The sequence below is a fragment of the Kribbella sandramycini genome, assembly GCF_013131805.1.
In the GTDB taxonomy this organism is placed as follows: Bacteria; Actinomycetota; Actinomycetes; order Propionibacteriales; family Kribbellaceae; genus Kribbella; species Kribbella sandramycini.
Map to the genome: position 1 here is coordinate 461,373 of NZ_JABJRC010000006.1, position 57,671 is coordinate 519,043.

Annotated in this window: 49 protein-coding genes (2 of these 49 cut by a window edge); 36 read left to right on the plus strand and 13 right to left on the minus strand. The window is 68.7% G+C overall.

Features of this window, described 5'->3' with window-relative positions:
• The 6 genes from HPO96_RS25315 to HPO96_RS25340 all read left to right on the plus strand — a co-directional run.
• On the plus strand, positions 1–196 hold the 3' portion of the coding sequence (locus HPO96_RS25315; RefSeq protein WP_171676705.1) for a riboflavin synthase. Its footprint begins 413 nt before the window's first position; the window shows 196 of its 609 coding nt (coding positions 414–609); its start codon lies off the left edge, out of view; it ends in the stop codon at positions 194–196.
• A complete protein-coding gene (gene pnuC / locus HPO96_RS25320; protein WP_171676707.1) occupies positions 193–867 on the plus strand; it encodes a nicotinamide riboside transporter PnuC in 675 nt (224 codons plus the stop codon). The genes HPO96_RS25315 and pnuC overlap by 4 nt, the downstream gene beginning before the upstream one ends.
• Complete coding sequence (locus tag HPO96_RS25325) at positions 867–2,090, plus strand: bifunctional 3,4-dihydroxy-2-butanone-4-phosphate synthase/GTP cyclohydrolase II (protein ID WP_171676709.1); 1,224 nt, start codon at positions 867–869, stop codon at positions 2,088–2,090. Before pnuC ends, HPO96_RS25325 begins: the two co-directional genes overlap by 1 nt.
• A complete protein-coding gene (gene ribH / locus HPO96_RS25330) occupies positions 2,090–2,560 on the plus strand; it encodes a 6,7-dimethyl-8-ribityllumazine synthase (RefSeq protein ID WP_171676711.1) in 471 nt (156 codons plus the stop codon). The genes HPO96_RS25325 and ribH overlap by 1 nt, the downstream gene beginning before the upstream one ends.
• A gap of 537 nt (positions 2,561–3,097) precedes the next feature.
• Positions 3,098–12,376, plus strand: a complete 9,279-nt coding sequence (locus tag HPO96_RS39235; RefSeq protein ID WP_171676713.1) for a LamG-like jellyroll fold domain-containing protein — start codon at positions 3,098–3,100, stop codon at positions 12,374–12,376.
• Positions 12,373–12,759: a hypothetical protein gene (locus tag HPO96_RS25340; RefSeq protein WP_171676715.1), complete on the plus strand. Its 387-nt coding sequence runs from the start codon at positions 12,373–12,375 to the stop codon at positions 12,757–12,759. The genes HPO96_RS39235 and HPO96_RS25340 overlap by 4 nt, the downstream gene beginning before the upstream one ends.
• Before the next feature lie 309 nt (positions 12,760–13,068).
• Here HPO96_RS25340 and HPO96_RS25345 read toward each other — a convergent pair whose 3' ends face one another.
• Together HPO96_RS25345 and HPO96_RS25350 are read right to left on the minus strand one after the other, a co-directional pair.
• Positions 13,069–13,401: a hypothetical protein gene (locus HPO96_RS25345; RefSeq protein WP_171676717.1), complete on the minus strand. Its 333-nt coding sequence runs from the start codon at positions 13,399–13,401 to the stop codon at positions 13,069–13,071.
• A gap of 8 nt (positions 13,402–13,409) precedes the next feature.
• Positions 13,410–13,940, minus strand: a complete 531-nt coding sequence (locus tag HPO96_RS25350; RefSeq protein WP_171676719.1) for a MarR family transcriptional regulator — start codon at positions 13,938–13,940, stop codon at positions 13,410–13,412.
• A 41-nt stretch (positions 13,941–13,981) separates the two neighbouring features.
• Between HPO96_RS25350 and HPO96_RS25355 the strand changes: the two genes are divergently transcribed.
• Complete coding sequence (locus HPO96_RS25355; RefSeq protein WP_337796800.1) at positions 13,982–14,704, plus strand: SDR family NAD(P)-dependent oxidoreductase; 723 nt, start codon at positions 13,982–13,984, stop codon at positions 14,702–14,704.
• Positions 14,705–15,036: 332 nt separating this feature from the next.
• Here HPO96_RS25355 and HPO96_RS25360 read toward each other — a convergent pair whose 3' ends face one another.
• Positions 15,037–15,975 (minus strand): hypothetical protein, encoded by a 939-nt coding sequence (locus HPO96_RS25360; RefSeq protein ID WP_171676721.1) that lies wholly within the window; start codon positions 15,973–15,975, stop codon positions 15,037–15,039.
• 54 nt (positions 15,976–16,029) lie between these two features.
• Here HPO96_RS25360 and HPO96_RS25365 point away from each other — a divergent pair, with 54 nt between their 5' ends.
• The 4 genes from HPO96_RS25365 (at position 16,030) to HPO96_RS25380 (ending at position 18,841) form a co-directional block, all read left to right on the plus strand.
• A complete protein-coding gene (locus tag HPO96_RS25365) occupies positions 16,030–17,037 on the plus strand; it encodes a helix-turn-helix transcriptional regulator (RefSeq protein WP_171676723.1) in 1,008 nt (335 codons plus the stop codon).
• A gap of 12 nt (positions 17,038–17,049) precedes the next feature.
• The gene (locus HPO96_RS25370) at positions 17,050–17,313 is read left to right on the plus strand and encodes a phosphoribosyl-ATP diphosphatase (protein ID WP_171676725.1); all 264 of its coding nucleotides are present in this window, start codon (positions 17,050–17,052) and stop codon (positions 17,311–17,313) included.
• 213 nt (positions 17,314–17,526) lie between these two features.
• Entirely contained in the window at positions 17,527–18,375 is an 849-nt protein-coding gene (gene hisG, locus HPO96_RS25375; RefSeq protein ID WP_171676727.1) for an ATP phosphoribosyltransferase, read from the plus strand.
• Between the two features lies 1 nt (position 18,376).
• On the plus strand, positions 18,377–18,841 hold the full coding sequence (locus HPO96_RS25380) for a PH domain-containing protein (protein WP_337796801.1): 465 nt from the start codon (positions 18,377–18,379) through the stop codon (positions 18,839–18,841).
• Here the strand turns inward: HPO96_RS25380 and HPO96_RS25385 are convergent.
• Complete coding sequence (locus HPO96_RS25385; protein WP_171676729.1) at positions 18,819–19,700, minus strand: aldose 1-epimerase family protein; 882 nt, start codon at positions 19,698–19,700, stop codon at positions 18,819–18,821. The genes HPO96_RS25380 and HPO96_RS25385 overlap by 23 nt on opposite strands.
• Positions 19,701–19,784: 84 nt before the next feature.
• Here HPO96_RS25385 and HPO96_RS25390 point away from each other — a divergent pair, with 84 nt between their 5' ends.
• Genes HPO96_RS25390 through HPO96_RS25400 form a run of 3 tightly spaced genes read left to right on the plus strand, consistent with a single transcriptional unit; the run spans position 19,785 to position 21,966 of the window.
• The gene (locus HPO96_RS25390; RefSeq protein WP_171676731.1) at positions 19,785–20,138 is read left to right on the plus strand and encodes a YciI family protein; all 354 of its coding nucleotides are present in this window, start codon (positions 19,785–19,787) and stop codon (positions 20,136–20,138) included.
• 5 nt (positions 20,139–20,143) lie between these two features.
• Complete coding sequence (locus HPO96_RS25395) at positions 20,144–21,373, plus strand: RNA polymerase sigma factor (RefSeq protein ID WP_337796802.1); 1,230 nt, start codon at positions 20,144–20,146, stop codon at positions 21,371–21,373.
• Positions 21,373–21,966 (plus strand): maleylpyruvate isomerase family mycothiol-dependent enzyme, encoded by a 594-nt coding sequence (locus HPO96_RS25400; RefSeq protein WP_171676733.1) that lies wholly within the window; start codon positions 21,373–21,375, stop codon positions 21,964–21,966. The genes HPO96_RS25395 and HPO96_RS25400 overlap by 1 nt, the downstream gene beginning before the upstream one ends.
• Here the strand turns inward: HPO96_RS25400 and HPO96_RS25405 are convergent.
• Together HPO96_RS25405 and HPO96_RS25410 are read right to left on the minus strand one after the other, a co-directional pair.
• Complete coding sequence (locus HPO96_RS25405) at positions 21,952–22,614, minus strand: uridine kinase family protein (protein ID WP_171676735.1); 663 nt, start codon at positions 22,612–22,614, stop codon at positions 21,952–21,954. The two genes, HPO96_RS25400 and HPO96_RS25405, sit on opposite strands and share 15 nt — an antisense overlap.
• On the minus strand, positions 22,601–23,080 hold the full coding sequence (locus HPO96_RS25410) for a hypothetical protein (RefSeq protein WP_171676737.1): 480 nt from the start codon (positions 23,078–23,080) through the stop codon (positions 22,601–22,603). Before HPO96_RS25410 ends, HPO96_RS25405 begins: the two co-directional genes overlap by 14 nt.
• An 88-nt stretch (positions 23,081–23,168) precedes the next feature.
• Between HPO96_RS25410 and HPO96_RS25415 the strand changes: the two genes are divergently transcribed.
• Positions 23,169–23,663, plus strand: a complete 495-nt coding sequence (locus HPO96_RS25415) for an SseB family protein (RefSeq protein WP_171676739.1) — start codon at positions 23,169–23,171, stop codon at positions 23,661–23,663.
• Here the strand turns inward: HPO96_RS25415 and HPO96_RS25420 are convergent.
• Positions 23,653–24,078: a DUF1707 domain-containing protein gene (locus HPO96_RS25420; protein WP_171676741.1), complete on the minus strand. Its 426-nt coding sequence runs from the start codon at positions 24,076–24,078 to the stop codon at positions 23,653–23,655. The genes HPO96_RS25415 and HPO96_RS25420 overlap by 11 nt on opposite strands.
• A 120-nt stretch (positions 24,079–24,198) precedes the next feature.
• Here HPO96_RS25420 and HPO96_RS25425 point away from each other — a divergent pair, with 120 nt between their 5' ends.
• Positions 24,199–24,897 (plus strand): TetR/AcrR family transcriptional regulator, encoded by a 699-nt coding sequence (locus HPO96_RS25425; RefSeq protein WP_171676743.1) that lies wholly within the window; start codon positions 24,199–24,201, stop codon positions 24,895–24,897.
• Here the strand turns inward: HPO96_RS25425 and HPO96_RS25430 are convergent.
• Positions 24,886–26,049, minus strand: coding sequence for a glycoside hydrolase 5 family protein (locus HPO96_RS25430; protein ID WP_238355458.1), 1,164 nt, complete (start codon positions 26,047–26,049; stop codon positions 24,886–24,888). The genes HPO96_RS25425 and HPO96_RS25430 overlap by 12 nt on opposite strands.
• Positions 26,050–26,094: 45 nt before the next feature.
• Positions 26,095–27,111: a substrate-binding domain-containing protein gene (locus HPO96_RS25435; RefSeq protein WP_171676747.1), complete on the minus strand. Its 1,017-nt coding sequence runs from the start codon at positions 27,109–27,111 to the stop codon at positions 26,095–26,097.
• Between the two features lie 251 nt (positions 27,112–27,362).
• Between HPO96_RS25435 and HPO96_RS25440 the strand changes: the two genes are divergently transcribed.
• Genes HPO96_RS25440 through HPO96_RS25450 form a run of 3 tightly spaced genes read left to right on the plus strand, consistent with a single transcriptional unit; the run spans position 27,363 to position 30,381 of the window.
• Positions 27,363–28,658, plus strand: a complete 1,296-nt coding sequence (locus tag HPO96_RS25440; protein ID WP_171676749.1) for an ABC transporter substrate-binding protein — start codon at positions 27,363–27,365, stop codon at positions 28,656–28,658.
• Positions 28,658–29,536 carry a carbohydrate ABC transporter permease gene (locus HPO96_RS25445; RefSeq protein ID WP_171676751.1) on the plus strand — a complete coding sequence of 293 codons (879 nt, stop codon included), beginning with the start codon at positions 28,658–28,660 and terminating at the stop codon, positions 29,534–29,536. The genes HPO96_RS25440 and HPO96_RS25445 overlap by 1 nt, the downstream gene beginning before the upstream one ends.
• Positions 29,533–30,381, plus strand: a complete 849-nt coding sequence (locus HPO96_RS25450) for a carbohydrate ABC transporter permease (RefSeq protein WP_202886363.1) — start codon at positions 29,533–29,535, stop codon at positions 30,379–30,381. The genes HPO96_RS25445 and HPO96_RS25450 overlap by 4 nt, the downstream gene beginning before the upstream one ends.
• An 81-nt stretch (positions 30,382–30,462) precedes the next feature.
• Here the strand turns inward: HPO96_RS25450 and HPO96_RS25455 are convergent, their stop codons facing one another.
• Positions 30,463–31,377 carry a LysR family transcriptional regulator gene (locus tag HPO96_RS25455; RefSeq protein ID WP_171676753.1) on the minus strand — a complete coding sequence of 305 codons (915 nt, stop codon included), beginning with the start codon at positions 31,375–31,377 and terminating at the stop codon, positions 30,463–30,465.
• Positions 31,378–31,451: 74 nt separating this feature from the next.
• On the opposite strand from HPO96_RS25455, the gene gabT reads away from it, so the two are divergent.
• The 6 genes from gabT (at position 31,452) to HPO96_RS25485 (ending at position 40,167) form a co-directional block, all read left to right on the plus strand.
• Entirely contained in the window at positions 31,452–32,765 is a 1,314-nt protein-coding gene (gene gabT / locus HPO96_RS25460) for a 4-aminobutyrate--2-oxoglutarate transaminase (RefSeq protein ID WP_171676755.1), read from the plus strand.
• Positions 32,762–34,141: an NAD-dependent succinate-semialdehyde dehydrogenase gene (locus HPO96_RS25465; RefSeq protein WP_171676756.1), complete on the plus strand. Its 1,380-nt coding sequence runs from the start codon at positions 32,762–32,764 to the stop codon at positions 34,139–34,141. The genes gabT and HPO96_RS25465 overlap by 4 nt, the downstream gene beginning before the upstream one ends.
• A 499-nt stretch (positions 34,142–34,640) precedes the next feature.
• Positions 34,641–37,184 carry a class III lanthionine synthetase LanKC gene (gene lanKC / locus HPO96_RS25470; protein ID WP_171676759.1) on the plus strand — a complete coding sequence of 848 codons (2,544 nt, stop codon included), beginning with the start codon at positions 34,641–34,643 and terminating at the stop codon, positions 37,182–37,184.
• Positions 37,174–37,725 carry a flavoprotein gene (locus HPO96_RS25475; RefSeq protein ID WP_171676761.1) on the plus strand — a complete coding sequence of 184 codons (552 nt, stop codon included), beginning with the start codon at positions 37,174–37,176 and terminating at the stop codon, positions 37,723–37,725. The genes lanKC and HPO96_RS25475 overlap by 11 nt, the downstream gene beginning before the upstream one ends.
• Positions 37,722–38,975 (plus strand): MFS transporter, encoded by a 1,254-nt coding sequence (locus HPO96_RS25480; RefSeq protein ID WP_171676763.1) that lies wholly within the window; start codon positions 37,722–37,724, stop codon positions 38,973–38,975. Before HPO96_RS25475 ends, HPO96_RS25480 begins: the two co-directional genes overlap by 4 nt.
• Entirely contained in the window at positions 38,965–40,167 is a 1,203-nt protein-coding gene (locus tag HPO96_RS25485) for a JmjC domain-containing protein (RefSeq protein ID WP_171676765.1), read from the plus strand. The genes HPO96_RS25480 and HPO96_RS25485 overlap by 11 nt, the downstream gene beginning before the upstream one ends.
• A 2-nt stretch (positions 40,168–40,169) precedes the next feature.
• Here the strand turns inward: HPO96_RS25485 and HPO96_RS25490 are convergent, their stop codons facing one another.
• Entirely contained in the window at positions 40,170–40,556 is a 387-nt protein-coding gene (locus HPO96_RS25490) for a DUF1844 domain-containing protein (protein ID WP_171676767.1), read from the minus strand.
• A 288-nt stretch (positions 40,557–40,844) separates the two neighbouring features.
• On the opposite strand from HPO96_RS25490, the gene infC reads away from it, so the two are divergent.
• From infC to HPO96_RS25510, 4 genes are all read left to right on the plus strand, one after another.
• A complete protein-coding gene (gene infC / locus HPO96_RS25495; protein ID WP_184999649.1) occupies positions 40,845–41,570 on the plus strand; it encodes a translation initiation factor IF-3 in 726 nt (241 codons plus the stop codon).
• Positions 41,571–41,644: 74 nt separating this feature from the next.
• Positions 41,645–41,839: a 50S ribosomal protein L35 gene (rpmI, locus tag HPO96_RS25500; protein ID WP_171676769.1), complete on the plus strand. Its 195-nt coding sequence runs from the start codon at positions 41,645–41,647 to the stop codon at positions 41,837–41,839.
• Positions 41,840–41,934: 95 nt separating this feature from the next.
• Entirely contained in the window at positions 41,935–42,321 is a 387-nt protein-coding gene (gene rplT, locus HPO96_RS25505; protein ID WP_171676772.1) for a 50S ribosomal protein L20, read from the plus strand.
• A gap of 29 nt (positions 42,322–42,350) precedes the next feature.
• Entirely contained in the window at positions 42,351–43,163 is an 813-nt protein-coding gene (locus tag HPO96_RS25510) for a TrmH family RNA methyltransferase (RefSeq protein WP_171676774.1), read from the plus strand.
• A 398-nt stretch (positions 43,164–43,561) separates the two neighbouring features.
• Here HPO96_RS25510 and HPO96_RS25515 read toward each other — a convergent pair whose 3' ends face one another.
• A complete protein-coding gene (locus tag HPO96_RS25515; RefSeq protein ID WP_171676776.1) occupies positions 43,562–43,942 on the minus strand; it encodes a hypothetical protein in 381 nt (126 codons plus the stop codon).
• Positions 43,943–44,014: 72 nt separating this feature from the next.
• Positions 44,015–44,713 (minus strand): TetR/AcrR family transcriptional regulator, encoded by a 699-nt coding sequence (locus HPO96_RS25520; RefSeq protein WP_337796804.1) that lies wholly within the window; start codon positions 44,711–44,713, stop codon positions 44,015–44,017.
• Positions 44,714–44,770: 57 nt separating this feature from the next.
• Here HPO96_RS25520 and HPO96_RS25525 point away from each other — a divergent pair, with 57 nt between their 5' ends.
• From HPO96_RS25525 to HPO96_RS25555, 7 genes are all read left to right on the plus strand, one after another.
• Entirely contained in the window at positions 44,771–46,285 is a 1,515-nt protein-coding gene (locus HPO96_RS25525) for an MFS transporter (RefSeq protein WP_337796805.1), read from the plus strand.
• A gap of 37 nt (positions 46,286–46,322) precedes the next feature.
• Positions 46,323–47,432, plus strand: a complete 1,110-nt coding sequence (pheS, locus tag HPO96_RS25530; protein ID WP_171676779.1) for a phenylalanine--tRNA ligase subunit alpha — start codon at positions 46,323–46,325, stop codon at positions 47,430–47,432.
• The gene (locus tag HPO96_RS25535; RefSeq protein ID WP_171676781.1) at positions 47,432–50,020 is read left to right on the plus strand and encodes a phenylalanine--tRNA ligase subunit beta; all 2,589 of its coding nucleotides are present in this window, start codon (positions 47,432–47,434) and stop codon (positions 50,018–50,020) included. The genes pheS and HPO96_RS25535 overlap by 1 nt, the downstream gene beginning before the upstream one ends.
• Position 50,021: 1 nt before the next feature.
• Entirely contained in the window at positions 50,022–51,566 is a 1,545-nt protein-coding gene (locus HPO96_RS25540; RefSeq protein ID WP_171676783.1) for a gamma-glutamyltransferase, read from the plus strand.
• Positions 51,567–51,603: 37 nt separating this feature from the next.
• Entirely contained in the window at positions 51,604–52,572 is a 969-nt protein-coding gene (locus tag HPO96_RS25545) for a glycosyltransferase family 2 protein (RefSeq protein WP_337796806.1), read from the plus strand.
• Complete coding sequence (locus HPO96_RS25550) at positions 52,569–54,557, plus strand: hypothetical protein (protein WP_171676785.1); 1,989 nt, start codon at positions 52,569–52,571, stop codon at positions 54,555–54,557. The genes HPO96_RS25545 and HPO96_RS25550 overlap by 4 nt, the downstream gene beginning before the upstream one ends.
• 104 nt (positions 54,558–54,661) lie before the next feature.
• Positions 54,662–57,671: the 5' portion of an Ig-like domain-containing protein gene (locus HPO96_RS25555; protein WP_171676787.1), read on the plus strand. Its footprint extends 2,762 nt past the window's final position; the window shows 3,010 of its 5,772 coding nt (coding positions 1–3,010); the start codon lies at positions 54,662–54,664; its stop codon lies beyond the right edge, outside the window.

Genomic DNA, 57,671 nt, shown 5'->3' on the forward strand with positions numbered 1-57,671 from the left:
GATCACGGTCGACGGCGTCTCGCTGACCGTCGTCGACGTGGACGACGTGTCGGGGACCTTCGGGATCAGCCTGATCCCGACCACGCTGGAGCTGACCGTGCTCGGGACCAACCGGGTCGGGGACACGGTCAACCTCGAGGTCGATGTGATCGCGAAGTACGTCGAGCGCTTGTTGGTTGCCGGGGGCACCCGATGAACGCGGTCGACTGGTTGCTGCACGCGCAGGTGACGATCGCCGGCTCGCCGGTGCTGGTGCGGGAGATCGTCGGCAACGTCTTCGGGCTGGCGAGCGCGCTGTTCGGGATGCGGCGGCTGGTCGCCGCCTGGCCGGTCGGCATCATCGGGAACATCTTGCTGTTCACGGTGTTCGTCGGCGGGATCTTCGACACCCCGCAGGACAAGGACCTGTGGGGCCAGGCCGGGCGGCAGGTGTTCTTCTTCGTTCTCAGCGTGTACGGCTGGTATCAGTGGTATCAGACTCGTCATCATGGTGCTGCCGCCGCTGTGCGGCCGCGCTGGGCGACTGCGCGGGAGCGGGTGGAGCTGCTCGGGATCGGCGTCGTGCTCTATGCGGCCGGCATCTTCGTGCTGCGGGCGCTGGGCTCGTGGGGTCCGCAGTGGGACGCGTGGATCCTGACCGGGTCGATCCTGGCGACGTACGGGATGGCGCGCGGGTACGTCGAGTTCTGGCTGATCTGGATCGCGGTCGATGTGGTCGGCGTACCGCTGCTGGTGCAGGCGAAGTTCTATCCTTCGGCGGCGATGTACGTGGTCTACGGCCTGTTCTGCGTGGTCGGCTTCTTCTCGTGGTGGAGAATTCAGAATCGGGAGCGGGTCAGCCCGCCGGAAGCAGTGGTGGTGGGTTGATGGGTGACGTGCTGAAACTCGACACGATCGAGCATGCGATCGACGAGATCCGGGCCGGGCGGCCGGTGGTCGTCGTCGACGACGAGGACCGGGAGAACGAGGGCGACCTGATCTTCGCCGCGTCCAAGGCGACGCCGGAGCTGCTCGCGTTCCTGATCCGCTACAGCTCGGGCGTGGTCTGCGTCCCGATGGAGGGCGCGGAGCTGGACCGGCTGGGGATTCCGCTGATGACCCCGCACAACCGGGAGCGGATGCGCACGGCGTACACGATCTCGGTCGATGCCCGGGACAACATCACCACCGGGATCTCCGCGGTCGACCGGGCCCGGACGATCCGGGTGCTCGCCGATTCGGCGTCCGAGCCCTATGACCTGGTGCAACCCGGGCACATCTTCCCGCTGCGCGCACGGGAGGGCGGCGTACTCGTGCGGCCCGGTCACACCGAGGCAGCGGTCGACCTGGCGCGGCTGGCCGGGCTCAACACCGCCGCCGTCATCTCCGAGCTGGTGAACGACGACGGGACGATGAAGCGCGGCCAGGACCTGCGGACCTTCGCCGACGAACACGGACTGGTCCTGGTGTCGATCGACGACCTGATCCGCTACCGGCGGCGTACCGAAACCCAGATCGAGCGCGTCGCGACCACCACCCTGCCCACCCGCTACGGCGACTTCGTTGCCCACGGCTACCGAAACACCGTCGACGGCTCGGAGCAACTGGCGCTCGTCCGCGGCAAGATCGGCGACGGCCCGGTGCTGGTCCGCCTGCACTCCGAATGCCTGACCGGCGACGTCTTCGGCTCCCTACGCTGCGACTGCGGCCCACAACTCGACGAAGCCATGCGCCAGGTCGCCGCCGAAGGTGGTGTGGTGGTCTACCTGCGCGGCCACGAAGGCCGCGGCATCGGCCTCCTGCACAAACTCCAGGCCTACGAACTCCAGGACGCCGGCCGCGACACCGTCGACGCCAACCTCGACCTCGGTCTCCCCGCCGACGCCCGCGACTACGCCGCCGGCGCCCAGATCCTCGCCGACCTCGGCGTCAAAGCCACCCGCCTGCTGACCAACAACCCCGACAAGGTGAACGGCCTGCAGGGATACGGCATCGACGTCGTCGAACGCCGCGGCATCTCCATCGACCCCACCGAACACAACCTGCGCTACCTACGCACCAAACGCGACCGCATGGGTCACCTACTGAACACAGAGAACGGAGCCGGCTGATGTCAGGCAGCGGAGCCCCCACCATCGAAGCCCCCCGCGCCGAAGGCGCCCGAGTCGCCGTCGTCGCCGCCCAATGGCACCCCAAAGTCACCGACGCCCTCGTCGCCGGCGCCCTCCGAGCCCTCACCGACTCCGGCGTCACCGACCACACCGTCGTCCGCGTCCCCGGCTCCTTCGAACTCCCCGTCGCCGCCCTGCACGCCGCCAAATCCGACTACGACGCCGTCATCGCCCTCGGCGTAGTCATCCGCGGCGACACCCCCCACTTCGAATACGTCTGCCAAGCCACCACCGACGGCCTGATGCAGGTCGGCCTCACCACCGGCGTCCCCATCGGCTTCGGCGTCCTCACCTGCGACAACGACCCCCAAGCCCTCGACCGAGCCGGCCTCCCCGACAGCCGCGAAGACAAAGGCTACGAAGCCACCCAAGCCGCGCTGTCGACTCTGGTAGCCATCCGAGCCCTCTAGCCGTACGCCGGACGCCGCCGCGCTACCGCGCGGGAGTCGCGGGCTACCGCCCGCCTCTCCCCGCGTGCGCGCCGTCCGCTGCGCTCCCGTCCCGCCCGCTCCCCCTCCCGCCCTGGGTGTGAGTTCCGGGCTGCCGCCCGGGGTTTCCGGCTGGCGCCGGGTGGCGCGCTGTCGCGCGGGAGCTGCGGGCTACCGCCCGGGGGTGCCGGCTACCGCCTGGCAGTTCCGGGTTGTCGCCCCGAGCTTCCCGGCTGCCGCCGGGTTGGTGCGCTGCCGCGCACGGCGGGGAGCTGTGGTCACGGGGGAGCGACATGGTTGACGTTCGGCGCCGCCGCGGTGTCTCCTTCGGCCTCCCGAAGGCTACCGACCGGCAACGCCGCAGGTTGCGTACCACGCAACGACGACAGCCCTTTACTGCATCGTCATGCAACTGTGTGGATTCAGGTCTGGACTGCATGTTAATCTCCCGGCGGCGCTGGCGGAGTCGGGGGACTCCAGGGTCTGTGAGCAGGTCATCCACGCCCAGGGGGATCCGTCATGCCCAAGTCCAGCTTGTCTTCGCGTGCGCGCAAGCGCCGGTTGCGGATCGCGCGGTTCGTGGCGATCGGCGTCGCGTTGGCGGTGCCGTTGTCGGGGATCGGACCGGCCGCGCCGGTGGAGTCCGTCGCGGCGAAGGAGCCGCCGGTACCGCAGGCCGCGATGTCAGGGCGTGGTGAGGCGAAGGCTCCTGTGCAACGGCTGGGCTCGGGCGACTTGCCGCCCGAGGCGCCGCCGGGCAACAACGTGCGGCCGCCGTCGTTGCGGTCGATGTTCCCGGTGAACGATGCCCAGCCGGAGGATCCGGCCGCCGAGCAGCCGGCGCCGCAGGCGGCTGAGGCGTTGCCGTCGGCCCGGCCGGACGTGAAGGGTTTCGACGCGAGGACGAGCCGGGAGATCACGGCCAAACGCGACGAGTACACGAAGACCTTCCAGAACGCCGACAGCACCGAGACGACCGTGTTGTCGCCGGCGCCGTTGAACTTCAAGAAGGCTGACGGCAGCTGGGCCGAGATCAACGCGAACCTGCAGCCGGCCGACGGCGGTGGCTGGGAGACGATCTCGACCGAGGTGTACTCGTGGATCGCAGCGCAGGCAGACGCCGAGCCGCTCGCGCGAGTCGAACTCGGCGACGGGCACACGATCGGCTGGAGCGCCTCCGGCGCGGCCGCCGTCCCGGGGCAGATGTCCGGGAGCAAGGTCACCTTCCCCGGGTTCATGCCGAACGCCGACCTCGAGCTGGAGTCTCGTCCGCAGGGCGTGAAGGAAACCATCGTCCTGAACTCCGCGGCGGCGGCCAGGTCTTACACGTTCCCGCTGCAGCTGAGCGACAAGCTGACTGCGTCGCTGCGCGGCCGCGAGGTCGTCATCACCGATGACGAGGGCACCGAGCGGGCGCGTATCCCGGCCGGGACCATGGAGGACTCCAACACCACTGAGGTTCGAGCAACCTCCGCCGCCGTGACCTACGAGCTGGTGACGGTGGACGGTCGCCAAGCGCTGAAGGTGACAGCGGACGACGCATGGCTGGACGACCCCGCGCGGGTGTTTCCGGTACGGGTCGACCCGACGGTGATCCCGACCGATCGGCTGACTCCGGGGATCGCCGCGAGCGCTGGTCTGAACGGCGCTATCAGCGGTGCCGAGGACCTGCAGGTCGGATGCCGCCCGCCGGCGGGCGGTACGAACTGCTCATCGACCTCGGGCTGGAACGCGTTCACCGCACTGCTGACATTCCCCGGCCTGGAGAAGGCGCCGTTCGTCTACGACACGATCGTCGCCGCCTCGCTGGAGGTCTACAACTACCAGACCGACACTTGTTCCTCGCGTGACCTCGATGTCTACGGCATCACCGAGAACTGGACGTCGACCCCGCTCTCACAGCTGAAGTACCCCGGCCCGGCGACGGGCCGCTCGGTGCTCGCCGCGAAGGGCTTCTCGCGCGGTTACGTGTCGGGCAGCACCGGAACGACGGCCTGCGCGCCGAAGTACGACGCGTTGCCGTTCAACGCCGCGGGCGTCTCCTGGCTGCAGGGCATCGTCGACGACCGGATCTCGAACTACGGGTTCGCGATGTTCGCTCGGCAGCGCGCGGACAAGTACTCCTGGAAGAAGATCGCGGGCAAGGACACCGCGAACCCGCCGCGGCTCGCGGTGACACATTCCCCGTACCACGCGGCGTACGCGTTCCGGGCGCAGAAGCCGGCTGACTACGTCCTGCAGGACAAGGACGGCAAGTTCCCGATGACGATCACCAACCTCGGTGGCCGGACCTGGGTTCCTAGCGACGACTACATGAGCTATCGCGTCTTCAGGAACGGGCAGGCGGTGAGCGTCAACCAGTTGCAGACGCCCGTCACGCGGAACGTCCCGCACGGCGGGAAGATCAACCTCGATGTGAACGTCGGGCGGCTGGCCGGTTCCCAGGCCGGTGTCGACTACCAGATCGAGTTCTCGATGGTGCATCGAGATACGACCGTACGCCGCTGGTACACCGACTGGGGCGTCCGCCCGGCGGCGCGCCTGATCACTGTGAAGAACGTGCCCGCGGTGGTGAACCCGGCCAAGATTTGGCCGCTCAACGGCGCGCAGGCCTACATGTTGACGCCGCCGTTGTGGGCGGACGCGATCGACCCGGATCAGCCGGAGACGACGCTGAAGTACAAGTTCCGGGTGTGCGAGGTGGTCGGCACGAACACCCAGGTCGGCTGCTTCGACAGCGGCGCCTACACCACGGCCAAGGGGTGGGTCGTCCCCGCCGGCAAGCTGAACTGGAACCGTGAGTATCGGTGGCAGGTCTCGGTTCAGGACAACGACGGCGCTGTCACGACCGGTCCGCCGATCACGTTGTTCACGGATGTGCCGCAACCGGCCATCACCTCGCACCTGGCGAACAACGACGGCAAGTCCCAGGACAAGCCCTACGACCCGGCGGTCGGCAACTACACCGCTTCCGCGCTGGACATCGTCGTGCCGGTGGCCGGTCCGGAGCTGAACGTCGCCCGGACGTACAACAGCCTCGACCCGCGGCGCGACGGCCTGTTCGGCGCCGGCTGGTCGAGCCGCTACGACATGCGGCTCGTGGTCGAGGACAACGAGAACGTGCTGGTCACCTATCCCGACGGGCGGCAGGTCCGGTTCGGAAAGAACGCGAATGGGACGTACGCCGCGCCGCGCGGCACCAAGAACGTGCTGACGGCAACGTCGGCGACGGGGCCGTGGACGCTGCAGATCGCACCTGGAATGAAGTACGAGTTCGCGGCCACGACCGGTCGGCTGAGCAAGATCTACAAGACGCTCGGCAAGCCGCTCGCGCTGACTTACCGCGCCGACGGAACGCTGGAAACGGCGGCCAGTCAGGACGGCGCCGGTCGCAAGCTGACCTTCACCTGGACGGGCGACAAGAAGCATGTCGCATCGGTGAGCACACAGCCGGTCGGAGGTACGCCGCTGACCTGGACGTACGAGTACGCCGGTGACGTGCTGACCAAGTCGTGCAACTCGGAGCAGAAGTGCACGACGTACGCCTCGGAGCAGGGATCGCACTACCGCAGCGCGGTCCTGGACTCCAAGCCGGACGGGTACTTCCGGTTGTCCGACGACGGGTCCGACAACGACGCGACCAACGAGATCGACCTCGCCGCAGGTGACGCGGACTTCGGTAGCTACACGTCGGTCGAGTTCAACCAGGACAGCCCGCTCGCGGGCGTGGGGACCGCGGACAAGTCGGTGAAGTTCACCGGCGCCTCGCGCGTCGACCTGCCGAACGGGCTGGTCAGCCGTAGCCGTGACGAGACCGTCGAGCTGTGGTTCAAGACCTCCGGCGGCACCGCAGGGCAGCCGCTGCTCGGTTACCAGGTTGGGAAGTTCGCCTCGACCACCACCGGTGGTATGCCGGTGCTGTACGTCGGGGCCGACGGCAAGCTTCGGGGTAAGTTCTGGGACGGGTCGGCCGAACCGCTGACCTCGTTGACCACGGTCAACGACAACCAATGGCACCACGTCGTCCTGACATCGGGAGCCGGTAAGCAGCACCTGCACCTCGACGGCGTCGTCCAGGCGACAGTCACACAGAGCATCGTCGACCACTCCCGGATGCCGGTGAGTCAGATCGGCGCCGCGGTCGCCACTGTCCCGACCGCCTGGCCTAGCTACGGCAGCCAGGCAGCGCGCAACTTCAACGGGCAGATCGACGAGGTCGCGATCTACTCCCACCCGCTGTCGGTCCGCGACATCAAGACGCACTGGCAGCAGGGCCGTAACACGGCCGACCAGCTGACTTCGATCACCTCCGCCGCCGGTCGTACGACAGCTGAGGTGGAGTACAACCCGGCCAAGGACCGCGTTCGCAAGTACATCGACAACAACGGCGGCGACTGGACGCTCAGCGACCCCGAGGTCGTCGGCAACGACAAGGACCTGCGCCGCCTGGTCGAGGTGACCGGGCCGGGCAAGACGTCGTACATGTACGAGTACGACGCCCTCGGCGGCTGGCTACTGCGGACCGGACGTCCGCTCGGGGAGAACACGAAGAAGCCCTGGGACGCGGAGAACGACCCGGAGTGGGGTGACGGCAGCGGCTACGGAATCCGCAGCTACACCCACGACAAGACCGGGAAGCTGACGAAGGTCACCAGCGAGGCCGGCGGCGAAGCGTCGATGACCTACGACGACCGCGGGAACGTGACGTCGACGAAGACCTGCCGTGGCGCGGGTGGAACGGACTGCCGGACCGAGCACAGCCTGTACCACGCGAACGACTCGTGGCCCGCGCTCGATCCGCGCTGGGACAAGCTCGCGCAGTTCCGCGACGGCCGTTCTGCGAGCGCGACCGACGACACGTACAAGAACGGCCAGACGCTGACGGTCAACGGTGATCTCGCGGTCCAGACCTCCCCGGACGGTGGCGAGAAGGCCTACACCTACACCGATGGCACTGAGGCCAGCCCGGATGGCAAGACCATGCCGCCCGGTCTGTTGAAGTCGTTGCGCGTCAAGGTCAATGCCACGACGTTCGCCACGACGCAGTACGCGTACGACCAGCACGGCCAACTCGCTCAGCTGACTGCGCCGTCCGGTCTGGTGACGAAGTACACCTATGACGAGATCGGGCGCAAGAAGACCGAGACTCAGGTCTCCGACACCTATCCCGCCGGCGTCGTCACCACCTACGGCTACGACAAGATGTCGCGGCTCAAGGCGGTCACCGGCCCGGTCACCACGGATGCAGTGACCGGTGCGCAGCATCAGCAGAAGGCCGAGCTCGAGTACGACGACGACGGCAACGTCGTCAAGACGACCGCGCGTGACCTCAAGACCTCGGACGAGCCGCGGGTGGGCTCGATGGAGTACGACGACCGCAACCGGCTCGCCCGGACGATCGATGCTGCAGGCAAGGAGTCTCAGCAGGGGTACGACGTCGCCGGCAACCGGGTCTGGTCCGAGGATGCCAATGGCAACCGGTTCGAGTACAAGTACAGCGATCTGAACATGCCGACCGAGGTCTGGGACATGAACCTCCCGGTCGACCCGAACAACCCGCCCACCGACGACCCGCGCGAAGGCGTCGACTACAACGTCCGGTCCAAGACCCAGTACGACACCGCCGGTCGCAAGGTGGCCGAGGTCGATGCCATGGGCCGCGTCGTGAGCTACGCCTACAACGCCGACGACTCGTTGAAGACCCGGAAGCTGCTCGGGTTCCGCAATCCTGACGGCAGCACCCGGGACGTCGTCCTCGAGGACAACACCTACGACAATGCCGGCAACCGGACGAAGAGCGTCACGGACAACGGTAAGTCGACCACGACGTACACGATCGACAAGGTCGGCCGCGTCGCGAACCAGATCGCCGATCCCGCCGGGCTGAAGCGTAAGACGACCTACACCTACGACCTGGCGGGTAACGCGACGCGTCAGGAGACGACCGGTGACTGGTCGAACGCGGACATCGCCGGTCCGACTGCGGTCACTGACGCCATGACCTTCGTGTTCGACGCGGCCGGCCGACGGATCTCCCAGACCGTGGAGAACACCGGCGGTATGACCCAGACCACCAGCTGGACGTATGACCAGCGTGGGCTGGCGACGTCCACTACTACGCCGCGTGGAAACGCTGCCGGTGCGGTGAAGGCCGATTTCACCGCGACCTACACCAACGACGAGCTGGGTCGTCAGGTCAAGACCGTGGCGCCGAAGGTGAAGGCAGAACAGAACGGCGGCACCGCTGCCGACGTACAGCCGACCGCGACCGTCGGGTACGGGGCCTTCGGGCAAGCGACTTCGTCTAAGGATGCCCTCGGCAACATCGTCAAGTCGACATTCGACAAGCTGGGGCGTCAGGTCGAGGTCGCGGCGCCGTCCTACACCCCGCCTGGCGGGTCTGCGCTCACACCGAAGACGAGCTTCAGCTACGACGCCGTCGGCAACCTGCTGGAGCAGATCGACGAGCGCGGTAACGCGACCCGGTTCACCTACAACCATCTGAACCAGCAGACCCAGATCGATACGCCGGGCAAGACCAACGACGAACGTGTCGTCAGCAAGGTCACCTACACGCCGAACGGTGACGTCGAGTCCACGACCGACCCGCTCGGCGCCGTCACCAAGCTGACCTACGACGACCTCGACCGGGTCGTGACGTCGACCGCGGTCGAGCGCAAGCAGGCCGCCGGGAACTACGTCACTCGGCTGACCTACGACGACATGGACAACGTCGTGAAGACGCAGAGTCCGGGCGGTGTCACGGCGACCAGTACCTTCGACACTCTCGGCCAGCTGATTCAGTCGACGGACCCGAACAACGTCGTCACTCGAGTCGGCTACGACTACGCCGGTCGTCAGGTCCGGTCTTCGGATGCCCTGGGGCGCAGCAGCGTCGCGACTTACGACAAGGCCGGTCAGCTGGTCGCGTCGAAGACCCTCGATGCTGCCAACGCATCACTCGGCACCACTGCGCTCGCCTACGACCTGGACGGCAACCTCAAGTCCTCGACGCCGCCATCAGGCAACCGGGCGACGACGTACACCTATGATGCGCTCGGCCGTCTGACCACGCAGGTCGACCCGGTCACCGCGACCGACTCGATCACCATCTCCTACGGGTACGACGCAGCCGGTAACCGCACCCGCTACACCGACGGCCGGGGCAACTCGACCACCTACACCATCAACCCCCTCGGCTTGCCCGAGAAGGTGATCGAGCCCTCGACGACCGCACACCCGGCACTGGCCGACCGTACCTGGACCGCGTCGTACGACGCCGCGGGCAATGCGGTCTCGCTGCTGTCACCTGGCGGCGTCACCAGATCCCGCACGTTCGACGCCGCGGGACGCCTGACGAAGGAGGACGGCGCCGGTGCGGAAGCCTCGACGGCGACGCGCAACCTGACCTACGACCTGGTCGGTCGCCTTGCGACCACTAGCTCCCTGGACGGCGTCAACACCTACACCTACAACGACCGCGGCATGCTCCTCCGCGCGGACGGCCCTTCGGGCACCTCGACCAACGGCTACAACGCTGACGGCCAGCTCACGCAGCGCATCGACGCCGCCGGCACCGCCGACTTCACCTACACCAACGGCCGCCCGACGACGACCACCGACCCGGTCACCCGGACCGCTCAAACCGTCAGCTACAACGCCGCCGGTCAGCTCGTGACCATCGACTACGGATCCGCGCGCATCCGCACCATCGGCTACGACGCCTACGGCCGGCTGAACTCCGACGTCCTCAAAGCCGGCGCCACCTCGGTCTCCTCGATCACCTACGGCTACAACGCCGACAACACCGTCACCTCGAAGAAGACCACCGGCGTCGCCGGCGCAGGCGACAACACCTACGCCTACGACCAACTGGGCCGCCTCACCACGTGGACCAAGGGCTCGACGGCGACGTCGTACACCTGGGACGCCGCCAGCAACCGAACGAAGGCCGGCGCGAAGCTCGCGACGTACGACGAGCGCAACCGTCTCCTCACCGACGGCACCACCACCTACACCTACTCACCCCGCGGCGCCCTGCTCCAGAAGCAGACTGCGGACGGCGGCAGTACCACCACCGAAGCCTTCACCTTCGACGCCTTCGACCGCATGATCCGCACCGCCGACCGCGACTTCACCTACGACGCCCTCGACCGTCCGATCATGGCCGGCACCGCCCGCATGCGCTACGACGCCTTCAGCGACGAGGTCGTCTCCGACGGCACCCAGTTCTTCGGCCGCTCAGCCGCCGACGAACTCCTCGCCGTCGGCTACGAAACCACCAAACGCCTGGTCCTGTCCGACCGCCACGGCGACGTCTTCGCCGGCTTCGACCCCACCGACACCACCCTCGGAACCGGCCTCCCCGACTCCCGCACCTACGACCCCTTCGGCAACTCCACCAACGCCACCGGCCTCAAATACCGCATCGGCTACCAAGGCGACTGGACCGACCCCCGCTCCGGCGACCTCAACCTAGGCGCCCGCTGGTACAACCCCACCACCGGCACCTTCAACTCCCGAGACACCATCACCTACAAAGCCGGCGTCCCCTCCTCTCACCCCAACCTCTACGCCTATGCAGGCGCCAACCCCCTAACCAACTACGACCCTGACGGTCACCAACTCCAAAACCCCGGCGACGGCGACGGCTCCAAGTGCTATCACAAGGTCAAGGAGATACCTTTCGGCGACGACAAGCCGATCTGGGAGAAGATCTGCCCAAAGAAGCCAAAAGATCCGCCTCCTGGTGGCGATTGCAAGAAGAAGCCCTGCAAGAAGGAACCGTGTAAGCCGAAGAACAGCGCCAAGTGCGGCGGAGGCGGCGGGGGCGGCGGAGGTGGCGGCGGCGCCGGTGAAGACGATGTTGATCCCCCGGAGCGCTGCATCCCGTGCGAGAAGCGCGATCAGCTCGACCAACTGGCCAAGACGGTCGAGCAGGATCCGCCCGGCAGCCCAACGTGCACCAACGGCAACATCAGCCTCTGTCCCCACGACCCCACCCAGCCCACCACCGTCATCACCCCCGCCACCGACTACACCGACGAGACCACCGACTACGCCAACGCCCTCTACCAACAAACCCTCAACCAAACCGGCTCCGTAGTAGGAGCTATCGGCTCCACCGGCAGCTACAACTGGTTCAGCGCGAGCATGTCCGGCGGCCCGTCCTTCGGTGAGGATCTTTACGAATGGGTCGGTCCCAATGCCGGCGACAAACTGACCAAAGAACTCGTCATCGACCCGCTGGTTGAGACCTACGAAGCCTGCAAGGCCGCCGTCAAACAACCCACCCCGGCAGGCTGGGACCAATGCGAGATGAGCCTCGCTCTCACCGGCCTAGGGTTCACCGGCGGCGGCAAGCTCGTCGGCATCGGCGTCCGAACCGCCCAAGGCATAGCCGCAGCACAAGCCGAACGCCAACTCGCTGGTACACTTTTTCCCAAGGCTGCAAAGGCTGCTTGGGTATCCAACGACCCGCTGGTGGGATCGCTGGCGAACGGTGTCGAACGTGCCTTGCCAGGGGCGATTCGTAACGTGAACTCCCAAGTCAAAATGTCAAACGGGCTATCGCGGGAGATTGATATCGATCTCGGCAACGTCTATGTGCAGGTAAAGAGCGGCAACGCTCGAGGCTTGACTGGCCAAATTCTCAAAACCCAGCAATCGACCGGTGTTCGGACGGTTGGATACGCGCCGGGTATTTCTGATGCGGCGTGGTCCAATGCGGCCTCGCAAGGTATCGCAATTGCCCGCAACCAGGATGAACTTACCGCGATCCTGCGAGAGTTTCGATGAGAGGCGCGTTCCTGCTGTCGGAAGATAATTCGATGTTCGATGCGATCAGCGAGATCCTCTGGCAACTTGGAGGTGACGTCTCGCGCGAGGATGGAATCGCGCAGATCCGCGACGTCAGCGGCCGTCTGTTCTCTGTTGAAGGCCCGGTTCCTCCGGATCTGGAGTGGGAGTTCAGGCAGGGGCCACATGTCCTTGGCAGTGGATCGAATCTCCCGGATTTCGGAGTTCTTTCTGCCTGCACCATTGAATGTCGGTGGGTGGACCTGTTCGTCGACACAATGTCGGCGATCGTTACGCGCATCCAGGGGTCGTACTGGATTCTGGATGCGGGAGACGTCGTCTGGGATGCCCGCGATATCGACGGCCATCGGCTCGCCCTATAATCCTGACTTGCTCATCGCTCAATCGTGTCGATTCCGGCAGTCAGTTCCGGCGCCGGATGAAGCATTACATGACAGAGTTCTCGACGTCGTGCGCAGCGGATCTGCTCGAGTTTTCATTCAGTTGCTGGCCCGCTTCCTTCTGCTGTCAGCTCGCCCCTTTCCGCCGCAGTGGATCTCGCAGATTCGTTTCTCTGTCTTGAATAGTAGTTCACGCGTGAGTTGCTCGCCGGTTGGAGAACCTTTGGCGCTGTTGTCGACTGTGAGTGAGGTTGCTGCCGCGTCGCCGATGCAAACCTAACTCCGCAATGGCTACTCGGGTGGGCCGAGGGTTTTCCAGAGGGTGTCTCGGGCTGGGCCGGTTAGTGGGGTGGCTTGTAGATCGGAGTAGTCGCCGTAGGTGGGGTCGTAGGTGCCGGATTCTAGTTCGGTGAGGGTAGGCCAGTCGGGGCCGTAGTCCTCTTCGGGGCGTTCTTTGGTGCCGTCCAGCCAGGTGATTTGGGACCAGAGTTGGTCGCGTTTGAGGTGGAGGGCGGGGAGGGAGCGCATGGACCAGATCTGGGTGGTGAGGTGGCCTACTAGTTCGCCGTTGTGGCGGAGTTCGAAGACGGCGTCGCGGTAGGGGGCGAGGCGTGGGTCGGTCATGGGGTGGATTATGGCTGGTTGGAGGTTTGGTGGGTTACGTCGTTGAGGAGGGATTGGAGGGCGGTGGCTAGGTGGGCTCGGGATTCTGGGGTTAAGGAGGAGATCAGGGCTGACTCTCGGGTTAGGACTTGGTCTACGGAGCGTTCGATTAGGGCATGGCCGGTGGGGGTCAGGGTGATTAGGACGGCTCGGTGGGGGGCGGGGGTTCGGGTTACGAGGTTGGCGGATTCGGCTCGGGTTACTCGTTGGGAGATGGCGCCGGCGGTGACGAGGGTGCGGGCGGCTAGTTCTCGGGTGGTTAGTTGGTAGGGGGCGCCGGCTCGGCGGAGGACGCTGAGGAGGTCGAGGGTGGCGGGGTCGATGTTGAGGTCGGCGAGGACTCGGCGGCGGTCGTCGGCGAAGAGTTTGGCCAGCCGCCAGAGCGGGGTGACGATCTCGATGGAGTCGGTGGGGGTGCCGGGGCGTTCGCGTTGCCAGGCGCGGGCGATGTCGGCGGCGGGGTAGGGGCTGGGGGAGTCGAGGGGGTAGGTGTCGGTCACCTGGCCATGCTACGTTTAGAGCTAAATGTTTAGGTCTAAACGTGAGGATTGAGATGCGGACGATCGTGGTGACCGGGGGAGCGGTGGGGATCGGGCGGGCGACGGCGGAGCGGTTCCGGGCGGATGGTGATGCGGTGGTGATCACTGGGCGGCGGGAGGAATTGCTGGTGAAGGCGGCGGCGGAGATGGGGGCTACGCCGGTGGTGTGTGATGCGACTGACCCGGAGCAGGTGGAGCGGTTGGTGCGGGAGCTGCCGGAGCGGGTCGACGTACTGGTCAACAACGCCGGCGGGAACGCGGATCTGGATCGGCCGGACGGCGATCTGCGGCAGTTGAAGGCGAACTGGATCGCGAATCTTGAGGCGAACTTGATCAGCGCGGTGCTGACGACGACCGGGCTCGCGCCGCGGCTGACCACGGCCGTCGTCCACCTCGGCTCGATTGCGGGTGCGCGCAGCGGGTCCGGGTCGTACGGCGCGTCCAAGGCGGCGCTGGGATTGTGGAGTGCCGATGTGGCGGCGGAGCTCGGTCCGCGCGGGATCACCTCGAATGTGGTGGCGCCGGGGTTCACCGCGGAGACCGAGTTCTTCCGGGGGAAGCTGTCGGATGAGCGTCGTCAGATGTTGCTGGCGGCAACGCTCACCAAACGCGAGGGTCAGGTCGGTGACATCGCCGACACCATCCACTTCCTCACCACCCCCGCCGCCCGTCACATCACTGGTCAGCTTCTGCACGTGAACGGCGGCGCCCACACAACCCGCTAGCCGATGCGGGCGGAGCTGGCCCACTAAGAGCTGCTTGGAGGGCACTCGCCGCGCCGCGCCGCTCGGAGCTGGAGCGTCGGGTTGGTGGGTACGGCGACGCCGTCCACCAGTCGCCGACCCGCGGGCGGAGCCTGCACAACCCGCTGACCCCGCGGGCGAGCCGGCCGACTAAGAGCTGCTTCGAGGGCGGCCCGATCGCTGTGCCCGCGAAGGGCTGCTCGGAGGGCGCCCGATCGCCGGGCTGCGCGGTGCTGGTTGGGTCGGGCGGGGCGTCGGATTGGTGGGTGTGGCGGCCCGAGTCGCCGTCCCGCGGGCGGCGTCCGCACAGCTCGCTAACCGATGCGGGTGTGTTGCATTTGCCAGTTGGAGATCCAGGTTTGGCCGTTGTCGGCGGAGAAGAGCTGTTCCCAGGTGGCCTTGTCCACGCCTGGGGTCCAGATGAAGCGGACGTTGATGGGGTGGCCCTCCCAGGTGTCTGGGCCTTCGAAGGTGCCGATGCCGGCGGAGTTGAAGGCGCCGATGACGGGGGTTTCCAGTTGGCCGCGGAGGCTGTTGATCCAGTGGATGGACCAGGTGTGTGAGGTTGGGTTGTAGAGGCGCAGGGTGGCGCCGCGGAAGCCTTCGGTGGGGAACCAGCCTTCGTCGAAGCTGATGGCGCCGTCGAAGTACGTCGTCGCCTGCATGACCGAGGCGACGTCGTACCACTCGTACGGCGACCCGAGGGCGGGACGGCGGCGCCGGTTCGCCATGTCCCAGCGGCCGATCAGGAAGTCGAAATCGCCGGTCACCTTCGGTACGTTGAGCGGCGGGGCCGGGGTGGAGCGACGGGTGAAGTCCATGATCCAGTTGGTCTCCCAGGTCGTGCCGCCGTCATGCGAGTAGGCCTGCTCCCAGTGCGCGGTCGAGGCAGTAATGGATGACCATTCGTAGCTGCACAACACCCCCGGCAGCTCCTCGCCCACCATCCGGCAGGACGACCCGTCCGCCGACCACCGCCCGCGTACCGGCGCCCCGAGCTGCATCGTCGAGCTGCTGACCCACCAGATCGTCCACTCCGCTGTCGCCGGGTTGAACAGCCGCACCGACAACCCGTATGTCCCGCGCGCCGGGAACCGCATCTCGTCGATGCTGATCGCCCCGTCGAAGTACGTCGTCGCGGACGTCGTCCCCTCGAAAGAGATCCACTCACCGTCGACCAGCTGCCGGTGCCGGACGTCGAAGTCGCCCTGAAGGAAGTCGAAATCACTGGTCGCCTTGGTCCATGTCGTCATAGGCAGAACCCTGCCGATCAAACCTGACAAACCATGGCAGTTATTCTCGGAGACATGCGTTCGAGCCGCTTGCTGTCGATCCTGCTGCTCCTGCAGACCCGCAGGCAGCTGACCGCGCGTGAGCTGGCCGACGAGCTGGAAGTCTCACTCCGCACCATCTACCGCGACGTCGAGGCCCTCGCCGCCGCAGGCGTCCCCGTGTACGCCGACCAGGGCCGAACCGGCGGCTACCGCCTGGTCGAGGGCTACCGCACCCGGCTGACCGGCCTGACCGAGCAAGAGGCAGCCGCCCTGTTCCTGGTCGGCATGCCCGGACCGGCCGCCGCGCTCGGCCTGACAGCCCAGACCAACGCCGCCGAGCTCAAACTCCTCGCGGCGCTGGCTCCCGACCAAAGAGACCGCGCCGGCCGCCTCAAGAACCGCTTCCATCTCGACATGCCCGCCTGGTACGCCGAAGCCGAGACCTCACCCCAACTGTCCGCCGTGGCCGACGCCGTCCTCCAGGACCGCCGCATCACCATCCGCTACCGCCGCTGGGAGGCCCCGCGTGAGGTCGACCGCACGCTCGACCCCTACGGCCTGGTCCTGAAAAACGGCAGCTGGTACGTCGTCGCCGCGACCGAAACCGGCATGCGCACCTACCGCGTCTCCAACATCCTCGATCTCACCCCGACCGCCGAAACCTTCACCCGCGCCGCCGACTTCGACCTCCCTGCCTACTGGCAGGACCACCTGGCCAACTTCGACGAGGCCCGCTTCACCGCCGAGGCCGTCGTCCGGGTCTCCGCCCGGCTGGCCGCCAAGATGTACGACGTCTCGTTCCCCCAACTCGTCTCCGCCGTCCGCGCCGCCGCCCCCGAGCCGGACGGGAGCGTCGTCGTCACGCTCCCGATCGAATCCGTCCCGAACGCGGCCGCCGCGCTCTGCCGGTTCGGCGACGGTCTCGAAGTCCTCGAACCCGCGGAACTCCGGGCCGAACTCACCGCCCTGGCCCGCCGCCTGACCGCCTTGTACGGGCCCGAAAATGGACCAGCGGCCGAGGCCGGCCGAGCGGTCCCGTAGGCTGGGCGCGCGATGAAGAGTTTCGAGGAGCTGTTCGCCGAGCTGGGCGAGAAGGCACGCACACGGCCGGAAGGATCCGGGACCGTGGCGGAGCTGGACGCCGGCGTGCACACGATCGGCAAGAAGCTGGTCGAGGAAGCCGCCGAGTCCTGGATGGCCGCCGAGCACGAAGGTAAGGAGCGGGCAGCCGAAGAGCTGTCCCAACTGCTCTACCACGCCCAGGTGATGATGCACGCGCTCAACCTGGAGCTGGAAGACGTCTACCGACATCTGTGAGGAGGGTGACTGGCGGCCCCGCGCCTACTGCGCTGCACTCGGCACGGCACCTCGCCGCACGGGTACGAAGGGCACGATGCCCCGCATCGAACCCTCCGCCCCCGCACACCGATGCACCGCACCGAGCACATGCTCGCTACGGCGCGGAGCCACCAGACACCCTCTGAGGGATCCCGACCCAAAGGTTCACTTCACACAGATTGGGCAGTGCCGATGCTGCGCGTCGCAGTACCGAACAAGGGCTCACTCAGCGAGTCCGCCACCGAGATCCTGATCGAGGCCGGCTACAAACAGCGCCGGACCACCAAGGATCTGACCCTGACCGACGTCGCCAACGAGGTCGAGTTCTACTACCTGCGCCCGCGCGACATCGCCGTGTACGTCGGCGAGGGCACCCTCGACGTCGGGATCTCCGGCCGCGACCTCGTCCTCGACTCACACGCGGACGCCGACGAGATCATGCCGCTCGGCTTCGGCTCGTCGACCTTCCGGTTCGCCGGCCCGCCCGGCGCCGCCACCTCCGTCAAGGATCTGGCCGGTAAGCGGATCGCGACGTCGTACGCCGGCGTCCTGTCCGACCACCTCGCCGAGTACGGCGTCGACGCGGCCGTCGTCCGCCTGGACGGCGCGGTCGAGTCCGCCGTCCAGCTCGGCGTCGCCGACGTGATCGCGGACGTCGTCGAGACCGGGACGACGCTGCGTCAGGCCGGGCTCGAGGTCTTCGGCGACCCGATCCTGAAATCCGAGGGCGTGCTGATCAAGCGGCACGGCGTGGACAACCCGCCGGCCGGCCTGCAGCAGCTGGTCCGCCGGCTCGAAGGCGTCCTGATCGCGCGCAACTACGTGATGATGGACTACGACATCCCGGCCGAGCAGATCGACGCGGCCACCGCGGTCGCCGCCGGCCTGGAGTCGCCGACCGTGTCACCGCTGCACCGGGCCGGCTGGGTCGCCGTCCGCGTGATGGTGCAGCGCGCCGAAGCCCAACGCATCATGGACCAGCTCTGGGAGGTGGGCGCGCGTGCCATCCTCACTACCGATATCCACGCTTGCCGGATCTGACGTGGCCGCAGCCGATCAGCAGTTCACGTTCCACCCCAAGATCGTGGCGGTGATGTCGACCGGGATGGGGCTGTCGCTGATCTCGGTGTTCGGCGTGATCTGGCTGCGGCTGGCGCCGGAGTCGAAGGAGACGTTCACGCTGTTCCAGCGGCTCACGCTGCTGGCCTTCTTCGGGTTCGTGCTCTGGCTGCTGTACCGGCTGGCGACCGTCCGCGTGACGGCGTACCCGGATCGGCTGCGGGTGCGCAACGTGTTCAAGTCGTACACGCTGACCTGGGCGGAGGTGTCGGCGCTGCGATTCCGGCCCGGCGACGCCTGGCTCCAGCTGTTCGATGCCGAAGGCAACCGGCTCGGCATCCTCGCCGTCCAGGCGACCGAGGGACGCCGCGCGAGCGTGGCCGCCAAGGAGCTGGCGGCCGTCGCCCGCGCGAACGGCGCCCGGCCTAGGCCGACACCCGAAAGCTAGTCGTGTGTGACTGACCGGGCTCCAGGACCACCAGGTCCTGCCCGGTCACGAACGCGTCCGGCGGGCAGGTCATCGGCTCGACCGCGAGCGCCGTCCGCCCGATCGCGCCGCCGGTGTACAGCTGCACCCACGGCGTGTCCCCGCTGAGCACCGACCGGACGCCGGTGTCCGGGTCGGTCAGGCTGACCGACCACGACTCGGCGAGCCCGGTGAACGCGTTGTCGATCTCCAGCTCGCCGAGCACCCGCGCCGTACCGAAGTCGTACGCCGAGCCGGCCACCGGTGCGAGCCCGGTCGGCGACATCCGCTCCGACACCTCCAGCCGCTGCGCCGCGCTGAACCCCAGCACACACTCGTCGATCGGCCGGCCGACGCTCAGATACGGGTGCGCTCCGTACCCGTACGGCGCCGCCGTGGCGCCCACGTTCGTGGCGGCTGCCGTGATCGTCAGGCCGTCGTCGATCCGGTAGCTCAGCCGCAGCTCCAGCTGGTGGGGGTAGCCCGGCTGACCGTGCAGGACATGGCCGGCCTCGACGACCGCGGGGTCGGAGCCGTCGTCCAGGCGGCTCCAGTTCGCCCAGCGGGTGAGGCCGTGGATGGCGTTCGAGCGGGCCGGCTCGGTCAGGTAGAGCTGCTGGTCGCGGCCGGCGAAGGAGTACTTGCCGTCGGTGATCCGGTTCGGCCAGGGGAACAGGTGCTGCCCGATCCCGGCGTGGGCCGGCTCGTCCGCCGGGTAGCCGAGCAGGACGTCGCGGCCGTCGTACGTCAGCCCGCGCAGCCCACCGCCCACGCTGACCACGGTCCCGGCGTACCCGTTGCCCTGAATCGTCCACTGTGAGCCTGAGGGGAAGACAGTCATATCGACATCTTTTCAGCAGGTGTGTCCATTCGGGCCTGACCCGTTCGTGGTGATGCTGTAGACACGCCAACAGGAGGTAACACCGTGAAGTACTTGCTGCTGATCAACGCCGGTGAGCTCGACCCGAGCGGGGGCGCCGTCGGGTGCGAGCCCGAGGACTGGATGCGCTTCGACAAGGAGATCACCGAAGCGGGTGTCGTGGTCGCGTCGGAGTCGCTGGCCGACCTGGTCACCGCGACCCGCGTCCAGGTCGCGAACGACGGCTCCCGGACCGTCACCGACGGCCCGTTCGCCGAGACCCGCGAGGTGCTCGGCGGGTTCTACGTGATCGACGTCCCGGATCTGGACGTCGCGCTCGACTGGGCCGCCAAGTGCCCGGGCTCGCGGGCCGGCGGGTCGGTCGTCGTCCGCCCGATCGCGGATTTCGCGGGAGCCTGAGCGACGTGGACCAGGTCGAGGCGGTGTTCCGGGAGGAGCGTGGGCGGTTGCTGGCCGCGCTCGCCCGGCGGTTCGGCGATCTCGACCTGGCCGAGGAGGTCACCTCGGAGGCGATCGAGGCGGCGCTGGTGCGGTGGCCGGTCGACGGCGTCCCGCCGAACCCGGGCGGCTGGTTGATGACCACCGCCCGGCGCAAGGCGGTCGACCGGCTGCGGCGCGATCAGGCGTACGCCGCCAAACTCGCGATCCTGCAGGTGGACGCCGACCGCGCCGAAGGGCCCCGGCCCGGCGGCGGCCTGCCGGACGAGCGGCTCGAGTTGTTCTTCACCTGCGCCCATCCGGCCCTCGCGCCCGAAGACCGCGGGGCGCTGACCCTACGCTGCCTGGCTGGGCTCAGTACGCCGGAGGTCGCGCGGGCCTTCCTGGTCCCGGTAGCGACGATGGCCAAGCGGATCGTCCGGGCCAAGGCGCGGATCCGGGACGCGCGGATCCCGTTCCGGGTCCCGGACGCCGACGAGCTGCCCGCACGGCTGCCCGGCGTCCTGCAGGTGATCTACTCCGTCTTCACCGAGGGGTACGCCGCCAGCTCCGGCCCGTACCTGCAGCGGACCGACCTGGCCGAGGAGGCGATCCGGCTGGCCCGGATCCTGCACGGCCTCCTGCCAGGCGAGCGTGAAGTCACCGGCCTGCTTGCGTTGATGCTCCTCGTCCACGCCCGCTGCGCCGCCCGCACCGGGCCGGACGGCGACGTCGTCCTCCTCGAGGATCAGAACCGCGCCCGTTGGGATGCGGACCTGATCACCGAGGGGCGCGCGCTGGTCGTCTCCGCGCTGACCGGCGGTCCGGCCGGCCCGTACGCCGTCCAGGCCGCGATCGCCGCCGTCCACGACGAGGCCCCCGACTTCGTGAGCACCGACTGGCCGCAGATCGTTGCCCTGTACGACGTCCTGCTCACGATCGACCCGTCGCCGGTGATCGCCCTCAATCGCGCCGCCGCCGTCGCCTTCCGGGACGGCCCCGAGACCGGCCTCGCCCTGCTGGACTCACTGGCCGCCGAGCCGCGCCTGCGCGACTACCACCCGTACGCGCTCGCCCGAGCCGACCTCCTGCATCGCCTCAACCGCCTCCCCGAAGCGCGCGCGGCGTACGAACAGGCGCTGGGCACAGCCGGCTCGGACCCCGAACGCACCCACATTCACCGCCGCCTCGCGGCGCTCACTTCTGAGGACAACTGATGGACTACTACCCCTGGATCGAGGCCGAACGCCGCGACCTGGCCGACTTCCTCGACTCGCTGACCGCCCCCGAATGGCGGATCCAGTCACTCTGCCCCGGCTGGACGCTGCACGACGTCCTCGCCCACCTGACCACCTCGACCCGCACCACCTGGCCGATGTTCCTCCGCGGCGTCCTCCGCGCCCGCGGCAACCTCGACCGGATGGAAGCCGAGATCGCCCGCGCCCGCGCGGCCCGGCACACCCCCGCCGAACTCATCGCCCAGTTCCGCGAAACCGCAGCCTCCACCCGCCGCTCACCCGGCTCCAAACCCCTCGACACCCTCACCGACGCCCTCGTCCACGGCCAAGACATCTCCATCCCCCTCAACCACCGCCGCCCCATGCCCCTGGCCCCAGCCCGAGCCGCCCTCGACCACGTCCTCACCAGCCCCTTCTACGGAGCCCGCAAACGCCTCCGCAACACCCGCCTCGTAGCCACCGACACAAACTGGTCAGCCGGCACCGGCTCCAACCTCCTCCAAGCCCCAATCGCCGACCTACTCCTGATAGCCACCGGCCGCGAGGTGCGGCAGTTCTCAGGAGGCAGCTGAGTCGTGGGGTAGGGAGATGGAGGTGGCGACGAGTTCGAGGGTGGGGTCGTGGGGGATGGTGGGGTTGCCGTTGGCGATGAGGTGGGCTCGGGAGCGGGTGGACTGGGCGGCGAAGTGGTCACGTTCCCAGCGCATCCAGTCGAGCCAGTGGTCGCGGAGGGCTTCGCCGTCGCGGGCGATGCCGCGGTCGAGGCGGACCTCGTTGGTGGTCTCGATCCAGATCCGCAGCGACTGGAACGGGTCGGCGTCGCGGTCGCAGGCGGTGACGCCTTCGACGACGAGCAGGTCGACGGTGACCGGGACGACGTGCAGTTCGGCGTACGCGCCGGCGTGCCAGTCGTAGCGGCGGTAGCGGCCCTCGCGGCCGTCGGCCAGGCGCTGGAGGACATGGTCGCGGAGGAGGGCGAAGCCGCGCTCGGCGCCGGACCAGCCTTCGTAGAGATCGTCCATGTGCACGACGTCGGTGTTCAGGCCGCGCGCCTTGGCGCGGGCCGCGAAACCGGCGGCCAGGGTGGACTTGCCGGAGCCGGCCGGGCCGTCGATCGAGATCAGCCTGCTCCGGCCGAGCCGGGCGGGGGCGCCCGTCACGTGGTCCAGCAGCGAGTCGATGGTCAGGGGGGTGTCAGGTGCGTTCTCAGTTGATTCCATGGCGCTTCAAGATGTCCTCGATCTCGTCGAACTCCGACGAATCCTGCTGCTTGGCCTTGGTCGGGGGCTTCGCAGCTTGGGTGGGGGCGGCCGACGCGGGCTTGGGGCCCGTGGCGGTCAGCTCACCGGCCGGTGCGGCGGTCTTCTTGGGCTGTTTCGGCGACCGCGCCCGGGCGACGCCGGAGACGACGTACAGGACGACGGAGACGCCGAACAGCGCGACCCCGGCCCAGACGGTCGGCGAGAAGATCAGGTGGGTGACCCAACTGACGGCCGAGCGCACGACGTCCCAGAGCAGTTCGAGCAGGCCGGTCAGGTAGAGGGAGACCGGCAGCAGCGACCAGGCGAGACCGCGCGTGCCGGCCGCGGCGCCGCGGCGCCGCCAGGCGGCCCACGAGCCGATCAGACCGATCAGCGTGAGGCCCACGCAGATCGGCAGCAGCGTCAAATCGTTGAAGTCAGGCACATACCCAGGCTCGCACAGACCGCCGCCGATCCAAGAGGGGAACAGCCCTGACACCACCCTGAATGTGTGCTCGGGGGAGAATGGCGACGTGCAACCTGAGCGGCGTTTGGCGTTTACCGGCTTCGATGACGACGACGGGTCGGCCGATGCCGCGCTGGCGCAGGCGCTCGCGGCGCGCGACCACGGCGCGGTCCTCGCGGCGCTGACCCGGGCGCGGCTGCTGGTGCCTGTGGTGGCGATGCTCGGCGAGGTCGAGTACGACGAGAACGGGCTGGCCCACGACAAGACGTCCGATATGGCCGTCGCGCTGCTCCAGGGCCAGGACGGCCGGAACGCGCTGCTCGCCTTCACCAGCACCGAGAGCCTGGCCCGCTGGAGCCCAGAGGCGCGCCCGATGCCCGCGCAGACCCAGCTGGTCGCGACCGCCGCCGTCCAGGAGGGCGCCGCCGCGATCGTCCTGGACGTCGCGGGCCCAGCGCCCGGGGTGATCGAGACGGACGACGTCCGCCGGTTGGCCGCCGGTCTCCAGGTGGTCAGGCTGGAAGACGGCGGCTACGGATGGGTCGAGCCCGTCACCGAGTGACGGCGACGGTCCGCCGCCGGTGGTACGACTCGTGCGTCCACCACAGGATGCCGACGACCATGCCCAGCCCCAGGTCGGACCAGAGCCACCACGGCCAGTCGAAGTGCCCGAAGAAGGCCAGCGACGTCCAGACGACGAACTGCACCACACAGGCGACCAGCCAGACCGCCGTCGCCACCCGCAGCGCGTTCGTCAGCCCCCGCGGCGGTACGGCGTCGTCCAGCCCGGCGAACACCTCGCGCAGCTCACCGCGAGTGCGGACCTGCCCGAGCAGCTCCCGCCGCGCAATCGCCCCGGACGGGCTGATCCGCCCCAACCGGGCAACGTGATCGATCTTCCCGGCCGCGGACACCCGATCGGCGTCCGAGAGCTCCACCTGGTCCGGGAGCAACAGCGGGTCGAGAACTGTGGTCATCAGGGGTACCTGCGCTTTCCATCTGGTCTGATAGAAAAAGCGTAGGTATTGCACAGATGTGCTCCCAGGGTGCTGCGGAGCCTGTTGCAGGTGGGCCCAACACCCCTTCAGGAGGGCGAGATGACCGACGAGCTGCCGCCCGGCCTCGCGCTGTCCTGGGGCGTCCAGCCGACCGGACGCCGCGGCCCGAAACCCGGCCTGACCGTCGAGCAGATCGTCGCAACCGGGATCGATTTCGGCGACGCGCAGGGTTTCGCCGCCATCTCCCTGCAGAAGATCGCCGCGCAACTCGGCGTCACCACGAACGCCATGTACCGCTACGTCCGCTCCAAGGACGAGCTGATCGTGCTCGTCCACGACCACGCCGTCGGCCGGCCGCCGAAACTCCCGGCGGGCTGGCGCGCGGCCGCGACGGCCTGGGTGCAGGCCCAGGTCCGGATGTACGCCGAACGCCCCTGGCTGCTCGACGTCCCGATCCGCGGCGCGCCGACCACGCCGAACGTGCTGCGCTGGGCCGAGGTGATGCTCCAGGCGTTCGCGCCGACCGGCCTGAGTCCGCACGACAGCCTCGGCTGCCTGATGTTGCTCGACGGCTACGCCCGCAACTACGCCAATCTGGCCCGCCAGCTCGGCGCGAGCGCCGACGTACCGGTGCAGGCCGCGCAGGTCGGCGCGTTCCTGGTCCCGAGGCTTGTCGAGGGCAACTACCCGATGCTCGTTGCCCTGTACACCAACCAGGAGTACGAGGACGGGCTGGACGACGACCTCGAGTTCGGCCTGACCCGCGTCCTAGACGGCATCCAGGTCCTAATCGGGTAAGGCGATCCGGACCGGCCCGGCGGTTCGCGCGGCCACCCACTGCAGGTGGAACTCGCTGCCCGGGGCAACTTCCGGACGCCGCTCCGGCTGCGTCCGCAGGTTGATCGGCGCGGTCAGCGTCGTCACGGCAGGCGTCGCCGGTACGCCGTTCGCGCGCACGTCCGCGATCACCTCGCTCAAGGCCTGCGCCGCCGGCTTGCGCCGGTGGTCGACCGTGAACAACCCGAGGTCGTACTCCCGATCCGGGAAGTCGAGCAGCCGCCGGTCGATATCGTGTGACGACCACCAGGTGACGCCGTACAGCGCCGGATTCGGCAGCACGTGCTCGACCGTCCGCCGGGTGAACTCGGCCTGCAACTCCACCGGAATGTCCGGCCCCGGGACGCCGACCTCCTGCAACCACACCGGCCGCGTGGAATCCAGCGACGTCGCAGCCGCCAGCTCGACCAGATAGTCGGCGTGGCTGAGCGTCGCCGGACCCATCGGCCCATCCACTCGCGAGACCCCGTTGAACACCCACGAGTGGACCGTGCTGAGATCGCCCAGATCCACCGCGTCCGTCGGGTGGAAGGGGTGATCGGCCTTGTACCAGGCGTCGTCGAAGACCGAATGCAGCGCGAGGACGTCGGGCGCGGCCTTCTTCACCGTGGTCAGCAGCTCCTGGGCCCACGACGTCGAGGCCGCAAAGCTGGTCGGGCTGTCCGGCCAGAGGTTGTTCACCTCGTTGCCGAGGGTGATCGCGAACAGGTTCGGCTTCTCCGCGACCGCGCGGGCCACGGTGTCGACGTACGCCGTCAGCCCGTCGCGGACGGTCGGGTCCTCGAAAATGCTGGTCTTGTGCCAGGTCAGCACCCACGACGGCAGGAAGTCGAAGCTGGACAGGTGACCTTGGATCAGGTCGACCGCCACCGACAGCCCGTGTTCGGCGGCGGCGTCGACGGTGTCCAGCAGGTCGTCGATCGCGCGCTGCCGGATGATCGCCCGGTTCGGCTGGATCCACGGCCAGACCGGGAAGACCCGGACGTGGTCGAGCCCGATCGACGCCAGATCCGCGAAGTCCCGCCGGACGGCGTCGCCGTCGTGGTCGAGCCAGCTGTAGAACCAGCCGTTCGAAGGGACGTAGTTCGCGCCGAAGCGGGGTTCTGTGGGCATGATCCGCATGCTAAAACGGTTTAGCCCCTCGGGGCAACCAGCCGGTCAGGCCGGGGGCGCGGTGGATTCGCGGACGGTGAGCACCGGATCGGCGGTCCGCCGGTTGACCGCGGCGCCGGGATTGGCGATCACCTCCAGCAGCACCTCGGCCGCCTGCCGCCCGAAGTCGAAGGTGTCCCGGGACATCGCGGTCAGCGCCGGGTGCATCAGCTGGGTCAGGATCGAGTCGTCGAAGGCGACGATCGACAGATCGCCGGGCACCGAGACGCCCATCTCCATCGCGACGCCGAGCCCGGCGACGGCCATCACGTCGCTGTCGTAGACGATCGCCGTCGGCCGGTCGGCCTGGGAGAGCAGCCGGCGGGTGGTCGCGGCGCCCTCGGCGTCGCTGAAATCGGTGGTCAGCGAGGGCGCCTCCAGCAGGCCCAGGCGGGGCGCGGCGTCCCGGACGGCGCGGATCCGGCGCTGGGTGTGCTGGAAGATCGGCGTCCCGGCGACGTGCGCGATCCGGCGGTGGCCGAGCGCGGCCAGGTACTCGACGATGGTCAGCATCGCGTCCCGGTCGTCGGCCCAGACCGAGGCGAGCGCGCCCTTGCCGCCGCGGCCGCCGATCACCACGGCCGGCAGCTCGAGCTCCTTGAGCGCGTCGATCCGCGGGTCGCGGACAGTCAGGTCGACCAGGATCACGCCGTCCACCCGGTGCTCCGAGGCCCAGCGCCGGTACACCTCGACCTCCGCCTCGGCGTCCTCGACGATCAGCAGCTGCAGCGAGATGGACTCCGCCGAGAGGCCGGACTGCACGCCGGACAGCAGGTGCGCGAAGAACGGCTCGACGCCGAGCGTGCGCGCCGGGCGGGCGATCACCATGCCCACCGAGTCCACCCGGGAGGCCCCGAGCGCCCGGGCGGCGCTGTGCGGCCGCCAGCTCATGTCCTCGGCGATCCGCAGGATCCGCTCCCGCGTCGCGTCGCTGACCCCCGGCCGCCCGTTCAGCGCGAACGACACCGCGCCCTTGGACACGCCTGCCCGCTGCGCGATATCCGCAATCGTCGGTCTGGCCACGGAACCTCCCTATGCGTCACGTTGGTGATGGGGCTTGACGCTGACGGCGCCCAGGCACGCACCTCGCGGCGTTGGAGCACGAGCCACGGAGAACACCACTCCGAGCCCCGCACTCCGCCTTGCGATGCACGCACCTGAACGCCGTCAGCGTTCAAGCCCCATCACCAACGCGACGCCTACCCTTGACAGCGGATTCTACGATGTGAATAGTTCGGGAGCTATACCGGTTTATCAAACCCTGGAGAATCCCCATGCGTAGACGCCGTTCGGCGCTGGTGGCGTTGCTCGCCGCCTCGGCTCTCACCCTGGCCGGCTGCGGCCTCGGTTCGTCCGACGATTCCGGCAGCGGCGGCGCGAAGCCGACCGTCGGCGCGGATGCCCAGGTGACCGGCGAGGTCTCGCTGCAGACCTGGGCCCTGAAGCCGAAGTTCACCACGTACGTCGAGGGTGTGATCAAGGCCTTCGAGGCGAAGTACCCGGGGACCAAGGTGACCTGGCTGGACCAGCCCGGTGACGGGTACGACAAGAAGGTGCTGAGCCAGGCGTCGGCCGGGCAGTTGCCGGACGTGACCAACCTGCCGCCGGACTTCGCGCTCCCGCTGGCCAAGCAGAACCTGCTGCTCGACGTCGGCGCGGCCGACCCGAAGATCAAGGACGAGTACGTCGAGGGCGGCGTCCAGGCGTACCAGTACCAGGGGCTCGACGGCACGTTCGGCTACCCGTGGTACCTGAACACCGATATCGACTACTGGAACGCCGACAAGTTCGCCGCGGCCGGGCTGGACGTGAAGAACCCGCCGAAGACCTTCGACGAGCTGTTCGCCGCCGCCAAGGTGATGCACGACAAGACCGGCGGCAAGGAGTACCTGATGAGCCGGTTGCCCGGTATCGGGGACTTCACCAACGCCGGCGTCCAGATCCTCTCCGAGGACGGCAAGAAGTTCACCTTCAACACCCCCGAGGCCGCCGCGCTGCTGGACAAGTACCGCGAGGCCTACAAGGCGGGCTACCTGCCGCGCGACATCCTGACCCAGGAGTACCTGGGCAACTCCAAGCTGTTCACCCAGTCCAAGGTGGCCTGGACGACCGGCGGCGGTAACGCCATCCAGGACTTCACCAAGGACAACCCGTCGCTGAAGGGCAAGATCGTCCCGTCGCCGGCGCTGGACACCCCGCCGCTGTACGTGCAGGGCCTCTCGGTCTCGGCCAAGACCAAGAACCAGGCGGCCGCGATCGCGCTGGCCCGGTTCGTCACCAACGCCGAGAACCAGGCCGCGTTCGCCAAGATCGTGAACATCTTCCCGTCCACGAAGGCGTCGGCGTCCGACCCGTACTTCTCGAAGTCCGACGGGACGCCGGAAAGTGACGCGAAGGTGCTCGCGTTCGAGTCGCTGGCCAAGGCGAAGTCGCTGACGCCGGCCGTGATCAGCGGCGCCACCAACGACTTCATCGGGCAGCAGATCTCGCTCGCGATCTCGGGCAAGATCACCTCGCAGGCAGCTCTGGACGCGGCCGTCGCCAAGGCCAACCAGCTGCTCACCCAGTGATGCGTCACCAGCGCTGGTTCACCCCGTGGGTGCTGGTGATCCCAGCACTCACGTGGTTGCTGGTCTTCAACCTGTGGCCGTCGATCAACACGGTCATCCTGTCCTTCACGAACGCCAAGCCGCTCGGCGGCGGCACGTTCGTCGGGCTGAAGAACTTCGAGACCCTGATCCAGGACGAGCAGCTGCGCTGGGCCCTGCTGAACAGCGTCATCTACATGGTCGTCTGTCTGCCGTTCCTGACCGTGCTGCCGCTGCTGCTCGCCGTCCTGGTGGAGAAGAAGCTGCCCGGTATCACGTTCTTCCGGACGGCGTTCTACACCCCGGTGGTCGCGTCGGCCGTCGTCGTGGCGCTGATCTGGCAGTGGATCCTGGACGACCGCGGCCTGGTCAACGGCCTGGCCGAGAAACTCGGCGTCATCTCCGGTCCGCTGCCGTTCCTGTCCGACCAGTGGCTGTTGTTGCTGAGCGCAATCAGTCTGACGATCTGGAAGGGCCTCGGGTACTACATGATCATCTACCTGGCCGCTCTCGGGAACGTCGGGCGGGAGCTGCACGAGGCCGCCGCGGTGGACGGTGCCGGTCCGCTGCGCCGGTTCGTGCACGTCACGATCCCCGGCGTCCGCGGCACGATGATCCTGATCTCGATCCTGATCTCGGTCTCGGCGCTGCGGGTGTTCTCCGAGCTGTTCATCCTGAGCGGCGGCAAGGGCGGCCCGGGTGGCCGCGACAACTCGGTCGTGATGCTGATCCAGCAGTACAGCCAGGGTTTCGAGGGCAACCTCGGCTACGCCTCGGCGCTGTCGATCGTGCTGTTCTTCGTCACCGTCGTCCCGATGCTGGTGCTCGCCCGGCTGAACAACCGGGGAGCGCAGGCATGAGCCGTTCGTTCGGGTTCAACACGATCTCGCCGCGCGAGAAAGTGGCCCGCTACATCCTGCTCGCGTTCGTGCTGCTGATCACGATCGGGCCGTTCCTGTGGCAGCTGTCGACGTCGCTGAAGGGCTCCGGCGAGGACATCTACACCCGGATTCCGCGGCTGCTCCCGTCCCAGCCGACGTTCGATCACTACAAGGCGGTGGCCGACACGATCCCGGTCTGGGACTACGCGCGGAACTCGCTGGTGGTCGCGGTACTGGTTGTCGGCGGCAACGTGATCGGCGCTTCGCTGGCCGGGTTCGCGATCTCGCGGCTGCAGTTCAAGGGCCGCAAGCTGGTGCTCGGGCTGTTCCTGGCCACGCTGGTGCTGCCTGGTGAGGTCACGATCATCTCGCAATACGTCACGGTGCGGGAGTTCGGCTTGGCGAACACGCTGTTCGGCGTCGCCCTGCCCGGCATGATCGGCGCGCTGAACGTGCTGCTGATGTACAACGCGTTCCGCTCGCTGCCGATCGAAGTCGATCAGGCCGCGATCGTGGACGGCGCCAACGCCTGGCAGCGGTTCGTCTTCATCGGCCTGCCCTCGGTGCGCGGAACCATCAGCGTGGTCGCGATCTTCGCGTTCATCGGCGCCTGGGACGACTTCCTCTGGCCGCTGATCGTCCTCACCGACCCGGACAAGTACACGCTGACCGTCGGTCTGCAATACCTGTCCGGCACCTTCAGCAACAACCCGCGCCTGATCGCCGCGGGCACGATGATCGCCTTCATCCCGATCGTGATCGTCTTCGCCACCCTCCAGCGCTTCTTCTTCAAGGGCGTCGAAGAAGGCGCGGTCAAGGGCTAGCGACGCCAAGGACAGGAGGAGGTGGCCGATCGGCGGCCGCCGCCTCCTGTCGCAGGCGGGCCGGCGGCTGTACGTACCTGACTACGTCCTGTCGTTGGTGACGCTGTATCGCTGTGCGACGAACAGGCGGAGCCGGTCGGCGACGGCGGCGATGGCGGTGTGTGCCGGGTGGCGGCTGTCCCAGGCGGTGATCAGGCGGACGGAGAGCTTGCCGTCGTCGGTGTGGATCGGCAGCGCGTGCAGCCCGAACTGCGGATCGTCCGAGACCACCGCGACCCCGCGTCCCGCGGCGGCGAGCGCTTGGGCGACGGTGCCGTCGGCGGCCTCGATCGGGTCGGAGTACGAGCGGCCCGCGCGCTGGAGCGCGGCGTCCAGTGAGATCCGCGAGGTGAAGGTGGCCGGCGGCAGGACGAGCCGCTCGGCGGTGCTCGGGTGTTCGGGATCGGCGACGAGTTCGGCCAGCCGGAGGCGGGCTCGGTGCGCCCAGCGGTGGCCGGGCGGCACGCAGGCCCAGACCGGTAGTTCGGCGAGCGTCCGGCTCTCGTACGGCGCTCGGGCCGGGAAGCTCGTGACGGCGAGGTCGGCCCCGCGGCCGAGGATCTCACCGGCGGTCTGCCCGTCGGCCTGGAAGACCGCCGGGATCGGGTCGCCGGCGTCCAGGGTCGCGATGAACGGGGCGACGACGTCCCGGAGCGTGGTCAGCGGCGCGCCGATGGTGAGGCGATCGAGCCGGCCTTTCGCGTGGAAGGCGGCGGCGACCCGGAGGGCGTCGGCGCGCTCGAGGACGTCCTGGGCGAGCGGGAGGAGGGACTGCCCGGCGCGGGTGGGGGTCAGGCGCCCGCCGGTGCGGTGGAACAGGTCGACGCCGAGCTCCTGCTCCAGTTGCCGGAGCTGGCGGGACAGGCCGGGCTGGGTGACGTGGAGCCGCTCTGCGGCGGCGGTGACCGTGCCGGCGTCGACGGTCGCCACGAAGTAGCGCAGGGTGCGCAGCTCCATCCATGCCTCCTAGGCATGCCATTGGTGCGAGACAAGTATTGGACAGCATAGATCGCCGCCCGAAGACTGGAAGGATGACGATCGAACAGCGGCGCATTCTGAGGACAGCGATCCCCGGGCCGGTCTCGGCGGAATTGATGGCGCGAAAGCAGGGCGCGGTGGCGGCCGGGGTGGGGACCACGCTGCCGGTCTTCGCGGTCGGCGCCGACGGCGGCGTCGTACTCGATGCTGACGGCAACCAACTGATCGATCTCGGGTCCGGGATCGCGGTCACCACGGTCGGGGCGCGGGCGCCGCGGGTGGTCGACGCCGTCCGCGCACAGCTGGACGCCTTCACGCACACGTGTTTCATGATCACGCCGTACGAGGGGTACGTCGCCGTCGCCGAGGCGCTGAACCGGCTGACGCCGGGCGATCACGAGAAGCGGACGGCGCTGTTCAACTCCGGCGCCGAGGCGGTCGAGAACGCGGTCAAGATCGCCCGCACGTACACCGGCCGGCAGGCCGTCGTCGTCTTCGACCACGCCTACCACGGCCGCACCAACCTGACCCTGGCGATGACCGCCAAGAACCAGCCCTACAAGAAGGGGTTCGGCCCGTTCGCCGCCGAGGTCTACCGCGCGCCGGTCTCGTACCCGTACCGGGACGGCGGGCTCAGCGGCGCGGAGGCCGCGGCCCGGGCGCTGGACGTGATCGAGAAGCAGGTCGGCGGCAGCGAGGTGGCGGCCGTGGTGATCGAGCCGATCCAGGGTGAGGGCGGGTTCGTCGAGCCCGCGCCCGGGTTCCTGCCGGCGCTGGCCGAGTGGTGCCGGGCGAACGGCGCGGTGTTCGTCGCCGACGAGGTGCAGAGCGGGTTCGCGCGGACCGGTGACCTGTTCGCCTGCGACCGCGAGGGCGTCGTACCGGATCTGGTCGCGACCGCCAAGGGGATCGCGGGCGGCCTGCCGCTGTCGGCGGTGACCGGCCGCGCCGAGATCATGGACGCGCCGCAGGTCGGCGGCCTCGGCGGCACGTACGGCGGCAACCCGCTCGCGTGTGCGGCCGCGCTGGCGGCCATCGAGACGATCGAGGCCGACGGGCTGGTCGAGCGCGCGCGGCGGATCGAGGAGCTGATCAAGTCCCGGCTGCAGAAGGCCCAGGCCGAGGACGACCGGATCGGCGACATCCGCGGCCGGGGCGGGATGATCGCGGTCGAGCTCGTGCAGCCGGGGACCGCCGTACCGGCGCCGGAGCTCGCGAAGGCCGTCGCGACCGCCGCGCACCAGCAGGGGGTGATCGTGCTGACCTGCGGTACCTACGGCAACGTGCTGCGCTTCCTGCCGCCGCTGACGATCAGTGACGAGCTGCTCATCGAGGCGCTCGACATCGTGGTCGGGGGTCTGGCATGACCACCTTCCAGGTCGAGGACCCGGCCGATCTGACCGTGATCGGCGAGGTCGCCGACGGTACGGCCGCGGATGCGCGCGCGGCGGTCGATGCGGCCGCGGCGGCCTTCCCAGCCTGGTCGCGGACGGCGCCGCGGAAGCGCTCCGAGCTGCTGCACAAGGTATTCGAGCTGATGCACCGCGATCGGACGCCGCTGGCGGCGCTGATCAGCGCCGAGAACGGCAAGTCGGAGGCGGATGCGCTGGCCGAAGTCACGTACGCCGCGGAGTTCTTCCGCTGGTACGCCGAGGAGGCGGTCCGGCCCGGCGGCGACTACGGCTCGGCCCCGGCGGGCGGCGTCCGTACCGTCGTCACGCACAAGCCGATCGGCGTGGCCGCGCTCGTGACGCCGTGGAACTTCCCGGCCGCGATGGCCACCCGCAAGATCGCGCCGGCGCTCGCCGCGGGCTGTACGGCGGTGCTCAAACCGGCCGCCGAGACACCGTTGACCGCGTTGGCGGTCGCCCGGCTGTTGACCGAGGCCGGCGTACCGGACGGCGTCCTGACGGTGGTGCCGACGACGGACGCCGCGGGGGTGGTGTCGACGTGGTTGGCGGACTCGCGGGTGCGGGTGCTCTCCTTCACCGGTTCGACCGCGGTCGGCAAGGCGCTGCTGCGGCAGGCGGCCGACCGGGTCGTCGTGACCGCGATGGAGCTCGGCGGGAACGCGCCGTTCGTGGTCACCGAGGACGCCGACCTGGAGCAGGCCGTCGCGGGCGCGATGATCGCGAAGTTCCGCAACGGCGGCCAGGCCTGTACGGCGGCGAACCGGTTCTACGTCCACGAGGCCGTGGCCGATCGCTTCACCGAGCTGTTCGGCCGCGCGGTCGAGAAGCTTGCCGTCGGCCCCTATGCGGACGGCGCCCAGATCGGCCCGCTGATCTCCGGGACGGCGGTCGCCCGGGTGACCCGGGTGGTCGGCGCGGCGGTGGCCGGCGGGGCCCGAATCACCCACCAGGCAACGGTTCCGGCCGCGGCCGGGTACTTCTACCCGCCGACCGTGCTGCGCGACGTCGCGGACGACTCCGAGCTGTTCACCGAGGAGATCTTCGGTCCGGTGGCCGCGATCGCGACCTGGTCCGACGATGCCGAATTGATTGCCCGGGTCAACGATACAGAGTACGGGCTGGCCGGGTACGTGTACGCCGGCGAGCTGCAGCGGGCGATCCGGATCGGAGAGGCGCTCGACGTCGGGATGGTCGGCGTGAACCGCGGTCTGGTCTCCGATCCGGCGGCGCCGTTCGGCGGCGTCAAGCAGAGCGGCCTCGGCCGGGAAGGGGCCCGCGACGGGCTGCGGGAGTACTCCGAGACGCAGTACCTCAGCATCGATTGGGCGTAAATGGGTATCCGCCACCCAGATTCCGTACCGGGTATGTCCGTACGTACGGGGCTCGGGAATTTGGGGGTGTGTACCCCATGTGGGGGACCGGCTACCCAGGGTTGACTTCTGGTCATCGGGAAGGCCGACCGGCCCAACCGCCCACCACCCCGAAGGAGAAAATCATGGCTGAGGTTCTCGACCTGCAGATCCTGTCCGAGGACGAGGTCGCCGGTCCGGTGCTGCACACGGACGGCAGCGGCGTCAGCTACAACTGCTGATTTTCGCAGCTTGTGCCCCGCGCCGCGGGTTCTTCGGCGCTTGCGGCGCCCAGGCACGCACCTCACGGCACTTGTCCAGCGCCCACGATGCTCCGCATCGAGGCCACTGCCCAAGCACCGCGATGCACGCACCTGACCACCGCAATCGCTCGAACAACCCGCGACGCGGGGCACCGGGGGGCCTGTGCCGATTGGCCCAGGCCCCCTTTCGCTTGTCCTCTTCAAGGGTGGGAGTGCAGATGATCGACTCGTTCCGGGCCTACACGATCAGTGACCCGCAGTACTACGACCGCGTCGAGCGGTCCTCGGAGCCGGGCGCGTTCCTGGAGCTGCTCCGCGAGCGCGTGGGCGACCGGGCGGTCGTCCTCGACGGCGTCGGCATCTGGGCCCGCTGCTTCGACCGGCCGCTGGCCGAGCTGCCGGAGTACGGCTGGAAGCTGCACCTCTCGGCGCGGCCCGACGACCTGGCCACGCTGATGAACGCGGTGATCGACGAGTACCTGGCCGACTCGTTCAGCTTCAAGGTCGTCCGCTCGCCCGAGCTCGGGCTGGCCCAGCTCAGCCGCTGGTGGTCACGCGGCGGCGCCGGCAAGGCGGTGACTGTCTACCCGCTGTCGCCCGAACACGCCCGCTCGCTCGCGGACCGGTTCACTGCGCGGCTCGGCGACCTGCGGGGCGCACACGTACTGACGGACCGCCGCTACGCGGGTAGCGGCTCGGTGCAGTATCGCTACGGCACCTTCCGCAAGCCTCCGGGTGTCGACGACGACGGCTACCCGATCAGCGTCATCACCGGCCCGGACGGCAAACCGTGGAACGACTCCCGGACTCCGACCTTCACACTGCCGCCGTGGGTCTCGGACGACCCGTTCTATCGGCCGACGGTGAGCGATGACCTCAGCGGTTTGTTCAAGCGCTACAAGGTGACCTCTGTACTGCGGCATTCACCGGCCGGCGGTGTGTATCTGGCCACCGGTCCGGACGGTACGGAGTACGTGCTGAAGGAGGCGCGGCCGTACACAGCCTTCGCGCCGGACGGCTCCGATGCCCCGGAGCGGCTGCAGCGCGAGTACGACTACCTCCAGGCGCTCGCCGGGACTGGAGTGGCACCGGACGGCGTCGAGATCGCCACTGTCTGGGAACACACGTTCCTGGTGCAGTCCAAGGTGCCCGGCATCACCATGCAGGTCTGGCTGTCCCGCAACCACCCGTTCGCGACCGGCAAACCGGACGTTGCGTACCCCGCGCGGGCACAGGCCGTCCTGCAGCAGATCCGGACTGCCCTGACCACCTGCCTGGAGCACGGCATCGTGTACTCCGATGTCTCGCTCACCAACATCATGATCGACGACAACGACACTGTGCGGCTGGTGGACTTCGAAGCCTGCCGCCCGGTCGGTTCGGACCCGGCGCAGTACCCGCGGACCAGCGGGTTCGCACCGGAGCCCGGAACGGCGGCGTGGGCCAGTGACGCGGCCTACCTCGCGTACGGCGTCGACGCGATCGAAGCTGCCACGGTCATGCCACGCAACGCCCTGCTCGCCTTCCGCCCTGAGGTGTTCAGCCGGGCCCTCGTTGTGACCGCTCGCCAGCTCGATCTGCCGCTCGGCGACCTGCCCTCCCGGCTGGCGTTGCCGTCCGGCGACGGGGCGACCGATTCCCTGGTGCCCGACGTCCTGCGTGGTTTGCGCGCCGCAGCGACGCCGGAGCGCCGGGATCGGTTGTTCCCGGGTCACCCGGAACAGTTCCAGAGCAACACGCTTTCGCTCGCGTACGGCGCGGCCGGCGTCTTGCGGGCGCTGAAGGTGCTGGACGGCGCTGTCGACCCAGCGCTGGTCGATTGGCTCACTGACCGGCTCGACGAGAACCGGCCGCTGCCGATGGGCCTGTACGTCGGACGCGCGGGCATCGGGCTTGCACTGCTCGAACTGGGTCAGGACGATCGCGGTCTGCTCGTCAGTGCCACCGGCGAGGCCCTGACCGGAGACAAACGCGGTGGACTCGGTACTGGCATCGCCGGTGTCGGCGTCGCGTTGCTGCACGCCTATCGGCTGACCGGCTACGCGGACTACCTCGAACAGTCCCGTGCGCTCGCGGACCGGTTGATCGACCGCGCTTCGGATGACGGCACCGGGCTGTGGTGGCCGCAGGCCGACCCGCACCCCCTTGGTTTCCTCCACGGCTCGGCTGGGATCTCGACGTACCTGACCGAGTTGGGCGTCGAGGCCGGCGACTCCTTCCTGGTTCGGATGGGACGGCGCGCGCTCGGCTTCGATCTGGCGCACGGTCGCCCGCGCGCCAACGGCGGCATCGGCTTCGGCGCGTACGTCGGGACGTCGGCGTTCGAGCCGTACGTCGTCCGCGGTGGCTCCGGAGTCGGGATGGCGGTCGCACACCACCTCCGGCTGACCGGTGACGAGACGCTGGTCGATCCGCTCTGGTCGATCGTCCGCGGCGTCGGGATGCCCTTCTCGGTGAATCCGGGCTACTTCGCCGGGATGAGCGGACTCATCGAGTTTCTGCTCGACGCCAAGGCCGCACTGCCCGCGGATGCGGAGGCTCTGGACGCGACCGTCGCTCGGCTGGTCGACCAGATCGTTTCGCTGCGGTGCGTCGACCCCAGCGGGACAGGGTTCCCGGGGGACGGGCTGATGCGGCAGAGCTGTGATGTGGCTTCCGGAAGTGCAGGGGTAGCGATGACGCTGCATCGGGTTCAGAACGGTGGCGCGACACTCGACGTCCGCTTCGGGCAGCCCGCGGGGGTGTTGAGCCATGCCGGGTGATCGTCTGGCCGTCGTCTGCACCGGTGCGAGCGCCGCGCTGGACCTGCCGTCGCATCTGGCGCATTGGCGGCGTGAAGTGAGTGGACCGCTCTCGGTGATGCTGACCCACTCGGCGCTGACCTTCGTGCAGCCGTCGGCGGTCGCGCTGATCGCCGATGAGGTGATCGAGCCTAGTGGCCCGGTGGTGAATCCGGTCGCCTTCGCCAACCAGGCCAAGCTCTTCGTGGTCGCACCGTGCTCGGCGAACTTCCTCGTCTCGGCCGCGCTCGGTCTGGCGTCGTCCCCGGCGCTGACCGCGATGCTGGCCACGCCGGCGCCGCGGATCGTGTTTCCGCATATGAACCCGCGGATGTGGCAGGCGCGGACGACGCAACAGGCAGTGCGCTCGCTGCGTGAGCAGGACGTCGTGGTGGTCTCGCCCGAGGACACCGAAGTACTCACGCTCTGGAGTGGTGAGTTCGAGCCCAGTAAGGCGATGCCAGCACCCGTTCGGACCGCTGCGGTGATTGCTGCCCAGTGGCGGACTCTGGCCGCGGCATGAGCGGGCGGACCGCGCTGCTGCGCGACAACCGGGACTTCAGCCGGTTCTGGTGGGGGCAGGCGCTCACGGCGCTGGGTGCACGTGTCAGCGACGTCTGCATCCCATTGCTGGTCCTGGACCTGACCGGGTCAGCGCTGTGGGCCGGTGCGTTGCTGACGGTCCGCTTGATCGTGCTGAACGTTGCCCGGCTGCCCGCCGGTGCGTTGGCCGACCGGTGGGATCGGCGGACGGTGATGATCGTTGTCGACCTGCTGCGCGCGGTCCTGTGGGCCGTGCTGGCCGTGGCGATCCTCACCGGCGTCGAGTCGGTCTGGCCGTTAGCGATCGTCGGCGTGGTCGACGGGCTGGTCAGCTCGATCTACAACCCCTCACTGGCCGCTGCGCTGCGGCATTTGGTTCGCCCGGACGACATCACCAAAGCGGTCTCGCTGAACGAGTCCCGCTCGTACGCCGCCAGTCTGATCGGTCCCGCGGTCGGCGGCGGCCTGTATGCCGTCGCGCACTGGATTCCGTTCGCGGTCAACGCGGTCACCTTCTTGTTCTGCACCTATCTGGTCATCCGGATCACGTCGGGTCTCGGCGGCCGCCATGTCACCCAGGAGCGACTCACCAGCGACATGTGGTCGGGGCTGCGCTATGTGTTCACGCAGCCGTTCCTGCGGACGTTGACGCTCTGGTCCGCCGTGCTGAACTTCGCCACCGCCGCGGCGTTCTTCGGAATGGTCCCGATGCTCGTCGGGCTGAAGACGCCGGCCGCGGTGATCGGTGCGATGTCCGCAGTCACCGCTGCGGGTGCGCTGCTCGGTTCGCTGATCGCACCGCGGTTGGTGGCGACTGGCGCGTTCCGGGCCGTCATCCTGGGTGGGGTTGTGGTTGCCGGGGCAGTCACCGCGGTGGCCGTCGTACCGTCCATGCCGGTCGTGGTTGCCGCTTTGGCTCTGTTGGGGGCAACCGCGCCGGTGCTGATCATCGCGATGACGGCCGAGGTCTACCACGTCGTCGACGACTCGATGATGGCTCGTGCGCAGAGCACCATGACGCTGGTCGGTTCGCTGCTCTACCCAATCAGCACCATCGTCATGGGCTGGCTGCTGCAGTACCACGGACCAGGCCCGGCGTACGGCGTCATGGCCGTCGCACTGGCCGGTTGCGTGCTGTTCACCCTGGCCCGGCCGGTCCGGGCCCAACTGTCACCGGAACCGGTGGCCTCCCGCCCGCTCGTGCCAGAGGAGTCTCGTCATGCGTACTGAAGCTCTGTCCAGTCTGATCCCGAATGCCGCCGACTTTCTGGCGCAGCCGCCGACCGAAGCGGTCAACTGGCGCGACTCGTCCACGCTGGACTTCGGTCTGGCCGCAGTGAGCGAGCTGCTCGACCACGGCTCGCTCCAGCGCCAGATGGTCAGTCTGGTGAAGGACGGCAAGCGGGTGGCCCAATCGGCGTACACCTGGGCCGGGCAGCCGATCCAACCCGGCTTCGCCGACGTGGTGCGGTCGACGAAGGTTTCGGCGTACATCGGCGCTGGTGCGACGACCGTGCTGGAGTCACTGCACCGCACCTGGAAGCCGATCGGGGACCTGTGCCGTCGGCTCAGCCACGAGACCGGGCTGCCGATCAGCGCGAACGCCTATCTGACGCCGTCCGGTAGCCAGGGCTTCGCACATCACTACGACACCCACTCCGTGCTGATCGTGCAGACCGCTGGGAGCAAGACCTGGCAGCTGCACGCGCCGGTCTACAACGACCCGCTGGAGCACCAGCCCTGGGACGGTTCGAAGGTGACCGAGGCGGAGTGGACCCGGCTGCGCACCGGTACGCCGTACCTCGAAGTGACGCTGCAGCCGGGGGACAGCCTGTGGATCCCGCGCGGATGGATCCACAACGGCTTCGCGACCGACGAGCACTCGCTGCACGTCAGCTTCTCGTTCCCGACGCTGACGCCGTACTTCCTGGCTGCCGAGCTCGTCCGTGCGCTGGGGAGTGAGCGGGCCTTCCGGGCCGAGCTGCCGTGGGGATTCGGCCGGTCCGCCGAGCTGCGCGGTGAGGCGCTGGCGACAACGGCAAAACTGCTGGCCGAGCACTTCACGGCCCTGTCCGAGCAGCCGACGGACAACTCCGAGCTGGCCGACACCTATCGGCGCTTCTCGCTGGAGTCGGCCCGCCGTCCGCTGGACAACTTCCTGCCGGCGCCGACTGCGGAGACACAGGTCCGCACAGTGGCCGAAGCGGCTGCTGGAGTCGACTGGCTGCCGAACGGCAACCTGCGGGTCCACCTCGGCGACTCCATCGTCGAGTTCGAGGACGCCCCGGCACAGGTCGTCGCCGACCTGCTTGCTGCCGACAGCGCCGTCCCCTGGACGGCTGCCGGATTCGACTTGCCTGAAGAGACGGCCGTTGAGCTGGTGACGTTGCTCCTGCGCACCGGTCTCGCGGCGCGCGTCTGAGCTCAGTAGGCCTTCGTGGCCGGGTAGACGGCCCCGGTGTACTTCTCGCCGGGGCCCTGGCCCGGCTCGTCCTGGATGCTGGAGGCCTCGCGGAACGCGAGCTGCACCGAGCGCAGTCCGTCCTTCAACGGCGCCGCGTGGTGGTGGCCCAGCGACGGCGCCGCGGCGTCCAGCAGGCCGGCCAGCGCGTCGATCAGCGAGCGGGCCTCGTCGAGGTCGCGGTGCTCGGGCAGGTCCTCGGCCAGACCGAGGTTGACGGCGGCCGCGCTGAGCAGGTGCAAGGCGGCGGTCGAGATGATCTCCACGCTCGGAACCTCGGCGATGTCGCGGGACGCCGTCGGGGTGTCGTCGGCGGGCCCGGACTGCGGAGTGGAGAGTTGGTCGCTCATGCTGCTACTCTTACATGGCGACCGATCCGGTCCAGTGGTGCCCCCTGGGTGGAATACCCGAGGAGCCCCGGTGGTTGGATCCAAGCGGAGGGCCACCTCCCACCCAGTCGATGCAGAGTCGGCGGGTTCCCGGTCACGCAGCGGTTCCGGAGTTCTGCTCCGGGTGCCGTGGCGATCGTACGGCGTACTTGCCCGCCAGGGTTGGGCCGCCGGGGATCAGGGAATTGGGCCTTCGTGTGAACATCGCACGAGGGCCTTCGTCGTTTCCGGAGTCTCCCGGCGACAAAGGTGGCACTTGACACAGAGAACAACCCAGGAGGACCCATCACCACTGAACTGCGCGTCAACGAGCGCATCCGCGTTCCCGAGGTGCGACTGGTCGGACCGAACGGTGAGCAGGTCGGCATCGTCCGGATCGAGGACGCCCTTCGGCTGGCTCAGGAAGCCGATCTCGACCTGGTCGAGGTTGCGGCCACGGCACGCCCGCCGGTCTGCAAGCTGATGGATTTCGGCAAGTACAAGTACGAGACCGCGCAGAAGGCGCGCGAGTCCCGCCGGAACCAGACCAACACCGTCATCAAAGAGATGAAGCTGCGGCCGAAGATCGACCCGCACGACTACGAGACCAAGAAGGGTCACGTCGTCCGCTTCCTGCGAGCCGGGGACAAGGTCAAGATCACCATCATGTTCCGCGGTCGCGAGCAGTCGCGCCCGGAGCTCGGCTTCCGGCTCCTGCAGCGGCTGGCCGAGGACGTCAGCGAGCTCGGCTTCGTGGAGTCGAACGCCCGCCAGGACGGCCGGAACATGATCATGGTGCTCGGACCGCACAAGAAGAAGTCCGAGGCGCGCGTGGACGTGGAGGCCGACAAGGCCGCGAAACAGGCCGAGCGTGAGGCCGAGCTGGAGGCGGAGCGCGCCGAGCGCGCCGAGCAGGCTCAGGCGCACGAGGCCGAGCGCGCCGCCGGGGCCGTCAAGAAGCCGAAGGGTCCGGCAGACAACCTCGACCCGGAGTGACGGATGCTCCGGCTCGCGCCGGAGCACCACACCGAGTTTCGAGTCAACGAAAGATCAACAGGAGTTCATAAGCCATGCCGAAGATGAAGACCCACTCGGGGACGAAGAAGCGGATCCGGGTCACCGGCTCGGGCAAGCTGCGCCGCGAGCAGACCGGTGTCCGGCACCTCGCCGAGGCCAAGTCCTCGAAGCGCAAGCGCAAGCTGAGCGGCACGACCGAGGTTGCTCCGTCGTACGTGAAGAAGGCCAAGAAGCTTCTCGGCATCTGAGGCTCCCGCCTCGCGGGGCCGGTGGCCCTTCCCCCCGAACATCCCGCCGTACCGGCCCAGCCCGGTCGCGGCGCAGAACCAAGGAGTAACACCTCATGGCACGCGTGAAGCGGGCAGTCAACGCCCACAAGAAGCGCCGGGTCGTACTCGAGCAGGCCAGCGGCTACCGCGGCCAGCGCTCGCGGCTGTACCGCAAGGCCAAGGAGCAGGTCACCCACTCGCTCGTCTACGCCTACCGTGACCGCAAGGCGCGCAAGGGCGACTTCCGCAAGCTGTGGATCCAGCGCATCAACGCTGCGGTCCGCGCCGAGGACCTGACCTACAACCGGTTCATCCAGGGTCTGCGCCTGGCCGAGGTCGAGGTGGACCGCAAGATCCTCGCCGACCTGGCCGTCAACGACCCGGCGGCGTTCTCCGCGCTGGTGCAGGTGGCCAAGGCCGCCCTGCCCGCCGACGTCAACGCGCCGGCCGTCTCGGCCTGAGCTGTACCGGTTTCCTGAGTAGCACTCGAGTGGCGAGCCCTGGTCTGCTGACCGCACAGTCCGTGCGGATCAAGCAGGCCCGGCGGCTCGCCACTCGTGCGTTCCGCCGCAAGTCCGGCCGCTTCCTGGTCGAAGGGCCGCAGGCCGTCCGCGAGGCCCTCGAGCACCGCGAGCTGGTCCTGGAGGTGTACGCCGAACCGGGTGTCGAGACCAGGCATCGCGACCTGTTCGACCTGGCCGCCGTGGCCGGCGTCCCCTGGTTCGAGGTCAACCGGGCCGCCGTCGAGGCGTTGAGCGAGACGGTCACCTCCCAGGGCGTCGTCGCGGTCTGCTCACTCGTCGACATCGAGCTGGGCGCCGCCGTGCCGCCGACCGCACGGCTGGTCGCCGCCGGCTTCCAGGTCCGCGACCCGGGTAACGTCGGCACCCTGATCCGGACGGCGGACGCGGCCGGCGCCGACGCCGTCGTCCTCTCCGCCGAGTCCGTCGACCCGCACAACCCGAAGGCCGTCCGGGCCAGCGTCGGCAGCATCTTCCACCTGCCGATCACCGTCGACGCCGACCTCGCCACCGCCGCCACCGCCTGGCGCGCCCAAGGCCTCCAGGTTCTCGCCGCCGACGGCTACGGCACCACCGACCTCGACACCTGCATCGACGACGGCACCCTCGCCAAACCCACCGTCTGGCTCTTCGGCAACGAAGCCCACGGCCTCCCTGACGGCTTCGACGCCTTCGTCGACCACTCCGTCCGCGTCCCCATCTACGGCCGCGCCGAATCCCTCAACCTGGCCACCGCCGCCGCCATCTGCCTCTACGCCTCCGCCCGAGCCCAGCGCCAATGACAGTCCTGCCGTTCGGCCTGCCTGGTCGTTTCTGGCGTGGCAACCTGCATACGCACTCGAACTGCTCCGACGGTGCGCTGAGGCTGGTCGGCAGTGGCACATCATCGCAGTGGGTCTACCGCTCGACTTCCTGCCGCCGTCTGCGGCAGAAACCGGCCCAGAGCTGGCCCGCGGCGCGTTCGTCGGCATGGCGCATCCCTCGGCGTCCCTCTTAACGGCTGTTGACGCCGAACGCCTCGATGCAGCTGCTGTCCGGCGGCCACCCCGGTGCCGAAGTCACCCAAGGCGCCAACCTCACCGAAGCCCAGCTGCCGCTAGCCCTCTTCCAAGGCACCCACTGCTGTTCAGGATGGGGACCTGAGACTTCGCGACGTCTCAGGCACCCCATCGGCTCGAGGTCAGACGACCCTGGTGCAGACCCGACCCAGTTCGAAGAACTTGCCGGCGCCGTCGTTGCGCCAGGCGACGCCCTCGACGCAGTACTGCCCCTTGTTGACGATGATGCCGCCGAGGTTCACTCGGTGCGACGGAGCAGGATTGCGGTCGGGGCCGTTGTTCTTCCCGAGCTCGAAGTGACCGGACCAGGAGTAGCTACAAGCGTTCGTCGCCTCGGCCCACCACACGCGGCGCTGGGTGTCGTTGATCGATTCGTATTCCACATAGACCCGGACGCAGCCCCGCGAGTCCACGTTGCCGGCCCAGGCCTGAGTGGCGGCCAGGCCGGTGCCGGCGGCACCGAGGACGAGGGCTGCTGCGATGGTTCCCAAACGTTTGATCATGAGGTCATCGTGATCAGCGTCGGGTTCATCGCTGGTCACTTTCTGTAGCCGTCGAACAGATTGACGGACCGGTTACTCCGTGGCATTGCGCGAGAGGCCTTCGAGGATTACTTCGAGGCCGTAGGTGAAGGAGTCGTAGAACATGCCTTCGATGTCGCCTTCGACGCGGCGGCGGGCGGACTCGCGCATGGTGTCGTCCGCGATCTGGTTGGTTTGTTCGAAGACGGCGCCGGCCAGTTGTTCGACGAACTGGCCGGCTTTGCGGGCCATTTGGCGGGTGGCGACCTCGCCGCCGGCGCTGCCGAGGACGTAGGACATGACTGTGCCGAGGGCGAAGTCGGCGTCCCGGCCGGTGAAGCCGGCGGCGCCGATCAGGGCCAGGCCGCGGGAGCCCATCGCCATCGCCTGCGGGCCCATGCTCGGCCGGGTGTACATCACCTCGGGCAGCCAGGGGTGGCGCATGATGCCGGCCCGCAGGCTGTGCGCGAACAGCAGGACGCCGCTCCGCCAGCCGGCCAGCCCGGGGTCGGGGACGTCGATCTCGCCCCAGGCCTCGTCGATCAGCAGGTCGATCAGATCGTCCTTGGTCGGCACGTGCCAGTAGAGGCTGGTCGCGCCCGCGTCGAGTTTGGCGGCCAGTTTGCGCATGCTCAGCCCGGCCAGCCCGTCGGCGTCGAGGGTCTCCATCGCCGTCCGGACGATCTGCTCCCGGGTGAGCGTCTCGCGCGCCGGCGCGGCCTTGGGCTTCCGGGTCCAGATCGATTCCGTCACGAGCGCCATCCTAACAACCCACTGGAACAGTGTACGAGGTTGTCGTACAGTGTTCGAGTGACTAGTACACCGTTCGAGTCTTCCGCCGCCACGGCCGGTCATCCCCGCCGCTGGTGGATCCTGTTGATCCTGTGTCTGAGCCTGCTGGTGCTGGTCGTCGACAACACCGTGCTCAACCTGGCCATCCCGTCGCTGATGCGCGACCTGGGGGCAACTCCCGCCGACATCCAATGGGTGATCGACGCGTACATCCTGGCGTTCGCAGGGCTGCTGCTGACCGCAGGTAGCCTGTCCGACCGCTACGGCCGACGGAAGCTGCTGCTGATCGGTCTGGTCCTGTTCGGCGCCGCATCCCTGCTGGCGACGTTCGCCGAGACGCCATGGCAGCTGATCGCGTGCCGCGGCCTGATGGGCGTCGGTGGCGCCCTGCTGATGCCGAGCACGCTGTCGCTGCTGTTCACGGTGTTCCCGCCGGAGGAGCAGCGCAAAGCGATGGCCGGCTGGTCCATGGTCGCCATGGTCGGTGTCGTCGCCGGTCCGACCGTCGGCGGCGTCCTGCTGAACCACTTCTGGTGGGGCTCGATCTTCCTGCTGAACGTCCCGATCGCGATCGGTGCGATCATCGGGGCGCTGCTGCTGATCCCGGAGTCCCGTGGCCCGGCACGCAGTGTCGACCCGGCCGGTGCGGTCCTGTCGATCATCGGAATGTGCGCGGTGGTCTGGGCGATCATCGAGATCCCGGTTGACGGTTTCGGGTCTCCGCGCGTGCTGGGCGGTCTGGCTGTCGGAGTACTGGCCCTGACTGGTTTCGCGCTCTGGGAGAAGCGCAGTGCGCACCCGATGGTCCCGCTGGCGCTCTTCAAGGACCGGCGCTTCAGCGGCACCAGCTTCTCGATCGTCCTGCTTTCGTTCGCCGCAGGCGGTCTGATGCTCGCACTGACGCAGTACCTGCAGTTCGTGCTCGGCTACAGCCCACTGAAGGCCGGATTGGCCCTGGTCCCGTACGCCGTGGCCGCAACGGTCTTCAACGTCCTCGGGGCCACTCTGGGCAAGAAGATCGCGGACCGGACGCTGATCGCACTAGGGCTCGCAGTCATGGGCGGTGCGTTCGCAATCCTCTCCCAGGTCTCCGGCGCCACCGGCTACGGTCTGCTGATCGTCGGCCTGATGGTGATGGGCGTCGGCGGCGGTCTGGCTGGGCCGGCGGCGTACACGCTGCTGATGCAGGCAGTGCCGGCCGAATACCGAGGTGTCGGCTCAGCGCTGAACGACACCGTTCAGCAGACAGGTGGTGCGCTGTCCGTCGCAGTCCTGGGCAGTGTGCTCGCTGCGGCGTACTCGGCCAACCTGCCGGACGCCGTGCCGGAGTCAGCGCGCGACTCGATTGCCAGCACGCTCGCCCTCGGTCCGGACTTCGCTGCGGCCGCCCGGGCCGCCTTCACCGACGCCATGACCATCGCCATGACTGTCGGTCTGGTGGGCGCTCTGGCAGGCGCAGTGGTCGCCCTGGTCGTACTGCCGCGCCGGACGAATGAGACGGCCGATTCACGCTTGGAGGCCCGGGCTTCTTAGACTGCAAGTCGCAGAAGTTCCGAATCGAGAGCGAGCCATGTCCGGTCCCAACACTGAGTACGACCCGGTCGAAGTGACGCCGTTGCACGCCGTAGAGGTGGAGCGGAGCCGAGACGAGGCCCTCGACGCGTTTACCAAGGCGGCCGATCTGGCCGCCCTGCAGGAGGCCAAGGTCGCGCATCTGGGCGAGAAGTCGCCCATCGCGCTGGCCAACCGCGAAATCGGCGCACTGCCGCCGCAGGCCCGTAAAGAGGCCGGACAGCGGATCGGGTCCGCCCGGAAAGCGATCAACGAGGCGTTCGCCGGGCGGCTCACCGTGCTCGAGGCGGAGCACGAGGAGCGGATGCTGGCCACCGAGCGCGTCGACGTGACGCTGCCGTGGCACACCCCGCAGCTGGGCGCGCGGCATCCGCTGTCGCTGATCTCCGAGCAGGTCGCGGACGTCTTCACCGCGCTGGGCTGGGATGTCGCCGAAGGCCCGGAGATCGAGGCCGAGTGGCTGAACTTCGACGCCCTGAACTTCCAGCCGGACCACCCGGCGCGGCAGATGCAGGACACCTTCTTCGTGGAGCCGGCCGGCTCCGGCAAGGTGCTGCGCACGCACACCTCGCCGGTGCAGGCCCGGTCGATGCTGACCCGCAAGCCCCCGATCTACGTGATCTGCCCGGGCCGCGTGTTCCGCACCGACGAGCTGGACGCCACGCACACCCCGGTCTTCTACCAGGTCGAGGGCCTGGTGGTGGACGAAGGCATCACCCTGGCGCACCTGAAGGGCACGCTGGACCATTTCGTCGTGTCGATGTTCGGCGAAGGGCTGGAGGCCCGCCTGCGGCCGAACTTCTTCCCCTTCACCGAGCCGTCGGCCGAGGTCGACCTGAAGTGCTTCGTCTGCCGCGGCGAGTCCGTCGGCAACCCGGACCGGCCCTGCCGCACCTGCGGTAGCGAGGGCTGGATCGAGTGGGGCGGCTGCGGAGTGGTCAACCCGCGCGTGCTGCGCGCCTGCGGGATCGACACCGACCGCTACTCCGGTTTCGCGTTCGGAATGGGCCTGGAGCGGACGCTGATGTTCCGCAACGGCGTCGAGGACATGCGGGACATGGTCGAGGGTGATGTGCGGTTCAGCCGCCAGTTCGGGATGGAGATCTGATGCGAGTCCCACTGTCATGGCTGCGCGAGTACGTCGAGCTGCCCGCGGGCGTCACCGGCCGCGATGTCGCGGCGAAGCTGATCCGGGCCGGTCTCGAGGTGGAGACGGTCGAGGAGTCCGGGCTGACCGGGCCGCTGGTCGTCGGCAAGGTGCTCACCTACGAGAACGAGCCGCAGAAGAACGGCAAGACCATCCGCTGGTGCTCGCTCGACATCGGCAAGGAGGAGCCGCAGTGGGTCGTCTGCGGCGCGCACAACTTCGAGGTCGGCGACCTGGTCGTCGTAGTGCTGCCGGGGGCGGTGCTGCCGGGCGGTTTCGCGATCTCGGCGCGTAAGACCTACGGCCACGTCTCGAACGGGATGATCTGCTCCAGTGTCGAGCTGGGCCTCGGGGACGACGGCTCGGACGGCATCGTCGTTCTGGAGGCCGGCGAGGGCACACCGGGCGATGACGCCATCGAGCTGCTGTCGCTGAGCGACGACGTACTGGACATCGCAGTCACGCCGGACCGTGGCTACTGCCTGTCCATCCGCGGTGTGGCTCGTGAGGCCGCTACGGCGTACGGCGTCGCCCTGAAGGACGCTGCTGACCTGCCGCTGACCGGCTCTGCTGCTGACGGCTACCCGGTCCGGGTGGACGACGCTGCGGCCTGCAGCGTGTTCGTCACGCGCACTGTGACCGGCATCGACGCCAAGGCGCTGTCTCCGCGCTGGATGCAGAAGCGGCTGCAGGCGGCCGGGATGCGGCCGATCTCGATCGGCGTCGACATCACCAACTACGTGATGCTCGAGCTGGGCCAGCCGATCCACGGGTACGACAAGGCCCGGCTGAGCGGCGACATCGTCGTCCGGCGGGCGGAGGCCGGCGAGAAGCTGGTCACTCTGGACGACCAGACCCGAGAGCTGGACGCCGAGGACCTGCTGATCACCGACGACTCCGGCCCGATCGGCATCGCCGGGGTGATGGGCGGCGCGTCGACGGAGATCTCCGAGACCACCACCGACGTCGTGATCGAGGCCGCGCACTTCGACCCGATCGTGATCGCGCGGGCCTCGCGCCGGCACAAGCTCTCGTCGGAGGCGTCGCGCCGGTTCGAGCGCGAGGTCGACCCGCAGCTGCCGCGGTACGCCGCGCAGCGGGTCGCCGACCTGCTCGCCGAGCACGCCGGCGGCACGGTCCTCCCCGACGAGACCGTGATCGACACCCACCCAGCTCCGGCGCCGGTGGTCATTCGCGGCGACCACGCCGCGCGCGTGTCGGGCGCCCCGATCGCTGTCGAGGATGCGATCGCGCATCTGGAGGCGGTGGGCTGCACGCTGGGCGCGCCGGCGACAGGTGCGACGGCAGCCCCGCTGGCGGTCGGAGTACACAGCTCGTCGCTGAACTTCCTGCCGGCCGGTATTACCGACCCGGAGAACGCGGGCTGCGAGCGGTTCGAAGGTGACGACCTGTGGGCCGTCACCCCGCCGTCCTGGCGGCCGGACCTGCGCGACCCGAACGACTTCGCCGAAGAGGTCATCCGGCTGTTCGGCTTCGACAACGTCCCGTCGGTGCTGCCGAAGGCACCGGGAGGCCAGGGGCTGACGGTGTCGCAGCAGCGCCGCCGCCGGGTCGCGACCGCCCTTGTCGGCGCAGGCCTCTCCGAGGTGGTGTCGTACCCGTTCACCGGCGCGGCCGACTTCGATGCGCTCGGTCTGCCCGCGGACGACGTCCGCCGGACGACGGTCAAGCTGGTCAACCCGCTGTCCGACGAAGAGCCGTCGATGCAGACCACTCTGCTCGCGACGCTGTTGCGGACGGCCGAGCGCAACGTCGGTCGCGGTGCGACCGATCTGGCGATCTTCCAGACCGGTCTGGTCTTCCTGCCGAAGGCTGACGCCACTCCGGCGCCGCTGCCCGCGGTGGAGTCCCGGCCGAGTGATGCGGAGGTCCAGTCGCTGTACGACGCGCTTCCGGCGCAGCCGCTGCATGTCGGCGTGGTGCTGACCGGCGCGCTGGCTCCGGCCGGCTGGTGGGGCAAGAGCCGCCCGGTCAGCTGGGCGGACGCCGTCCAGATCGCACGGCTCATCACCGCCGCAGTCGGTGTCGAGCCAACCGTCCGGAACACGGAGCTCGCTCCGTGGCACCCGGGCCGCTGTGCGGAGTTCTCCGTCGACGGCAAGGTGGTCGGCCATGCGGGTGAGCTGCACCCGAAGGTGTGCCAGGCGTTCGGCCTGCCGACCCGGTCGAGCGCTGTCGAGCTCGACCTGGACGCGCTGATCGCAGCTGGGCCGGAGTCGATCACCGCGGCGCCCTTCTCGTCCTACCCGGTCGCCAAGGAGGACGTGGCGCTGATCGTCGCGGAGGACGTCGCCGCCGCGGCAGTCGAGGCCGCGCTGGTCGAGGGCGCCGGCGAGCTGCTGGAGTCCGTCCGCCTGTTCGACCTGTACACCGGTGAGCAGATCGGCGCGGGCAAGAAGTCGCTCGCGTTCGCCCTGCGCTTCCGGGCCGCCGACCGCACCCTCAAGGAGAACGAGGTCTCCGAGGCCCGTCAGGCCGCCGTCCAGGTGGCTGTCGAGCGCTTCGGCGCCGTCCAAAGAGTGGGCTGACATGAGTGGGCATCCCCGGGTCGCGGTCGCTGCGCCGAATGCGGCGGCCGCGGACGCCGGCGTCCGGGTCGCGGCCGAAGGCGGGAACGCCGTCGACGCGGCGATCGCGGCGACCCTCGTCACGATGGTCAACGAGATCGGCGTGGTGTCGCCGGCTTCCGGCGGCTTCGTCACGCTGCAGGTGGCCGGCGGCGACGCGGTGACGATCGACGGCTGGGTGGAGATGCCCGGCCGGGGGCTGCCGCCGGAGGCGTTCGGCCGTGGCGTCTGGGATGTCACGACGGACTACGGCGGCGGTACGACGACGACCGTCGGCCACGGCTCGGTCGCCACTCCAGGTGGCCTCAAGGCACTCGCCTTGGCGCATGCCCGGTCTGGCAAGGCGCCGTGGCGTGAGGTCGTGCAGCCGGCGATCGACGTCGCCCGCGAGGGCTTCCCGCTCAGCCGGACGTCGGGCTACTACCTGGGGTTCACCCACGAGATCATCTTCGGCTGGCACCAGCCGAGCCACCGGGTCGTGCACGACGACGACGGCACGGTGATCAAGGCCGGCAGCACGGTCATCATTCCGGAGCTGGCCGAGGCGCTCGAGCTGATTGCCCGCGACGGCGCCGAAACGCTGTACACCGGTGAGCTGGCGCAGCTGCTGATCCGCGACATGGCTGAGAACGACGGCATCCTCACCGCCGAGGATCTGGCCGCGTACGAGGCCGTCGTCCGGCCCGCGCTCACAGTCCGGCAGAACGGGTGGCGTCTGGCGACCAACCCGCCGCCTGCTGTCGGTGGGGTTGCGATCGCCGCCATGCTCGCGCTACTGGACGGCGTCCCGGCCGACGGCGGCTGGAGCCCGAGCGAGCTGGAGCGGCTGATCGACGTCCAGCATGCCGTGTTCGGGCGGCGACTGGCCGAGCTGGACGCCGAGGACCTGCGTCAGCTGGAGGGGCAAAAGCTGCTCGACCTGGCGTCCGCAGGTGACCTGCGGGCGCTTACGTCGCCCAGCACGGCGACTGTCTCGGTAGTGGACGACGAGGGCGACGCCTGCGCGATCACCGTCTCGTCGGGCTACGGCTCCGGCGTACTGACTCCGGGCACTGGCATCTGGCTGAACAACGCGCTCGGCGAGCAGGAGCTGCTGCACGGCGGTCCGCACAGTCTGGCGCCTGGCACCCGGTTGACCTCGAACATGGCGCCGAGCGTGGCCCGCCGCGACAGCGACGGCGCAGTGCTCGCCATCAGCTCCCCAGGCTCTGACCGGATCCCCACCGCGATTGCGCAGGTCTACGCGCTCTACACGCACGGTGGCCTACCGCTGACCGAGGCGGTCGAGCATCCGCGGCTCCACGTCCGCGTCCGTGACGACGTGGTCGTTGACTACGAAGACGACTTGTCCGTCGCCGGTGCGACCAGTCTGCCGACCCGTCCGATGCCGCCGCACTCCATGTACTTCGGTGGCGTCGCAGCGGCCTTCTGGGAGCCTGCCGACGGTCTGACCGCAGTCGGCGACCCACGCCGGACGGGGGCCGTGGCGGTGTCGCCGGTCGACTGACCGCGTGCCTATCCGGGGTCACGCTCGTTAGAAGAGCGTGGACATCGACCCCGAGCTCTCAGTCGTGGTGCCGATGTACGACGAGGAAGCGGTGCTGCCGATCTTCTTCGAGCGGATGCACCCACTGCTGGACAGCCTGGGCCTGCAGTACGAGCTGCTCGTGGTCGACGACGGCAGCCGGGACCGGACCGCCCCGATGCTGCTGGAGGCCGCGAAGGACTGGCCGCAGCTGCGCGTCATCCGCCTGCTGCGGAACAGTGGCCACCAGGCGGCCCAGTCGGCCGGCTTCCGGAGTGCGCGCGGTCAGTACGTCGTGACGATCGACGCCGACCTGCAGGACCCGCCGGAGACGATCGCCGAGTTCCTGACCGCCATGCGCGACCGGGACGTCGACGTCGTGTACGGCGTCCGTTCGGACCGGTCGAGCGACTCGTGGCCGAAGCGGACCACCGCCCGGCTGTACTACCGGCTGATGTGCCGGCTGGTCGGCCGGCAGATCCCGTTCGACGCGGGTGACTTCCGGATGGTGTCGCGGCGGGTGGTGGACGCGGTGAACCAGTTGCCCGAGGATGGCCGGGTGTTCCGCCTGGTGATCCCATGGCTCGGCTTCCCGAGCGCCGAAGTGTCCTACGTCCGCGCCGAGCGTGCGGCCGGGTCGACGAAGTACAACCTGAGCAAGATGTTCCGGCTGGCGTTCGACAGCGTGACCGCGTTCTCGGCGGCGCCGCTGCGGCTGGCCACCTGGCTTGGGCTGCTCGGTGGCCTGATGTCCGCGCTGTTCGTGGTCGGCGCGCTGGTCATCAAGCTGACCGGCCGCGGCGTCCCCGGCTGGACGTCGACCGTGCTCGCGGTGAGCACGATCGGTGCGATCCAGCTGCTCTGTCTCGGGCTGCTCGGCGAGTACGTCGCCCGGCTGTTCCAGTCGAGCCAGCGGCGTCCGCAGTTCCTCGTCGGCTACGACAGCCTCGACGACCAGCTGCGTGCCGAGCCGGTAAGGCACCGGTGAGGCGGGCGCTGCCCTGGCTCCTACCGCTCCTGACCGCCGCCGCTGGTCTCGTCACGCTGGACGTCGGCATCGGTCCGATCGTCAAGTACAGCGCGTACTTCGCAGTGGCGATCGCACTACCTGGAACGCTGCTACTGCGAGCGCTGTGGCGCAGCACGGGTAACTGGGCGGAGGACGTCGGCCTCGGCTCGATCGTCGGCGCCACCTGGATGTTGGTCGGCTGGGCGCTGTTCACTGCGGTGGGCTGGCAGGCGTGGTTAGCGGCCTGGCCGCTGCTGACTCTGGCCGCCTTCGCTCTGCCTCAGCTGCGCGGGTACTGGCGTATCGCCATGCCAGAGCCGGTGCCAGTGCTGTGGACCTGGGGGCTGGTGGTCGCCTCGACGTTGCTGGTCGCAGCGACGATTCGCGGGGTCATGGCGTACCACGTGATGCCACCGGACGGGACGGCGTACTACCAGGACCTGCTCTACCACCTGTCGATGATCAGTGAGCTGACCCGCGCTGTACCGCCGGAGCTGCCGCAAGCGGTGGGGGAGCGGTTGGAGTATCACTGGATCCCCAACGCCGACATGGCCGCCGCAGTCGATATCACTCGGCTGACTCCGACCGTGGTGCTGTTCCGGCTCTGGGTGCTGCCGTGGCTCGTGGTCGCGCTCCTCGTCTGCGCCACGCTCGCCCGGACCGTGAGCCGCGTGTGGTGGAGCGGCGTCCTCGTTGCTGCCGCACTGAGTACGCCGAACCTGTTTTTGCTCGTCGACACCAGCCTGAACCTGTCCGCACCACTCAGCTACCTGAGCCCATCGCAGACCTTCGGTCTGGTCACCTGTGTCGCCCTGGGCATCTTCCTGATCGATCTGTTGTTCCGTGGCGGCGGTGGCCGGCTGTGGGTGCTCGTGGTCGCGCTGGCGATCGTTGGCGGGGGTTCAAAGCCCACAGTGCTGCCCGTGCTGGTCGGTGCGGTCGGCCTGGCCGCGTTGTACCAGCTCAAGCGCCGGCTGGTGCTGGTCGGCGTACTGCTGGTCGTCGTCGGCGCAGTCACGCTGTTGACCGTCACCGGCAGTACCAGCGGCTCGCAGATCCAGTTCCTCGCCATCCTGAAGTCGACTCCCGGCTATGCCGCGGTCACCGGTAACAACACGCCACCAGGGTTCGGTGGGCTGGTTGTGCCGTCGCTGACCCACGGCGCGGTGTGGGGCACGATTCTGCTGTTTCTGATCCTGCTGGTCGTCCAAGCTGCGTCGCTGGCCGGTTTTGGCGTCGCCCGCCGCGATCCGGTCGCCTGGTTCCTGCTTGGCGCGATGACGGTCGGCTGGCTCGGCTACCTGTTCATCGACCACCCATCGGTCAGCGAGTCGTACTTCCTCTACACCGCCACTCCGTTCAGCCTGGCGGCCGCTGCCTGGGTCGCAGCGACCTGCCGACGGAGGCTGACGCTGATCGCGGTTCTGGTGCTTGTGTTCATCAGTCCGGTCAAAGGGTTCGTGCAGAGCGCGATCTACGGCGACACCGAGCGCTGGCCGATCTTCCGGTCCGGCCCACAACGTGTGTACGCCGACGAACAGCTGGCGGCTCGCTGGCTGGCGAAGTACACCGCACCGACCGATGTGGTCGCGACGAACACCTGGTGTCGCCCGGTCGAGGCAGTGACGCCGGGCTGCGACGCCCGTGGGTACGTCGTCAGCGGGCTGGCCGGGCGCCGCACGCTCATCGAGGGCTGGGCCTACACCACCGAGGCCATGTCCGACCAAGGTGTCAACGGCCGCCGGTACACCGAGCAGCCGTCGCCCTGGCCGGAACGTGTCGCGCTCACCCAAGAGGCCTTCGCGAACCCGTCCGCCGAGCTGATACAACGGCTGCGCGCGGAGTACGGCGTCCGCTGGCTGTACGCCGATGCCCGCGCCGGATCCGTGTCCCGCGAACTTGCCCGCTTCGCGACCTTGCGACACAGCCAGGGCAAGGTTGAAATCTACGACCTCGGACGGTGAAGAAGCCGTAACATAGCGTGCGCGTGGACCGTTATGGTCTGCGCAGGCCCGCCCGCCCCGTGGCCGATGCATGCGGAGATGTGAATGCTCGGGAGGGCGGCACCATGCGGGCGACACGACCGGCTGCCGTGGTTGTACTGGCGGCTGTGCTGACGACGATCACCGTGCCGACCGCTGCCTATCAGGTGCCGGTGGAGCCGTTCAGCCAAGGCGAGTCGGCCACTGCGACGATGCCGGGCTCAGGGCTGCGGCAGACGATCACAGTGACCGGGGCGACCGAGCTGCTCGACGAGACGGCCGCAGGCGCCCGCGGCACCGGGCCGACGACGTACAGCCCGCCGATCGACCCAGCGACCCCCGCGCAGGATCTCGTCGTCAACACGGGCGCCTGTGCCGCGACCGGGGGCTGCGGCGATCGCGGCACGGTGACGATCAGTTTCAGCCGGCCGGTGCGGAATCCGGTGCTGCACCTGGCCGGGCTCGGCGGTGCGGTCACTCAGACCGTGAACGGTCGGCCGAGCGCGCAGTCCGAGCTGCACGCGGTTCTGCGGCTGACAACACCCGGTCTCAGTCTGAGCAAGGCCGGTGCCGGCACCAACCTGGCTGTCACCAGCGACACGGTCACTGCGCTCAACCACGACGCCGGTCCGAACTGCGTCAACAACAAGACCGGCACGGGTCCGGATGCCGGTGCGACCGCGGCGTGTGGCTCGGTGCGAGTGAACGGTGTCGTGACCGCAGCCGCGTTCGACGTCACGGCGTACTTCACCAAGCACGCGAAACTGCCGGGGTTCAACACGAAGTCGTCCGGCGACGCGTTCTCCGTGCTGGCGTCCGCCGGTGAGGACTTCGGCGACGCACCGGCGTCGTACGGTGCTGCCTGGTCGGTGCTGAGCGACGTCCGGCTCGGTGCGGAGGCGACCGAGGACAACAGCACCGTCGCCAACGGCACGACCGGCCCGACCACTCCGGATGCAGCGGATGACGGAGTGGTCTTCCAGCCGCTGCGGACGAACGCAACGACGTACGAGGTCGAGGCGAAGCTGTCGGGTGCGTCGAAGCCGGGGCGGGTCTGTGCATGGATCGATCTGGACCGCGACGGCGCTTTCCAGCCGACGGAACGCGCGTGCGCCGGTTTTGTGGCCGGACAGGGGACGGTCAAGCTCAGCTGGGCCAAGTTTGCCAAGCCGACCACGGGGACGACGTACGCCCGGGTGCGGATCGGGTACGACGAGCCGCGGGCGACAGGCGCCGGCGATGCCGGTGAGGTCGAGGACTACCCGCTGCAGGTGACGCCGCCACCGCCGCCGGTCCTGCGCGACGACACCGCGACGACGGCGTTCAACACGACGACCACGGTGAAGGTGCTCAGCAACGACCAGCCAGGTGAGCCGGCAGCGCCTCTCGTTCCTGGTTCGCTCTGCCTGATCGAGGACGACAAGTGCGGTGTCATGGTCAACGTCGTTGGTCAGGCCAAGTACCTCGCCAAGCCGGACGGCACAGTCGCCGTCGAGCCTGTGCCCGGCTTCTTCGGCCCGGGTCGGCCGGTCACCTACCGGGTAGCTGACACCAACGACATCACTGCGACGGCGAAGCTCGCCGTCACGGTTGCACTTCCGGCAGCGCCAGTGGCCGGCCCAGATACGGCAGTCACTCCGCAGAACGTGAGCGTCGCAGTTCGGCCGCTGGCCAACGACAAGGCCGCTCCTGGTGTGACGCTGCAACCGGAGTCCGTCGTGCTGCGCGATCCGGCCGACACGAAGTTCAAGAAGACCGTAGTGATCGCGGGGGAGGGGCAGTACACCGTCAAACCGACCGGTGCGGTCGACTTCGTGCCGGTGCGGCAGTTCACCGGCGTCGGAACCTCCATCGGCTACCGGGTCACCGACAGCACTCGCCAGACCGCGGAGTCCACGCTGACCGTCACGGTCACGCCGGTGCAGCCGATTGCCAACGGCGACTCGGCGTCCACGGCGTTCGACACGGACGTCGTCGTACCGGTACTCGACAACGACCTACCTGGCTCACCGGATGCCCCGCTCGAACCGGCGACGCTACAGCTGATCGATCCGGTCAGCCACAAGCCGGTCGACACCGTCACGGTGAAGAACCAGGGCACCTACCTGGTGACCGGCGGCAAAGTTACCTTCCGCCCGGTGCACGGCTTCCACGGTGTTGGAACCCCACTGACCTACCAGGTGCTCGACAAGAACGGGACTGCGGCGCGCGCTGAGCTCACGGTCGCCGTCGACGCGCCAGCGCCGCCAGTAGCGAATCCGGACCTGGTCACCACCTTGCAGGGCGGTGCAGTCGTGATCCCGGTTCTCGAGAACGACAAGCCCGGTCCGACCGGTGCGGCGCTGCTGCCCGAGACAGTCCGGTTCGTCGTACCGACTCGGGCCGAGCCGGTCACTTCGCTGGAGGTACCGGGACAAGGCAAGTACTCCGTCCGCCCCGACGGCGGAGTGCACTTCGAACCGGTGCCGACCTTCACCGGGCAGGGGACTCCGGTCACCTATCAAGTGGCTGACGCCAACCGGGCCATCGGTCGCGCGACGCTGACGGTGCGGGTCACGAAAGTTCAGCCCGACGCATCGGACGACACTGCGGCGACGGCGTACGACACCGCGGTGACTGTGACCGTGCTGACGAACGACGAGGCCGGCGACCCTGCTGTGCCGCTGGTGCCCAGCAGCCTCCGGGTGCTCGACCCGCGGAGCGGGGAGCCGAAGACCACAGTCGTCGTCGACGGCGAGGCGACGTACACCGTCACGGCGGACGGCGAGATCATGGTCGACCCGCTGCCGACGTACACCGGCGTAGCGGCGCCAGTCAGCTATCGGATCGCGGATGTCAACGGGACCATCGCTACCGCCAAGCTGACCGTGACAGTCGCGAAACCGCCGGCGCCGACGGCGAAGCCCGACACGGCGACCGGCAAGCAGAACGTCCCCTTCACCGTAGATCCGCTGGCCAACGACACGGCCGGCCGTGGGACCGGTCTCGACCCGTTGAGCGTCGCGCTGCTCGACCCGGCGGACGGTTCGCTGAAGAAGCTGGTGAAGGTGCCCGGCCAAGCGGCGTACCAGGTGCATCCGGACGGGACGGTTACGG

Bases quoted from the DNA above. Each gene is read 5' to 3' on its own strand.
- pnuC (WP_171676707.1), top strand. From the start codon at position 193: ATGAACGCGGTCGACTGGTTGCTGCACGCGCAGGTGACGATCGCCGGC.
- HPO96_RS25325 (WP_171676709.1), top strand. From the start codon at position 867: ATGGGTGACGTGCTGAAACTCGACACGATCGAGCATGCGATCGACGAG.
- ribH (WP_171676711.1), top strand. From the start codon at position 2,090: ATGTCAGGCAGCGGAGCCCCCACCATCGAAGCCCCCCGCGCCGAAGGC.
- HPO96_RS39235 (WP_171676713.1), top strand. From the start codon at position 3,098: ATGCCCAAGTCCAGCTTGTCTTCGCGTGCGCGCAAGCGCCGGTTGCGG.
- HPO96_RS25340 (WP_171676715.1), top strand. From the start codon at position 12,373: ATGAGAGGCGCGTTCCTGCTGTCGGAAGATAATTCGATGTTCGATGCG.
- HPO96_RS25345 (WP_171676717.1), bottom strand. From the start codon at position 13,401: ATGACCGACCCACGCCTCGCCCCCTACCGCGACGCCGTCTTCGAACTC.
- HPO96_RS25360 (WP_171676721.1), bottom strand. From the start codon at position 15,975: ATGACGACATGGACCAAGGCGACCAGTGATTTCGACTTCCTTCAGGGC.
- HPO96_RS25365 (WP_171676723.1), top strand. From the start codon at position 16,030: ATGCGTTCGAGCCGCTTGCTGTCGATCCTGCTGCTCCTGCAGACCCGC.
- HPO96_RS25370 (WP_171676725.1), top strand. From the start codon at position 17,050: ATGAAGAGTTTCGAGGAGCTGTTCGCCGAGCTGGGCGAGAAGGCACGC.
- hisG (WP_171676727.1), top strand. From the start codon at position 17,527: ATGCTGCGCGTCGCAGTACCGAACAAGGGCTCACTCAGCGAGTCCGCC.
- HPO96_RS25385 (WP_171676729.1), bottom strand. From the start codon at position 19,700: ATGACTGTCTTCCCCTCAGGCTCACAGTGGACGATTCAGGGCAACGGG.
- HPO96_RS25400 (WP_171676733.1), top strand. From the start codon at position 21,373: ATGGACTACTACCCCTGGATCGAGGCCGAACGCCGCGACCTGGCCGAC.
- HPO96_RS25405 (WP_171676735.1), bottom strand. From the start codon at position 22,614: ATGGAATCAACTGAGAACGCACCTGACACCCCCCTGACCATCGACTCG.
- HPO96_RS25420 (WP_171676741.1), bottom strand. From the start codon at position 24,078: ATGACCACAGTTCTCGACCCGCTGTTGCTCCCGGACCAGGTGGAGCTC.
- HPO96_RS25425 (WP_171676743.1), top strand. From the start codon at position 24,199: ATGACCGACGAGCTGCCGCCCGGCCTCGCGCTGTCCTGGGGCGTCCAG.
- HPO96_RS25430 (WP_238355458.1), bottom strand. From the start codon at position 26,049: ATGCCCACAGAACCCCGCTTCGGCGCGAACTACGTCCCTTCGAACGGC.
- HPO96_RS25440 (WP_171676749.1), top strand. From the start codon at position 27,363: ATGCGTAGACGCCGTTCGGCGCTGGTGGCGTTGCTCGCCGCCTCGGCT.
- HPO96_RS25445 (WP_171676751.1), top strand. From the start codon at position 28,658: ATGCGTCACCAGCGCTGGTTCACCCCGTGGGTGCTGGTGATCCCAGCA.
- HPO96_RS25450 (WP_202886363.1), top strand. From the start codon at position 29,533: ATGAGCCGTTCGTTCGGGTTCAACACGATCTCGCCGCGCGAGAAAGTG.
- HPO96_RS25455 (WP_171676753.1), bottom strand. From the start codon at position 31,377: ATGGAGCTGCGCACCCTGCGCTACTTCGTGGCGACCGTCGACGCCGGC.
- gabT (WP_171676755.1), top strand. From the start codon at position 31,452: ATGACGATCGAACAGCGGCGCATTCTGAGGACAGCGATCCCCGGGCCG.
- HPO96_RS25465 (WP_171676756.1), top strand. From the start codon at position 32,762: ATGACCACCTTCCAGGTCGAGGACCCGGCCGATCTGACCGTGATCGGC.
- lanKC (WP_171676759.1), top strand. From the start codon at position 34,641: ATGATCGACTCGTTCCGGGCCTACACGATCAGTGACCCGCAGTACTAC.
- HPO96_RS25475 (WP_171676761.1), top strand. From the start codon at position 37,174: ATGCCGGGTGATCGTCTGGCCGTCGTCTGCACCGGTGCGAGCGCCGCG.
- HPO96_RS25480 (WP_171676763.1), top strand. From the start codon at position 37,722: ATGAGCGGGCGGACCGCGCTGCTGCGCGACAACCGGGACTTCAGCCGG.
- HPO96_RS25485 (WP_171676765.1), top strand. From the start codon at position 38,965: ATGCGTACTGAAGCTCTGTCCAGTCTGATCCCGAATGCCGCCGACTTT.
- HPO96_RS25490 (WP_171676767.1), bottom strand. From the start codon at position 40,556: ATGAGCGACCAACTCTCCACTCCGCAGTCCGGGCCCGCCGACGACACC.
- rpmI (WP_171676769.1), top strand. From the start codon at position 41,645: ATGCCGAAGATGAAGACCCACTCGGGGACGAAGAAGCGGATCCGGGTC.
- rplT (WP_171676772.1), top strand. From the start codon at position 41,935: ATGGCACGCGTGAAGCGGGCAGTCAACGCCCACAAGAAGCGCCGGGTC.
- HPO96_RS25515 (WP_171676776.1), bottom strand. From the start codon at position 43,942: ATGATCAAACGTTTGGGAACCATCGCAGCAGCCCTCGTCCTCGGTGCC.
- pheS (WP_171676779.1), top strand. From the start codon at position 46,323: ATGTCCGGTCCCAACACTGAGTACGACCCGGTCGAAGTGACGCCGTTG.
- HPO96_RS25535 (WP_171676781.1), top strand. From the start codon at position 47,432: ATGCGAGTCCCACTGTCATGGCTGCGCGAGTACGTCGAGCTGCCCGCG.
- HPO96_RS25540 (WP_171676783.1), top strand. From the start codon at position 50,022: ATGAGTGGGCATCCCCGGGTCGCGGTCGCTGCGCCGAATGCGGCGGCC.